The organism is Thalassospira sp. MCCC 1A02898 (assembly GCF_001618185.1).
Taxonomy (GTDB): Bacteria; Pseudomonadota; Alphaproteobacteria; order Rhodospirillales; family Thalassospiraceae; genus Thalassospira; species Thalassospira tepidiphila.
The window spans coordinates 115,344-173,014 of record NZ_LPXK01000011.1 but is presented as its reverse complement, the minus strand read 5'-3'; the positions used below and the strand labels follow the sequence as shown (position 1 = coordinate 173,014).

Genomic DNA, 57,671 nt, shown 5'->3' with positions numbered 1-57,671 from the left:
CCGTATCGAAATCAATATCGCCCGGCTGATGGATGGTGTAGGCGCCGCACAGTTCGGTCTGACCATAAAGCTGACGCAGCGGCACACCCATCGCATGGAAGAACCTGAAGGTTTCCGGGCCAATCGCGGCACCACCCGTCGCGGCAGAACGCAGATTGGAAAATCCAAGACGGTCTTTCAGCGCATTCATCAGGATCACATCGGCCATTTTCGAATGGCCGCCGGCATCCATCGCGGTGCGGGCCAATGCCATGCCGAAATCAAACATCTTTTGCTTGAACGGTGTGGAATCCATCATCCGTGCGCGGACATCGGCCGCGATGGTTTCCCAAACGCGCGGTGCCAGCAGGACGAAGTTCGGACCAATTTCGCGCAGGTCGGCCATCATGGTTTCCTGCTCTTCGACGAAATTAACGATCTGGCGACTGATCAGCGACTGACCAACGACATAGACCTGCTCCATAATCCACGGCAACGGCAGGACCGAGACATAATTGTCGCCCGGATATTTCGGGTCAGCGCGAAGGTAAGCCGCACAGTGATCAAGGAAATCACCGGAATTGAGCATCGCCATCTTCGGCTTGGACGTTGTACCCGAGGTGGTGCACAGAATGGCACATTCATCGCCACGGGTGTCGGCAACCATCTGGTCATAAATGCCCGGATTTTTTGCCTCCAGCTCGCGGCCCAGTTCATAAAGCTTTTCGACATCCAGCAAACGCGGATCGTCGTATTTGCGCATCCCGCGCGGATCGCAATAAACGATATGGTCGACAGTCGGGATGTCTTCGCCAAGCTCAAGCAGCTTGTCACACTGTTCTTCGTCTTCGGCGATCAGAATGCGCGCGCCTGAATAGGTAATCAGATAGGCGACTTCTTCGTGCAGGCTGTCCTGATAAAGACCAACCGACATGCCGCGCAGCGCATGCGCCGCGATTTCGGCCCAAACCCATTCCGGACGGTTTTCGCCGATGATGCCAACAACATCGCCCTGCCCAAGGCCAAGGGCGCGCATGCCAAGCGCCATCCATTTGACACGGTCGTTATAATCCTGCCAGGTAAATTCCTGCCAGATACCGAATTCCTTTTCGCGCATGGCGACTTCTTTGGGCCAGTTGCGCGCGTTGTAGGCCAGCACTTTCGGGAAGCTATCAAGCGACTGAACGTCGGCATATTCCGGGATATTGCTGCTCATGATCAGGCCACCTGCTCGTCTTCGTCCGTGTCGTCGTCTTCTTCGCCGAGATAGGCTTTCTTGACATGCTTGTTGGCCATGACTTCTTCAGGCAGGCCTTCGGCAATCTTGCGACCGAAATCAAGGACCATCACCCGATTGGAGATATCCATGACCACACCCATGTCGTGTTCGATCATGACAACGGTCATGCCCCACTCTTCATTGAGGTCGATGATAAAGCGCGCCATGTCCTCTTTTTCTTCGAGGTTCATGCCCGCCATCGGCTCATCAAGCAGGATCAGGTCCGGACGCAACGCAACAGCACGCGCAAGCTCGACCCGTTTACGCAAACCATAGGAAAGCGTGCCGGCGGTCGCCTTGCGGATATGGGAAATTTCAAGGAAGTCGATGACGTCTTCACAGAAGCGACGATGATCGAGCTCTTCTTTCTGCGCCCCGCCAAACCAGTAAAGCGGCCCGTTCAGGAAGTTGTTCTTAAGCAGGTGGTGCCGACCGACCATAATGTTATCAAGCACATTCATGTGCCCGAAAAGCGCCAGGTTCTGGAACGTACGCCCGATACCAAGTTCGGCACGATCATTCGGCTTGAGCCCGGTAACATCCTTGCCCTTGAAAGATACCGAACCGGTCGTTGGCGTATAACGCCCCGAAACGCAGTTCAGCATGGATGTCTTACCAGCACCGTTCGGGCCAATAATCGAAAAAAGCTCGCCCGGCTGAACGGAGAAGCTGACATCACTCAGCGCACGCACGCCGCCGAAAACAAGCGACACGTCGCTAATCTCTAAAATAGGACTCTGTGACGTCATGCCGTCGCATTCCTCCCTGACTTGGGCCGCAAATGCCGCAGAACCGCATTTCGGGTTCTTTCGCGTGAAAATTTGCAAACCGCTGTTCAGTTTCCCTGATGATGTGTCGGTTTATTTTATGACCCTGACCTTACGGAAACCGGGCCTGACACATTTAATAGGCATTTAAGTACCAATTTCAGCATATTGCGTCAATGCAATGATTCTCAAGGGGTTGGGAGTTTTCTACAAATTCGCACCGCACAATTATTTGACGACAGAACACACCGACCGCTCTACCCTTGATTACGTAGCGTTATCTCAGGTTGCAGGTCGCAGACGGCACGCGAAAACACCGCAATGCAAAAATCTTTCGCAATCATGCACCGCACAATTCGCGCGCATTGGGAACATGTCGCTTTGCAGGCAAATTCGAACCCGCCACCCCGACTCCGGTGCGGAGTCGTTGTTAAAGGCGAGCGGCCCCTGCGCCCCACACCGACATTCATTGCCGCGAATGCCGGCGGCTCTATAACCATGTCAGGAAAAAACAGACTCCGTGTTTTGCCTGTCCTATTGAAAGGCCAAAAGCCACGGCACATATCGTCTAAAGCCGTTTGATTGCTTGTTGGGCTTTGCCAACATGCTGTGATCAACGGGTTTTCACCAATACCCCTTTTCGGGGTCTGGACTTTCAAAGGGAATTGTGGTGTAACCCCGTTGCACATAGATATGTAGCCGTGACCCGCGTCACGCAACACAGATAGCCCACCGCTCGGCGCTCCGACGGTCGGGGTGTCTTGTCACGACAAGCCCTTTTAACCACCTTGAGGAGGGTCTGATGTCCATTTGTGGCAAAGACAACCTGAAAACGCGCCGCACGCTGAAAGTCGGGGACAAGTCCGTCGACTATTACAGCCTCAAAGTTGCTTCCGAGAAATTCGGCGACGTTTCAAAACTTCCCTTCACGCTGAAAGTCGTTCTTGAGAACCTTCTGCGTTACGAAGACGATTTCACCGTTAAAACCGACGATGTCAAAGCTGTTGTTGACTGGCTCAAAGAGCGCAAAAGCAGCCACGAAATCAACTATCGTCCGGCCCGCGTTCTGATGCAGGACTTCACCGGCGTTCCCGCCGTTGTTGACCTTGCCGCGATGCGCGATGCTGTCGTGAAGATGGGCGGCGACGCCCAGAAGGTGAACCCGCTTTCACCGGTTGACCTCGTCATTGACCACTCGGTCATGATCGACTTCTTCGGCACCGACGACGCACTCGACAAAAACATGGAAGTCGAGTTCGAACGTAACGGCGAGCGTTACGAGTTCCTGCGTTGGGGCCAGAACGCCTTCAACAACTTCCGCATTGTTCCGCCGGGGGCTGGTATCTGCCACCAGGTCAACGTCGAACATCTTGCAAAGGTCGTCTGGACCGGCAAGGACGAAGACGGCAAAACCGTTGCATATCCGGACACGCTGGTCGGTACCGACTCTCACACCACCATGGTGAACGGCCTTGCTGTTCTCGGTTGGGGCGTTGGTGGTCTGGAAGCCGAAGCAGCAATGCTTGGTCAGCCGATCTCGATGCTGATCCCGGAAGTTGTCGGCTTCAAGCTGACCGGTTCCATGAAAGAAGGCATCACCGCAACTGACCTTGTTCTGCGCGTCGTTCAGATGCTGCGTGAAAAGGGCGTTGTTGGCAAATTCGTCGAATTCTATGGCGATGCGCTTGACCACATGAGCCTTCCGGATCGTGCGACCATCGGTAACATGGCACCGGAATATGGTGCGACCTGTGGCTTCTTCCCGATCGATGACGAAACGCTCAACTACATGCGTTCGACCGGCCGTGACGAAGACCAGATTGCACTGGTCGAAGCATATGCCAAAGAACAGGGCATGTGGCGTGACCCGGCACATGAAGCCGAATACACTGCAACGCTTGAACTTGACATCTCGACCGTCGAGCCGGCCCTTTCGGGTCCGAAGCGTCCGCAGGACCGTGTTCTGCTGAAAGATGCCGTTTCGAGCTTCACCAAGACCTTTGCCGACATGGCACCGGGTGTTGATGCTGATCGTTCTGTTCCGGTTTCGAACGAAAACTTCGAAATGAAGGACGGTAACGTCGTCATCGCCGCGATCACCTCTTGCACCAACACTTCGAACCCGAGCGTTTTGATCGCAGCAGGTCTTCTGGCGAAAAAAGCTGTCGAACTCGGCCTTCAGAGCAAGCCGTGGGTGAAAACCTCGCTCGCACCGGGTTCGCTGGTTGTTGCCGATTACCTCGAAAAAGCAGGCCTTCAGGATTACCTGGATCAGCTTGGCTTTAACGTGGCCGGTTTCGGTTGCACCACGTGCATCGGTAACTCCGGTCCGCTGGCAGCACCGATCATCGACGCGATCGACGGTAACGACATGCTCGTCACCGCCGTTCTGTCGGGTAACCGTAACTTCGAAGGCCGTATCAGCCCGCAGGTCAAGGCAAACTACCTTGCCTCCCCGCCGCTGGTTGTTGCCTATGCGCTTGCCGGTAACCTGAAGATCGATCTGAACAAAGATCCGCTCGGTAAGGACAAGAACGGCAAAGACGTCTTCATGAAAGACATCTGGCCGACCAACAAAGAGATCGCTGACACCATCGCGTCCTCGATCTCGGCGTCCATGTACAAAGATCGTTACGACAACATCTTTGCCGGTCCGAAACCGTGGCAGGAAATCGAAGTCACCGAAGGCGAGACCTTCGCGTGGGATGGCAAGTCCACCTACGTTCAGAACCCGCCTTACTTCGTCGACATGGCGAAAGAGCCGGGTGACTTCTCTGAAGTTCATGGCGCACGTCCGCTCCTGATTCTGGGTGACTCTGTCACCACCGACCACATTTCCCCAGCCGGTTCGATCAAGGAAGAAAGCCCGGCAGGTGAATACCTCAAGGCACACGGCGTTGCTGTTCGTGACTTCAACTCCTATGGCGCACGTCGTGGTAACCACGAAGTCATGATGCGCGGTACCTTTGCCAACATTCGTATCCGTAACGAAATGGCACCGGGCACCGAAGGTGGTGTTTCGGTTCATTATCCGTCGGGCGAACAGGGCTGGGTCTATGACGTCGCAATGCGTTATCAGGCCGAAGGCACCCCGCTGGTTGTCATCGCTGGTAAGGAATACGGCACCGGTTCTTCGCGTGACTGGGCAGCAAAAGGCACCAACCTGCTTGGCGTCAAAGCTGTGATCGCGGAAAGCTTCGAGCGTATCCACCGTACCAACCTGGTCTGCATGGGCGTTCTGCCGTTGCAGTTCAAGAACGGCGAAGGTCGTGCGACCTACAAGCTGGACGGTTCGGAAACCTTTGACGTGCTGGGCATCGGTGATGGCATCAACCCGCTTCAGGACGTCACGGTTCGCATCACGCGCAAAGATGGCAGCACCGAGGAAATCGTTGTTACCTGCCGTATCGATACCGAGAACGAAGTTCTCTACTACCAGAACGGCGGCATCCTGCAGTTCGTTCTGCGTAACATGATGAAAGCTGCCTGATTTCAATCTGAAATCTTTGGCTGACACATTGACACCCCACCGGTTTTCCGGTGGGGTGTTCTTGTTTGTACCGAATTTTACTGGGCGACGTTCAATTGAACGCCCCTGACTTGATCCAGAACAATTCTCAAGTACGCCGAACCTGCTAGGAATGGCGCCTTCGCCTCACCCTTAAGAATAAAACCGAAAAAGATCAGTCGAACAGAGCAAACGCGCATGATACGCCCCACATCCTCCGATGGACGCCCGTTTGGTCTGACGGTCGGCACACTTTCCCCCGGAACAGTTTTAAGCTGTACACCGCAAACGTCCCTCGGCGACGCTACGGCAAAAATGCGCAAGGCCAACAGCAGTTCCGTCATTATTGTGGTGGACAACAAGCCTGTGGGAATTCTGACCGAGCACGATTTGCTATCGTTGCCACCGTCGACCATGGCCGCGCTTTCTGAACCGGTTTCAACGCGTATGTCCCAACCGGTACATACCATTTCGGTCCATGCCACCCCGCAATCGGCAATCGTGCGCATGCGCGATCGTGGCGTGCGCCATCTTGTCACCATTGATGCGGATGGCTGCCTTGTCGGGATCATCAGCCAGACCGACCTCATCCGTCATGTCGGTGACAAAAAGCCGTTCATTGCCAACGATGTTGCGGATGCGGTTCGCCAATCCACCGTATTTGCCCACAAGGACATTCGGGTTTGGGAACTGCGTCAGCGCATGCATTCGGAAAAATGCGACAGCGCGATCATTTCCGGTTTCCCGAACGACCAACCGGTAGAACTGCAAACCGGCATCATCACCGAACGTGATATCTTGCGCCATCTGGCAGAAGAACATGAAAACCTGACTGCGGGCGATATTGCCACCCGACCGGTGACTTTCATTCGTCAGGATATGAACCTTGATGACGCGCGCAGAATGATGATGCGCGACAATTTCCGTCATCTTGTAGTTCATAACCACAACGGTGAAACCATCGGGGTTTTGTCATTTGCCGATCTGCTTGAATTTATCGAACAGGATTACCTGATCCATCTAAGCAGTCTGGCCGAAGACAGTGGCAGCGAAATTACCAAGGCGCGCCAGTCCCTGGCCCTTGCCAACAAGCTGATCGAAAATTCCCCTGACTGTGTGATGATCTGCAATGCGCAGTCGGAGATCGAGGCCGTCAATCCGGCCTTCACGCGCGTCACCGGCTATCAGGCCGAAGAAGTGATCGGCAAGACACCGGCGATTTTGAAGTCTGGACGCCAGAACAAGGCTTTCTATGCCAAGCTTTGGGCAGATTTGGCGCGCACCGGAAAATGGGAAGGCGAAATCTGGAACCGGCGCAAGTCGGGCGAGATTTATGCCGAATGGCTTTCGATCATGGCGGTTCGCGATGGCGAAGGTACAATCACCCACTATGCTTCGATCTTCACCGACATCAGCGGGCGTGAAAAAAACCGCGAAGATGTCCTGCGGATTGCCTTTACCGATGAACTGACCGGCATGCCAAACCGTCGCCGGTTTTCGGAACTTTTGTCGCTTCATATCGGTCGCGCCCGCCGGGTCGGACGCCCACTCACGGTTGCCATGCTCGATATCGACAACTTCCAGCGCGTCAATAATGCCCTTGGCCATAATATCGGGGACGATGTGCTGGTCGAAGTATCACGCCGCATCAGCCGCGAACTTGGTCAGGATGCTGTCATCGCCCGTATCGGTGCCGATGAATTCGCCGCTATCCTGCCAAATGTGAACACTGAACAGGAAGCCGTCGGGATCGCAGAAAGTCTTCTGATGCGCCTTGGCGAAGCCCATCTGACCCGCAAGGGTGAAGACGTTTACCTTTCGGCAAGCATCGGCATTGCGTCCTTCCCCGAAGATGCCAATGACACCAGCAACATCATTCGTTGTGCCGAACTGGCAATGGTTCAGGCCAAGGAACAGGGACGCAACCGGGTCGGACTTTACAGCGTCAATCTGCACAGTCAAAAGGGGGCGGATCTTGCCCTTGAAACCGCCTTGCGCCGCGCGATCGACAACGAGGAACTCCATCTTGTCTATCAGCCGCAATTTGATGCAAAAACCGGTGAAATTGCGGGGGTCGAAGCCTTGCTGCGCTGGACGACGACCGATGGCAAAACCATTCCGCCCTCGACCTTCATCCCGATTGCCGAGGAAATGGGCGTGATTGGCGAACTGGGCCGCTGGGTCATTCGCACCGCCTGCAAGCAATTGGTTGCCTGGCGTCAGGAAGGCTTACATAACCTGCGCCTTGCGGTGAATGTGTCAGTTCAGCAGTTCTATGGATCGATGGATTTTGCCGAACAGCTTCGCGCCATCATCGTTGACAAGGGTGTGGCTGCCGACCGGTTGGAAATCGAAGTCACCGAAAGTCTGTTCATGCGGAATATTGATGACATGCGGACCAAATTACAGCGCCTGCGTGATCTTGGTGTGCGCATCGCGCTTGATGATTTCGGGACCGGATTTTCGAGCCTGAGTTATCTGCGCACATTGCCCTTTGATGTGATCAAGCTTGATCGCAGTTTTGTCTGGGATATCGAAGACGGCCCAGATGGTGAAACTTTGCCAATTACGATCATCAACATGGCGCGCAACCTTGGCAAAACCTGCGTTGCCGAAGGGGTCGAAAACCAGCATCAGCTTGACGTGCTGCGCAAGGCCGGATGTGACTTGATCCAGGGGTATCTGCTGGGTCAACCCATGAGCGCAGAATCCGTTTCCAAGCTTGCCAAGGAAGCTGCCCTCTAGAACCAAACCGAACGGCAAACGACAAAAAAGGGCGGGGAAATTCCCCGCCCTTTCGCATTAGCCTATCGGCAGGTCTGACTTAGAAAACACCAAGACCTTTAAGCAGAATAAAAGCAATCGCCAGCGGTGCGACGAACTTGACGATCAAGCCCCACGCACCGATCCATACCGGTACAATTCCGTTATGTGCTGCGATTTCTTCCTGGGCCTTGCCCCAAACGATCCAGCCAACAAACAACGAAATCAACAAACCGCCAATCGGCAACAGCAGGCTTGAGCTGACGAAGTCCATAAGGTCAAAGAAGTTCTTGCCCCACAGGATTTCAACATCCGCCATGACCCCCATCGAAAGCGACGACGGAATACCAAGCAGGAAGATCACGAAACCAAGAACCACAGCCGCCGTTTTGCGATTGATCCCACGATCATCGACGAAATAGGCAACAACCACTTCAAGGATCGACACCGCAGAGGTCAAAGCCGCAATCGCCAACAGCAGGAAGAACAGGAAGGCAAAGAACGAACCAAACGGCATCTGGGCGAACACAGCTGGCAGCGTGATAAAGGTCAGGCCCGGACCGGCACTCGGATCAAAGCCGAAGGCAAATACCGCCGGAAGAACCAGAAGGCCGGCCAGAACGGCAACAGCCGAATCAAGCAAGGTGACCCAACCGGCAGATCCCGGAAGGTTTTCTTTCTTCGCAAGGTATGAGCCATAAGTGATCATTGCCCCCATCCCCAACGACAACGAGAAAAAGGCCTGTGACAGCGCATCCGAAACCGTTGCCCATGTCACTTTCGAGAAGTCCGGTGACAGCAGGAAGGCCACACCTTCCATACCACCCGGAAGCGTAACCGAGCGCACGATCAGAACGATCAAAAGCGCGAACAGTGCGGGCATCAGGATTTTCGACGCGCGCTCGATACCGGCACCAACACCGGAAAGCACGACGAAAATGGTCAGCGCCATGAAGATCGCGTGGAAAATCAACGGCGAGGTCGTATCACTGATGAAGCTGCCAAAGATGTCACCAAGGGCAGCTGGATCTTCGATCGCAAGCGCCCCGGTGACGGCCTTGATCATGTAGGACAGCGTCCAGCCGGCAACCACCGAGTAAAACGACAAAATCATGAAGGCGGCAGCAACGCCAAACAAACCAACGATCGGCCAAAGCCCACCTTTAAGTTTGGCAAATGCGCCAATCGCGTTCTTTTCCGACATGCGGCCGATCACGAATTCGGCCAGCATGACCGAAATACCGATGGTAAAGACCAGCGCAAGATAGATCACCAAGAATGCGCCACCGCCATTCTCGCCAGCCATATACGGGAACTTCCAGATGTTCCCCAGTCCAACAGCCGACCCGGCGGCCGCCAGAATAAATCCAAGGCGTGAGCCCCAGTGTTCGCGTTTCATCATTCGCTTGCAAACCTCGTATTGGACCGATCTTGCCAGATTAAGCTCCCACCAGCAGATCAGTTCCGCATTTTTCATTTAACGCAAAGGTCGTTTGTTCCTTTGCAATGGACAGCTCCCTAGAACTGGTTCCGATTGGTCCGCAGCTCATAGCATCAATCTTTGGAAATCTCCTTTCAAAGATCCACGCAAGCGCGCAAATATCTTCCACTTTACACCTACTGCTGATTTCAAGGCCTTGTGATTGGTCGGTGATGGTGGTTTTCAGGCATGATCAATGTCATGAAAAACCCTCGCCCCCTTTTAAGTGCGCTTGCACTGTTGCTCATGACCGTATCTTCACCCGCAAGGGCTGCTGAAAGTGTTTTGCCGCGCGCGGTCGTCGAACTTTACACGTCCCAAGGATGCAACTCCTGCCCGCCCGCCGATCAGGTCCTGCATGATATGGCAGATCAGCATGATGATCTGCTGTTGCTGTCCTATCATGTTGATTACTGGAACTACCTTGGTTGGGAAGATCCGTTCTCCGACGCCCGATACAGCGAACGTCAACGCGACTATGCCAATCGCATGCGCGAACGTTACGTCTATACCCCGCAGGTCATCATCAATGGTGATCACGTGGTACGCGCCACCGCCAGACAGCAGATCGAAACCACCAGTACCACGGTTGCCCCGTTACGCGATCTTGCGGATATCCATCTAAGCACCATTGATAAAACACAACCGGCAAAGGGCACTGTTTCCTTGCACGGTGTTGGCAAACCAAACCCGGGACAGATTTCACAGATCTGGTTGATCGGCTTTGATCGCGAACATCAGCGCGATGTGCTTTCAGGCGAAAACGCCGGCAAGCGACTGGTAAATGCCAATGTTGTGCGCGACATGATCAGCCTTGGCCAATGGGATGGCAGCAGTCAGCAGAAAATCCCGTTTGCCATGAAAGCCGCCTATGACGGGGGTATCGCCGTCTTGATCCAGAACGGGCGTGGCGGCCCCATCATCGGTGCATCCATGGTCCGTTTCGACGACTGATTCCCTGTTGGATCGTGAGTTTGGATTGATTTGAAACAATGCCAACCAGTCGATTGTCGGTTATTGCATGAATAATACGCTGTAACGCGTTATATCATGACGTGTTACAGAATGAATTTCAGACAATCTAACGGGTTATATGGCTGATTTTAGCGGTTCTGATCTGACCTGCCTCCGTGGCGAAAGACTGGTATTTGGCGGCCTGTCCTTTTCGGCCAAATCCGGTGATGCCGTGATGCTGCGCGGTCGAAATGGTGCCGGGAAATCAAGCCTTTTGCGCCTGATGGCAGGCCTTGTAGCACCGCGTTCTGGCGATCTTCGCTGGAACGGTGAAAACATCGCAGAGGATCGCACTGCCCATCATGCGCGCACCCATTATCTTGGCCATCAGGATGCGATCAAACCGGTTCTGACGGTACGCGACAATCTGCGTTTATGGGGCCAGTTGCGCGGCGTGCGTGATCTTGACCCTGCGATTGACCGGGCGTTAACAGCCCTTCAAATCAATCATCTGGCACGGGTTACCGGTCGGTATCTTTCAAGCGGCCAGAAACGGCGCACCGCCCTTGCCCGCGTTCTGATCGGGCAAAGCGATCTTTGGTTGCTCGATGAACCCACCGTCGGGCTGGACCGCGAAAGCTGTGCTGAGCTGGCCCAACTGATCACCGAATTTCGTGCCCGCGGTGGCATTGTCGTCTATTCAACCCATATCGATCTTGATGTCGAAAACCCGACCATTCTCGATCTTGATGATTTTGCCATCCCGATGGTCGAATGGCTGGCCGAACAGGACGAACTCGAAGACATGGCCCCGACAAAGCGGGCAGCCTCATCGCAGGAGGCCGCGCAATGAACGGTTTTCTGGCCATTCTGCAACGCGATCTGCGCTTGGCCCTCCGGCAGGGTGCTGATTCCGTGATGGTCGTGGCGTTCTTTATCGTCACCACCACCCTGTTCCCGTTCGGTGTCGGGCCGGAGGTCAATATTCTGGCACGTATCGCATCGGGGGTGATTTGGGTCTCTGCCCTGCTGGCAGCCATGCTATCACTCGAACGCGTGTTTCAGGCCGATTACGAAGACGGGACGCTTGAACTTTTAACCCTGTCGCCGGTGTCACTCGAACTTCTGATCCTGGGCAAGGTGCTTGCGCATTGGCTGACGACCGGGCTTCCGTTGATTATTGCAGCCCCCCTGATGGCGGTGATGCTCAATATGGATCAGGACGGTTTTGTCACTTTGATGATCGCCATGTTGCTTGGCACACCGGCACTCAGCCTGATCGGGGCGATTGGCGCAGCCCTCATACTTGGCGCGCGACGTGGCGGAGTTCTTGTATCACTTCTAGTTTTACCACTATATATTCCGGTACTGATATTCGGGGCCGGTGCAGTTGAGGCGGCCCTGCTTGGAATTTCGGCAACCGCGCAATTACAGATCATGGCCGCCATCCTGCTTTTGACATTGGCAGCCGCACCCTTTGCTACCGCCCATGCCGTACGCCAGGCCATGGAATAGAACAACAAGACGACGAGACGGGATGACCCTTTGCGGATTTCCGCACCAAGGATAAGAAAAATGCATCGCTTTGCTAAACCAAGTGTGTTTTTGAAATTTACAGCCCCGATCCTGCCGTGGCTGTCGGCTCTGACCGTGGTCCTGATCGCGGCCGGGCTCTATTTTTCCCTGATCGGATCGCCGGTTGACTACCAGCAAGGCCACACCGTGCGGATCATGTATATCCATGTCCCGGCCGCATGGATGGGGCTGTTTTGCTATGTCGGCATGGCGATTTGCGGCGCGATGAGCCTGATCTGGAAACACCCGTTGGCTGATATCTGCGCGCGCGCCACCGCACCGGTTGGCGCGACCTTTACCGCCCTTTGCCTGATTACCGGATCGCTGTGGGGCGAACCGATGTGGGGCACCTGGTGGGTGTGGGATGCGCGTCTGACATCGATGCTGATCCTGTTGTTCCTGTATCTCGGTTACATGGCGCTGGTGAACGCCTTTGATGATCCGGAACGCGGATCAAAGGCCGGATCGGCGCTGGCTCTTGTCGGTGCGGTCAATGTGCCGATTGTCAAATTCTCGGTCGACTGGTGGAATACACTGCATCAACCAGCCTCGATCGTGCGCATGGATGGCCCGGCCGTCGATCCGAGCATGCAATTGCCACTTGCCCTGATGATCCTTGGTTTCACCTGCTATTACTTCGTTGTTCTGATCCTGCGGGTCAGACTGGAACTGAACGAACGACGCATTCGCGCCCTGCATCTGTCAGGCATGTTTGAAGATCCCGAAACCCCGGCATCGGCAAAGGAACAAGCCTATGAAGCGGGTCACAATGCGGAGGCCAAGCAATGAGTGAATTCTTCTCAATGGGCGGCTATGGCGGCTATATCTGGGCAAGTTACGGCGTTACTGCCCTTGCCATGATCGTTTTGCTGATTGCAACGCTACGCGGTTTACGCAGCAGCCGGATCGAACGCGAACAGCTTGAAGCGGTTTTGCAATCACGGCGCCCCCGCCGCACCAAAAAGACCCAACAGGCATCCTGAACGGAGAACGACTGTGTCACTTTCCCGCGCAAAAATCCGTAAACGCCAACGCATGTATGTCATCGGGGCCATATTGCTCGCGGTTGGCAGTGCTGCGGCCCTGATGCTGACGGCATTTGAAGATTCGGTGGTGTTCTTCTTCAGCCCGACCGAAATCGCCGAAAAATCACCGATTGACCCCGATCAGCGTTTGCGGATTGGCGGCCTTGTGGTTGAAGGGTCGGTGGCAAAACAGGATGATGGCCAAACCATTGCCTTCGTCGTCACAGACATGGCCGAAAGTGTGCCGGTTTCATATCGCGGGATTTTGCCCGATCTGTTTCGCGAAGGTCAGGGTGTCGTCGCCGAAGGTCACATGAACAGCGACGGCACCTTTGTCGCATCGGAAGTTCTGGCCAAGCATGATGAAAACTACATGCCGCCTGAAGTCGCCGAATCGCTTAAGAAAAGCGGCTATTGGGAAGAAATCGAAGCCAAGAACGCCGAACAAATGCGCAATTAAGCCACATTCTGCCGCCATAAAGCCCGACCATACGCGCAAGAAAAACATAGCCGCGACCATTGCCCCTTGATCTGTACCCGACCGATCGGGCAATAGGGCGCAGGGGAACTATTGGGGAAGTCATAGACGCACATGTTTGCAGAGTTAGGACATTTTGCCCTGCTGCTGATGGTGGTCACGGGAATTGGACAGGCGGTTCTGTTCAGCCCGCTTTGGCTACGTGCATCGCTGCGCATGCTCACCCCACACAGGGCTTCTGCCACACCGGCAGGCGGCCCCGCCTTTTCCGATGACGATGATGATGACGGTGCCTTCGGGCAGGCCGCGGCAAAACCGGCCAGCCTTTTTCTGCTGCCTGGCGTCATTCTGTTGCTTGGCCTTCTGGCCGAGGGGGCGTTGCTCAATGCCTTTATCGTCAGTGACTTCACCCTGCCCATCGTCTCGAACGTCAGTCATTCATCGACCCCATTGCTTTATCGCATTGGGGCGGCCTTTACCCCCGACGGCGGGGCCATGCTGCTGTGGCTTCTGGCGCTTTCACTGGTCAATCTTCTGATTGCCATTCAGTTGCGCAGTTCTGCTGCCATCTGTACCGATCGCTTCGCGCGCAATGCCCTTTCCGTTCTTGGCGCATTGATCACAATTCTTGGTGTCGTGACACTGATTGATGCCGACCCGTTCCTGCGCGTCACTATTGCGCCGCTTGATGGTCGGGGGATGAACCCGCAAAGCCAGGACCTTCTTAAAGTCCTTCGCGAACCGTTCCTTTATCTTGGTCTGGCGGGCCTTGCCGGTATCTTTGCCATGACACTGGCCGGGTTGCTTGACCGCAAGATTGACCGCCGGTTTGCCGAAACCATGCGATCCTGGACCATCATTTCCTGGGTCTGCCTTGGCACCGCGATTGCGATCAATGCCTATCGTTCCTACAGCGAACAGGCATGGGGTGGCTGGTGGTACTGGGACACGGCGGAAAACAGCCTTCTATTGCCATGGTTGCTTGCAACCGCTCTTTTGCATTGCCGGGCCGTTCTGGAAAAAACCGAAACCCTGCGGGCCTGGACAGCCTTTCTGGGCATCACGACGCTCGCGGTGGGATGGTTCGGGGTTTACCTGACCCGATCGGATCTGTTTGCGCCCCTGCCCGAAACACAGCTTCTGCCAATTGACAGCACCGGTCTTCTGGTCGCGTTTTGTCTGGTGTTTGCCGTCGCCTATTACCTGTTTTGGCGCTCTGTCGATCAGATGGGCGATGGTCGCGGTTTTGATGTCATTTCGCGCGAAAGTGCGATGTTCCTTAACAGCGTGATGCTGTCTCTGGTTGCTGCCGTCGTGCTGATCGGAACGATTTATCCTCTGGTTTTGCAATGGATTACGGGCGACCCGATCACCGTTGGTGCGCCGTTCTATGTCAAAGCTCTGATCCCGATTGTTCTGCCCTTGCTGTTTCTGATGGCCTTTGCCCCGGCACTGCGCTGGCGACAGGATGAAGTCTGGATGATCGGGCGGCGTATGAAGCTTGCAGCCATTCTGTCGCTCATCACGGTGCTGTTCGTTTCCATCCGCTTTATCGATCTGTCCCCCGCACCGCTGATCGGTATCGGTCTTGCCGGTTGGGTTCTGACCGCGTCGCTAAGTGATCTTTGGGCGCGGCTTTGGCGCCACCCTGAATATGGTGAAAGCAAATATCGCAATCTGCAACTTCTGGGTCCACGCTACATCAGCATGACCCTTTCCCATATCGGCCTTGCAATCCTTATTGCCGGTGGATCGGCCAGCAGCATCTGGGAAGAACAGGTTGTTGTCTCTGCCCGTGCCGGACAAAGCATTCAGGCAGGCCCCTATAACCTGCAATATGAAGGTGTCTCGCTTCTGGCCGGTGAAAACTATGCCACCCGTCAGGCGACCTTTATCCTGTATCGCCATTCCCTGCCGGTCACCGAACTTTTCCCTGAAATTCGTTATTACCCGATCCGTGGCGTTGAAACCCGTGAAGCCGATATCTGGCATGGTCGCGATGGCGATCTGCATGTCTCGATCGGTGACCGTGATGATGACGGCGGCCGGGTGGTAACGGTTCATTATTTGCCCATGATGCCCTGGGTCTGGGGTGGCATGTTATTGATGTTGATCGGTGGATGTTTCAGCATCCTCACGCGCGTAATCCTGCGCTTCAAGAAGACTGGAGTTCCCGCTTCATGAGATTTTCGATCGCTGTCATTCCGCTGGTTTTGTTTGCCGCACTGGCCGGGGTGTTCTTGTTAAACATCGACAAGGATGCATCGGTTGTGCCATCGGTCCTGATCGATAAACCGGCACCGGAATTCTCGCTGCCACCACTGCCGGGCCGGGACAAGGGCCTGTCGCGCGCGGATCTGTCCAAGGGCGAGGTATCGGTTCTGAACGTCTTTGCAAGCTGGTGCGTCCCGTGTCGCGCAGAGCATCCGCTGATCAAACGTCTGTCGCGCGAAGCCGACGTTCCGGTCTATGGCCTGAATTACAAGGAAAAGGACCCCGAGGACGGTGTGAAATGGCTGGCCGAACTTGGTGATCCCTATGCTGCAGTCGGCATGGATCTGTCAGGCCGGACCGGCATTGACTTTGGCGTCTATGGTGTTCCGGAAACCTTCATCATCGATGGCACTGGCCAAATCAGATACAAGCATGTCGGGCCCGTTACGGTCGAAGTCCTTGAGAAGGTCCTGCTGCCGAAAATCGCGGAGTTAAAGGGATGATAAGCCGCTTCAAACTTGTTTTTGGCGCACTTGCCATTCTGGTTCCGGTCATTGCATCGAACCCGGCATTTGCGGTCAACCCCGATGAAATGCTGTCCAACCCGGTTCTGGAAGAACGCGCGCGCGAAATCAGCAAGGAACTGCGCTGCCTTGTCTGTCAAAACCAGTCGATTGATGATTCTGATGCCGAACTGGCGCGTGATCTGCGCGTGCTGGTGCGTGAACGCCTCGTTGCTGGCGACGACAACGAAGAGGTCATTGACTATATCGTTGCGCGCTATGGCGATTATGTCCTTTTGAACCCGCCGCTAAAACCGGAAACCTATATTCTGTGGGCAAGTCCGGCTGTCCTAGTGGTGCTGGCTTTGCTGGCGGTCTTTGCATTCTATCGCCGCAAGCAGCGCGAAGGTTCCCCGGCATCTGCATCCCTGTCAAAAGACGAACAGGACCGTCTGGACGAACTTCTTGGCACCTCGAATGATGACGGCAAGTCCTGATGAAACGTGATCGCCTGACATATCGTCAACCGGTCGGAGGTTTCACGTGATCTGGGTTGGCTTGACGGTTCTGGCAGTTCTGGCGGGTTCTGCACTCTATGCAAGCCTGCCGAAATCCGACGGGCACGGATCGCGTGCACGCCGTGTGACATTTGCCGCACTGCCAGTTATCGCGGCACTGGGTCTTTATGCGATCATTGGCAGCCCAACCCTGCCATCGCGGCCCTATGCAGACCGTGCCGGTGAACGCAACCTCGCCGCCGCCGCGGCCGTTGCCGATAACGCCACCGACCCGGATTTCAAAACCGATCAACAGATCAGGCGTTTGCTTAATCAGATTGTCGTCTCGCTTGAGGTAAACCCGCGCAATCTTCAAGGCTGGGTCGCCCTGGCGCGTGGATCGCTCCGCCTTGGCAATATTGAACGGGCCGTTGCCGCCTTTGCGCAGGCCTATGCCCTTTCGGGTCACAATCCGTTGCTTGCCATTGAATATGCCGATACCCGCATCACCGCACAGGATGGCCAGATCGACAGTACATCACGCGATCTTGTGCTTCATGCCCTTGGGCAAATGCCCAACCATCTGTTGGCGCGCTACTATTACGGCATGATGCTGAAACAAAATGGTAAATCCGATCAGGCACTTCGCGTGCTTAGTGACCTTTATCGCGACCTTCCCAAGGACGACCCGCTTGGCAATGCCACCGAAAGCGAAATCAAGGCCCTGCAATCCAGTGCAGATGCCGTGATCAGCGCGGATTAGTCCGGATAGCGGCATTAAGCCGCGAACAGATAAAGCACCCCAAGCAACACCGCGACAATCAGAACCAATGTCCCGCCCAGTGCCATTAGTTTGATGATCGGATGAAGATTATCAAGTTCGCCCGGCAGCGGTGCATTACCGGTACCATTTGCCGATGACTGCCCCTCGTTAAACCGCCGCAAAGCTTCTTCGCCGCTCATGGGCGGCATCTTGATACGATCAAGGACCGTCCCCTGATCCGGGCGGCGGTCCTTGTCATTGGATGGATGCTTTTGCGGGGTGTCGCCGTTACTGGCTGTCATCTCAGGTGATTGTGCTTAACGCTGCGCTGTCAGGCCGCGATCATTTTCCTGATCCTGCGGCTGATAGGTTGGCCACTCACCGGCCGCCAGAAGATCAAGCGACGGCGTTTCCTGACCGAACCGTGAACGATACATCCAAAGGTTTGCCATCACGCGTTCGATGAACAGTCGGGTTTCACGCGACGGAATGCTTTCGATGAAATATAGCGGATCGACATTGTCCTTAAGCGCCTTCTGCCAGCGGCCAAGATTGCCAATGCCACCATTATAGGCTGCCATCAACTGCAAGAAGCCGTTATCAACGCCATTCTGTTCAAGCAGGTGATCAACATATTTCTGACCAAGCGACAGGTTGATTTCCGGCTGATAAAGCTCAGCACGCTTTTCACCCCGGTAACGGGTATTGCCGATATAGCTTGCAGTTGCCGGCATCAGTTGCATCAAACCACGCGCACCGGCATGACTGCGGGCGTCGGTGTTGAAACCTGATTCCTGACGCATGAAGGCATAAATCACCGCCCGGTCAACTTCGTAACCACCTTCCGGCTCCCATGGCGGGACCGGATAAAGTGCGTTTACAAACACATCACCGGTCTTCTGGGCGATATAGCTGCCGAGGCGCATGGTCAGCGACGCAAAGTTGGCGGTATCGGTCAGCGCCAAAACAGCACGGCGCAGCGAATCATCATCTTTTGCCGCGACCTTGCGCAATTCACGTTCGGCTTCATCGCGCTGCCCGATCTGCAACAGCGAAAGCGCACGACGCCCGTGCGGATCAAGCTTCAGCTTGTTGGCGCGGTTTTCGTCAAGCTCAAGGCTGTCCCAGTCAAAGACATCATCGCGGCCAAGGGCGCGCATCGCCAACTGCCCATAGAACGAGCGCGGATATTCCGCCGCGCGGTTCAACATGGCATCAGCCTCTTCGAACCGGCCTGCGGCCAGATCAATACGCCCCGCCCAGAACGCACCGGCGGTCCGGGTCCAGCTGGATGCATATTTATTTGTGCTCAGGGCTGCGAAATGGGCGTGCGATTCATCCATCTTGCCCAGACGCCAGGCGGTCAGGCCCGCCGTCCAATGCGCCTGCGGCAGGTACTTGCCCGAACGCTTTGCCGCTTCACCGGCATATTTCAACGCAAGGTCCGGTTTACCAAAGTAATAGTAACCAGATGCAATTGCCGCCTTGGCGTGGTCCTGCTCATAGGCATCAAAAAGACGCTGCGCTTCTTCACTTTCAAGAACTTCCAGCGCGCCGGTCGGCCAGCCACTGCCGATACGATGGCGAATACGACTTTTCAGGGTCGCGACGCGCGAACGTTGCTTGGACGACAGCTTCTTGGACGACTTGTGATAATAGGGCGTGATGTTCTCGTAATCATAACCAGCACCCGAAACATAGCTGCCCACAGGCTTTTTCGGATAATTGGCCGATCCGCGACGTGTCAGCGCAAGTTTATAGATGCGCGGTGCCTGCGGATGATCGGCATAACTGGCAAGCCAGTCTTTTAGTTCCTTGTAACGCGAACGGTAGGCCGTCGGATGCAGATAACGCTGCGCCATCACATGCCCCATCAGGACATCATCAGACAGGCGTGAAATCAGGCGGTCGGCATCTTGCCAACGGCCCTGTTCCTGAACGGCAAAAATCTGTTCGTAAAGTTCGGCGTCACGTTCGGAAAGTGGCTTGGGGATTACGGTCGAAAGCGCGTCATCCAGAACCGGGCTGCCAAGGGCGGCCTGTTCCTGCGTGCTCGCAGCAGCAGGTGACGTGGCCCCCATGATGGTCATGGTGCCAAGAAACGCGAAGAATAGGCCCTGCCTTAAGGTGCTTTTGACACCCGGCAGGCGTGTTCTTATTGCTTCGATCAAAATTAGTTTCCCCAACGAGACTTGTTTTCAAGCCGCGTGTTTATCCCGAAGCAGTTTGGTCTCGCAACCCGTTGCCTGCGGTGTTCCCCCTCGTGCAACGGCGTCCCTTATAGCAGCAAACAGCCAAACCGCGAAATCATTTATCTGGAATCAAGCACTTGGCGCACTCCAGAATACGCACCCCGAACGCATGCATATCTCCCATGCATACAGTCAGTTTATCGCCAATTCCTTAAAGCTTTTGTGCAATCGCGCGCAAATCACGCCAGGCAAGGCGTTTCTGTTCCGGCGTACGCAGAAGATAAGCCGGATGGAACATCGCGGTCAGGTCGGCCTTTTTGCCATCGGCAAAGGAAACTTCCTTCCAGGTGCCGCGCAAACGCGTGATCCCGCGATCTTCTTCCATCAGGGTCTTGGCCGAACTGCCGCCAAGACACACCACAACCTTGGGCCCGATCAGCTCAAGATGACGGCGCACAAACGGTTCACACACCGCGACTTCAGCTGTGGTCGGCTGTCGGTTTCCCGGTGGCCGCCATGGCAGGATATTGGTGATGTAAACTTCTTCACGCGCCAGGCCGATGGATCGCAACATGGCATCCAGCAACTTGCCACTTGGCCCGACGAACGGCAGTCCCTGACGGTCCTCTTCGGCACCGGGTGCTTCGCCGACCAGAACCAGCTTGGCCTCGACATTGCCGGTGCCAAAAACGGTATTGCTGGCGGACTTCTTAAGGGCACAGCCTTCAAACTTTTCAATCGCCGCCTTGAGTTCCTCAAGACTGTTTGCCGCGGCGGCCGCATCACGTGCGGACTGGCGTGCTTCATGCGGCGTGTCAGACAGTAAAAATCCACCATCCGCGCCAGCCGGGAATGGTGCCGGACCGGTGCCCGCTGCCTGTGCCGGACGGGCCGACGCCCCAGCCGGACGTTGCGGGTTGGTGCCCGCATTCACGCCAAAGCCCGGTCGGTTGGCCGCGTTCTGACGCAGGCTTTCGGACGCCTTGAAACGGTCAAGCGGCTCGTCGGCGATAGCCTCGTCCGCGCCCATTTCAAATTGCCAGACAAGGGCCTCGAACGGGTCGAGATTATTTACATCAAAGTCTGTAATTGGTTTGCTCATCTACACTAAGGCGATGTATGTTGCACCGCGAACGGGATCACGGCTGCTGCTTGGGACGACCTTATACGATTTTGGGTCCTTTGTGCCAGAGTACAAACGCGACACCGTTCGTGACTATGGATTGTCAACTGATCCCATGATCGGTATAGCTGTATTCATAGAGAATTATGAGAGAATTCAGGGCTTGGGCGAGACTCTGAACGGTGAATACCGGCTCACGGCCAACGAACGGAAACAGTTCGATACGGTCGCCAGCCAAAGGAGAGAGGCCAAATGGAACGGGAATCCATGGAATTTGACGTGGTCGTTGTTGGCGCCGGTGTATCCGGTCTGTCAGCGGCCATCAAGCTGATGCAACTCGCCCAGGAACAGGAAAAAGAAATCACCGTCTGTGTGGTTGAAAAAGGTTCCGAGGTCGGCGCACACACCCTTTCAGGGGCCGTGATGGAGCCGCGCTCGATCAATGAACTTTTCCCGGACTGGAAAGAACGCGGCGCGCCGCTGAACGTGCCGGCTGGCGACGACCAGTTCATGATGCTGAGCGAAACTGGCGCTAAAAAGCTGCCGACCCCGCCGCAGATGCACAATAAAGGCAACTATATCGTCAGCCTTGGCAATGTTTGCCGCTGGCTTGGCGAACAGGCCGAGGCCCTTGGTGTGGAAGTTTATCCGGGCTTTGCTGCCGCCGAAGTTCTGTTTAACGAAGACGGATCGGTCAAGGGTATCGCCACCGGTGATATGGGCCTTTCGCGTGATGGCACGCCGGGCCCGAACCACGAACCGGGCATGGAACTGCATGCCAAATACACCTTCTTTGCCGAAGGGTGCCGTGGTTCGTTGTCCGAACAGCTGATCAAGAAATTTGATCTGCGCAAAAATTCCGATCCGCAAACCTATGGCATCGGCATCAAGGAGCTTTGGGAAGTTGACCCCCAAGTGCACAAGGAAGGCCTGATCCAGCACACCGTTGGCTGGCCGCTGGATAAAGACACCTACGGCGGGTCGTTCCTCTATCACCTTGATAACAATCAGGTGGTTGTTGGTTTCGTGATTGGTCTTGATTACGAAAACCCGCATCTCAGCCCGTTTGATGAATTCCAGCGTTTCAAGACGCATCCGGAAATCCGCAAGATCTTCGAAAACGGTCGTCGCATCTCTTACGGCGCACGTGCGCTGAACGAAGGCGGTTTCCAGTCGATCCCGGATCTTGTCTTCCCGGGTGGTTGCCTGATCGGCTGTTCAGCGGGCTTCATGAACGTGCCGAAGATCAAGGGTTCGCACACCGCGATGAAGACCGGTATGCTGGCCGCCGAGGCCGCCTTTGAGGCCCTGACGGCCGACGAAAGGCCTGCACAGATGGACAGCTACCCGCAGCGTCTCAAAGACAGCTGGGTCTATCCGGAACTGCACAAGGTGCGTAACATCCGACCAAGCTTCGCCAAGTGGGGCTTCTGGGGTGGCATGGCCTACAGTGCGGTTGATACCTATCTGTTCGGCGGCAAGGCACCCTGGACCTTCAAAAACCATGCCGACCATGCCTGCCTGAAACCGGCCAGCGAAATGCCAAAGATCGACTATCCGAAACCGGATGGCAAAATCAGCTTCGACAAGCTGTCATCGGTCTTCCTGTCCAACACCAACCACAGCGAAGATCAGCCGATCCACCTGACGCTGAAAGATGCAAGTGTTCCGGTAAACACCAACCTTGCCGTCTATGACGGGCCAGAGGCACGTTTCTGCCCGGCCGGTGTCTATGAATTCGTCGAAGACGAAGACAATGGTGGCAAGCGCCTGCAGATCAATGCCCAGAACTGCGTGCATTGCAAGACCTGCGACATCAAGGACCCGACCCAGAACATCGTCTGGGTCGTGCCCGAAGGTGGCGGCGGACCTAACTACCCGAATATGTAAGCCTTTTCGGCTTTCCTCATACAAATAAGGGCCGCTTCTTGCGGCCCTTATTATTTAGTCTGATGATTTGATCACTTGGTCATTTGATCATTCCGGCGCATAGCCAAAGGCAACCGGCGGATTTGCCGCGGTTTCGGTCCAGACACTTTTGGGCTGCATATATTCCATCAAGCCTTCCTTGCCGCTGGATCGGCCATAGCCACTATGTCCAAACCCGCCAAATGGCGACATGACATTGATGGTCTTATAGCTGTTAATCCAGAACGTCCCGGCCCGCACGTTCGCAGCCACCCGGTGCGCGCGATCCACCGCACCGGTCCAAACCGCCCCGGCCAGGCCAAATTTGCTGTCATTGGCGATGGCAATGGCTTCGGCCTCGTCATCAAACGGGATGACCGAAACAACCGGTCCAAAGATTTCGTCGCGCGCAATCGACATATCGTTGCGAACATTGCCAAGAACCGTCGGACGCAAGAAATACCCATCGGCACAAGCGCCCCCATCAGGGCGGGCACCACCTGCAAGAATTTCTGCCCCTTCGGCACGCCCCGACGCAATCAGGCGATTTACCGTCTGGTACTGGGCATCATTGTTGATCGGGCCAATCTGGGTTGCGCTATCAAGCGGATCGCCCACAGGAATATGATTGGCACCCGTAACCAGCATTTCCTGGAACTGATCTAACACGGAACGCTGGACCAACAGGCGCGAACCGGCAACACAGCTTTGCCCGGCTCCGCTAAAGATCGCAGCCTGCGCGCCAGTCACGGCACGCTTAAGATCGGCATCTTCGAACACGATGTTTGCCGATTTCCCGCCAAGCTCAAGAACACACGGCACGATATTCTGGGCGGCTTGGGCCGCAATAACAGAACCGGTTTTGGGGGATCCGACGAAGACAACCTTACGGGTGGCATCGTGGGTTGTCGCCGCAACACCCGTGGTATGGCCCAATCCTGCCAGCACCGAAATCACCCCATCAGGCAAACCTGCCTTTTTCGACAAAACACCAAGCGCAACAGAGGTCAGCGGCGTCATTTCCGACGGTTTAAGAACCGCCGCATTGCCCGCACACAAGGCCGGGGCCAACTGCCAACCGGCCGTAAAGACCGGCGCGTTCCAGGGCGTTATTTGCGTAACAACGCCATATGGCTCGGGGCGGGTATAGTTCAGATGGCTGGTCGGGACCGGGATAACATCGCCATGAAGCTTGTCCGCCCAACCGGCATAATATTCAAACATCTCAGCGACTTTAAGCACCTCGACCCGCGTATCGCGGATCGGCTTACCGGCTGAAACGCATTCCAGAAGTGCCAGCTGTTCAAGATGATCGCGGACCTGGGCACCGATTTTCCAGAGAATACGACCACGTTCCGCCGCCGTCATCGCCCACCAGACGCGCTGTCCGGCAACCGCGGTCTTCATAGCTGCATCCACTACATCGCCACCAGCATCCTTGAACGTCAAAAACGCCTTGCCGGTTGCAGGATCGATCAATTCGATATCATCACCTTCGCCCGGCATGATCGCACCATTGACCCAACTGCCAACAACACCATCCGCAAAGAACGGTGCCATGGCCTTGGCATAGTCACGCGTCATCAGTTTATCTGCGCTGCTCATTGTCATTCTCCTGCCTTGGCGGTCTTGGTGTTTGCAGTCAATTCGGTGATGCGATTGAAATCCATGTCATCGGAAAGCGCCGCTGCACTGTCCTGCCAAATCTGTCCCGCCAGTTGACTGACCGGAAGCGCCACGTCCTTTTGCGATGCCAAGGCCATGGCAAGACGCATATCCTTGCGCATCAACCCCATGGTAAAGCCACTGTCAAACTGCCCGGTAAGAACCCATTTCGGATAATTGACTTCGCTGACAGCACTGCGCCCTGAACCGGCATTAAGTGCGGAGATCAGGTAGTTGGTATCCACCCCGGCCGCCTTGCCCAGTGCGACTGCTTCGCGCATGGTCAAAAGATGGGTCGCAACAAGCATGTTGTTGATAATCTTGACGGCGTGACCGGCCCCCACCGGGCCAACATGGGTAATCTTGCCGCCCAGAACTGAAAGGATCGGCATCGCCTTGGCAAAACCGGCATCATCGCCGCCAACCATCATGGTCAGTTGCCCACTATTGGCACCAGCGGGGCCACCACTGACCGGCGCATCAATCAGGACATGACCGATCACACGCAAAGCCGCGTCAAGTTCGCGGGTCACATCTGGTTCAGACGTTGTCGTATCAATGATCAGGCGCGGCGCAAGATCACAAGATGCAAGGCCATTATCCCCGGTCAAAACGGTTTGCACGTGGCGTGCTGTCGGCAAGGAAAGAATGATGGTCTCACAGGCGCTAAAAAGTTCCTGTTGGGTGGCAACGATGGTCACACCATCGCGCGCAGCATCCGCCTGGCGTTCGACGGAAAGGTCAAACCCGGTTACAGCGTGGCCCTCGCGCAAAAGTGTGCGCGCCATACCAAGTCCCATATTTCCAAGCCCAATGACCCCGACGGTTCCGCTGCCATTGATGTGTGTTTGTGTCACGATTGCTGCCTCTTTGCTGCTTTGGGGTCGTTACGCGCTGTATCAAAGGTGACAATCTTCGCCTTTGAACGCCCTTTTCCGCCCTTTTCTGTTTTGATTTCCTGATCAACTTCCGGCGGAAGCATCGCTGTTTCAAGATCAATTGCCGGAACATGTTGTTGCCGAAACAGCAACAGATATGCTCTGATTACGACATCGCCCCACAATTCGAAGCCCCGATATGAAGATCGATGACAAACCTCTCCGTTATTTTTTGGCTGTTTTCGAAGCCGGCTCGATCCGGACTGCTGCCGAGAACTTGCGCATTGCCCCCTCGGCGATCAGTCGACAGATCTCAAGCCTTGAGGCCCATCTGAATACGCTTTTGATGGAACGCACCAAACGCGGGATCATCTTTACCGAAACGGGGCATATGGTTGCGGCACATGCACGCAAGCGCATCGAAATCGACGAAGCATTTGCGGTTGATCTGGCCGCAGCCCGTGGCGCCATTGCCGGGACGGTGCGCATCGCAACCGGGGAGGGCTTTGTTGTCGATCTTGTTAATCATGTGATCCGCCCGTTGCGCGATGAGTTCCCCGATATTCGACTTGAAATCGATGTTGCCGGAACCGAGAAGATCACCCATGGCATTCTGCGCGATGACTATGATCTGGGGCTGGTTTTCAACCCGCCGCGCACGCCGGAGCTTGAATTACTCGCTGAAAACCACAGCCCGCTTTGTGTGCTGGTCCCGCCGGAATTTGCCCTTGCCTCCAAGCAAAGCTGCAAACTGAATGAAACGCTGAATTATCCGGCCGCCTTGCTGGATCAGAATTTCGGGGTGTCCAAACTTTTGGCAAATGCCGATCCGGGAAATCGCGTGGCGCGGGATGCTTTTCTGACCGCCGATTCGATCAATGTTGCCATTCACTTTGTCCTATCGGGGGGCGGTATTACCTATCTGCCCGCGTTTGCGGTATCACGACAACTACGCAGAGGAGAAGTCGTTGCCATCCCGATGACCGATCCCTTCCTGGCGCGTGTTCCTTCACACTTGCTGGTGCGCAAGGAGCGCCCCAAAACCGCCGCGGTGCGGGCGGTTACAGGCATGATCCGGGATCGGATGGAGGCATTTGGCTCCGCCTGGTATCCCGAAGAACATGAATAACCTTGCGCGACCTGTTGCCATTTCGGCAACAGAAGCATCCCAAAATGGCACTTGCCCATGAATCGGCATGTTCCCATTCTCGGTCGGAAATTCCGGATCCAAAAATGGCAAAACGATGAATTTTGCGTCGCCGGATTTTACAGGGATGACAAGGCGCGTTTGGTTTCCCGCATCAATGGGAAAGGTGTCCTTGCGTCGTAAACGCCACTGTCTGTCAAGGAGACTGGGAAATGAATGCGCTTCGGGGACAAATGGGGCTATGGAAGCTCCATTTAGCCGTTATCATCATTGGGGCAATCGCCGAGCTGATCGGCATCCGCAAAATTCCGTTGGGAATTGGGGCAATTCTTCTGTTGCCGCTGCTTTATGCCTTTATCATGGCTGCCCTTATGAATCCGAATGTCATGCCGAAATTTGGCAAGTTCATCGGTGAAAAAGAAGTCAAGGCGGCCTCACCGCTTATCGTCATTGCGATCATGCCGTTCATCGCCAAATTCGGAACCACCATCGGCCCGGCAATCGAAACCATCATCGAAGCGGGTCCTGCGCTGTTGCTGCAGGAACTTGGGAACCTCGGCACGATTGTGCTGGCATTCCCGCTTGCGGTTTGGGGCCTGAAAATGGGCCGTGAGGCCATTGGTGCGACCTTCTCGATCGCACGTGAACCGAACCTTGCCATCATTGCCGACCGTTACACGCTTAAAAGCCCGGAAGGCGCGGGTGTCATGGGCGTTTATGTGATTGGTACGCTGTTCGGCACCTTCATTTTTGCCATTCTGGCGTCGCTGTTTGCCAGCATCGATGTTTTTGATCCGCGCGCCCTTGCAATGGCATGCGGGATCGGCAGTGGATCAATGATGGCGGCCTGCACTGGTGCGCTGACGGAAGTTGTCCCGACCATGAAGGACGAAATCCTTGCACTTGCCGGGGCGAGCAACCTTTTGACCTATGCAACAGGTCTTTATGCAGGACTGTTTATTGCTCTTCCGATCGTTGAAAAACTCTATAACGCGACGGCTGGTAAGCGTGACCTTGCCGCTGCTGACAACAAGGGGGCTTGATCATGTCTGATAGCGTTGTTGCAAAAGAAACCACCCGCCCGAAAATTGATCTTGTCGATCATGCCGTCGTCCTGATCATTGTCTGCCTTGTCGGACTGGTGATGAACACAGTCGGACCGGCGATACCGTTGATGGACGGATTTATGGGCATGATCGTGATCTATTTGATCTCGATGGTTGGCCTTATCCTGACCCGCTTTGCGCCGTTCTATCTGCCAAGCGTTGCATGGATTTCACTCGTCGGCATTGTCGCAACCCTTCCCTGGACCCCGGGTTCGGAATGGATCGTCGCACAGGCCAAGTCGGTTAACTTCCTGGCTCTTGCAACCCCGGCGCTTGCCTATGCCGGCTTTGCGATTGCCAAAAAGGAAATCGAAGTTGCCAAACATTCCGGCTGGAAACTCGCACTGGTTGCCTGCCTTGTGTTCCTTGGCACCTATGCCGGTTCGGTTCTTGTTGCCGAAGCGATCCTGAAGCTTCAGGGTATCTGATCACATCGCGCAACCGGGACCATCTGAAATATGGTGGTCCCGGTGTTAAGTTACCGGGTTCACGCCCGCACATATCATCCAAAATCGAGTATGCAGATGTCTGTCCCTTCTTGCTCCCTTCATCCTCGCGCCACCGAACTTGTCGATGAATTCATCAGCTGGCGTCACCATCTGCATGCTCACCCTGAAACCGCATTTGAAGAAAACCTGACCAGCGCCTTTGTCGCAGAAAAGCTGAAATCCTTTGGCTTGGAAGTCAAAACCGGCATCGCCAAGACAGGTGTGGTCGCAACCCTGCACGGAAATAAGGGACCGGGTGGACGGATCGGGCTTCGCGCCGACATGGATGCACTTGATATCCATGAAACAACCAATCTTCCTTATGCGTCAAAACATCCGGGAAAAATGCATGCCTGTGGTCATGATGGCCATATGACCATGCTGCTTGGTGCCGCCAAAATCCTTGCCGAAAACCCGGATTTTGCCGGAACCGTCGATTTTATTTTCCAGCCTGCCGAAGAAAACGAAGGCGGCGGGCGCGAGATGGTCAAAGAGGGCCTGTTTGACAGCCATCCGGTCGATACGGTTTATGGCATGCATAACTGGCCGGGCCGCGATATCGGCACCATGGCCGTCAAGGCTGGCCCGATGATGGCAAGCTACGACGTGTTTGAAATCGTGATTGAGGGCAAAGGGTGTCACGCGGCCATGCCCCATCTCGGACATGATCCGATTACAACAGCAGGTCAGGTTCTGCTGGCACTGCAAACCATCGTCGCACGCGAAATCAATCCTTTGAAAAGCGCTGTGATCTCGCCCACGCAAATTTTCGGCGGTGACACCTGGAACGTAATCCCCAACAGCGCGACCATTCGCGGCACCGTGCGCACATTTGATCCTGATATTCAGGATGTTATCGAAACCCGTCTGGTCGACACAGCCAAACACACGGCACGGGCCTTGGGCTGCGATGCCCGGGTGAATTATCAACGCCGCTATCCGGCAACAATCAACAGCCCGGCAGAATCCGAAATCGCCCTTGCGGTGGCATCGAAGATTGTCGGCGCAGATCAGGTGGACACCAATCCTGAACCGTCCATGGCCAGCGAAGACTTCGCCTTCATGCTGAATGTCAAACCGGGTTGCTATATCTGGCTCGGCAATGGCCCGACGGATGGCGACCGGTTGCTTCATAACGCCGCATATGACTTCAACGATGACGCAATCACGCATGGTGTCAGCTATTGGATTGCGCTGGTCAAAGAAGCCCTGTCGCGGGACTGAAGACATATTATCCTGCGCTGCGTATTCCCGTGTCATTGATGGCATTCAAAGATAGCGGTTTGCTGTTGTTGCAAATGCTTTGCCTTATAATTGCCGACTGAGTAGGCTAATCCCGAAATTCACTATGGCGATGCGCCAGATCTGGCGTCGCCGAACCCGAATTGCGGACGCAGGAAAAGCCTTTGAAACGTAAATTGTTACATCTCCTCATCCCGATGACGGCTGTTGCGCTTTCGGCCTGTGGTACCATGCCACAGAACAGCGACGATGCCGTTTTCGAGTATCCGCAATCCAACGGGTTTTCGGGCAACTTCCTGGCTGGCAAGGCCGCCCAGATGGAAAGCCGGTCGGACTACGCTGCGCAATATCTTTTGCGCGCCCATCAACTCGACCCCGATAACGCAGAGCTGCGCCGCCGTGCCTTCCTGGCATTGATCAGCGACGGGCGTATCAGCGATGCCGTCGACATTGCCACCAGCTTGCAATCCGAAAACGATCAGGACCTGTTTGCGGCCCTGACCGTGATGGATGCCGCCATTCGCGAAGATCGTTATCAGGATGCGCTTGATATTGTCTCAAGCCTGCCCGAACGTGGCATCAATGCCCTGATTGCGCCGCTGGCAAAGGCCTGGCTTTACACCGGCCTTGATCAAAAAGACGCGGCAATGACCGCCCTTGATGGCATGCAGGGCAATGGCGCGCTTAACCCGCTTTCGGAATATCATCGCGGTCTGATCCTGGCGCATTTTGGTGATTTTGATGCCGCTGAACGCGCGCTTGCCAGTGCCTATGGCGATCCGGCCGACGCGCCGCTTCGCGCCGCTGAGGCCCTTGGCGCAGTTTATGAGCGCAAAGGTCAGGTGCAAAAGGCGTCGCTTCTGTATGAAAGCTATATGGATCGGCATCCGCAATCGCTTGCCATGCCGTTCCATCTCGCACGCCTTGATCGCAAAGAACCACCGATCGCAACCATGCTGACCCCGGCAGAGGGTCTGGCAGAGGCCTATCTCGATATTGCCACCCTGCTTAGTCAGGAAAACGCGGTTGATCCATCCTTGCTGATGGCGCGCTATTCGCTGTCGCTACGTCCCGATGATGACATTACCCGTCTTCTGGTCGGCGAAGTGATGGAAATTCAGAACCGTTTTGAAACGGCAATTGAGGTTTACAAAGGGATCCCGCGCTCATCCCCTCATAGCTGGAACGCACGCCTTCGCACCGCCTCAAGCCTTGAGCAGATTGGCCGCGCGGACGAGGCGATTGATATCCTCAAAGACATGGTCAGCGAACGCCGTGATCGCCCGGATGCGCTGATCCAGCTTGGCGATATCCTGCGCATTCAGCAGCAATATGGCCCGGCGGCAGACGCCTATGACAAGGCGATTGAACGGCTTGGTGGCCAGACGCAGGTTGGCTGGCGTTTGCTGTATCGTCGTGGCATTGCCCATGAACGTGCCGGGGACTGGGCCAAGGCAGAGGCAGATTTCCTTCAGGCCCTCGAAGTCGAACCAGAACAGCCCTATGTGCTCAACTATCTTGGTTATAGCTGGGTTGATATGGGCATGAATTTCGACCAGGCCGAAGACATGCTTAAACGCGCTGTCGAATTGCAGCCTGATGATGGCTATATCGTCGACAGTCTGGGGTGGGTTTACTACAAACTGGGCCGGTTCGAAGATGCGGTCGAACAGCTTGAAAAGGCGGTCGAACTGAAACCCGACGATCCGACCATCAATGATCATCTGGGGGATGCCTATTGGCAGATCGGGCGCTATCACGAGGCCCGCTTCCAGTGGCACCGTGCGCTGTCCTTCAATCCGACCGAAGAACTGCGCAGTACCGTCGAAGCCAAACTCAATGGTCAGGTACCAAGCGTGGCCCCGACCGTCGTAAACTGACGCATTTGGGAAGAAACGTTCATGTCTGCGACCTATCGCCAGCAGGCACCTGCCAAGGTTAACCTGTTTCTGCACGTCACCGGCAAACGCGATGACGGCTATCACCTGCTTGAAAGCCTCGTCTGCTTTACCGCATCCGGCGACGTGGTAAGTGGCGAGGTGCGCGACGATGGCACCATCACCCTTTCGATCACAGGCCCCATGGCCGCCAACCTCGCCCTTGAAGACACCAGTGACAACCTTGTGATGCGTGCTGCCCGGATGCTCCAGGCCGAAAGTGGCACGACACAGGGGGCCGACCTGATCCTTGATAAGCGACTGCCGATTGCATCGGGTATCGGTGGCGGGTCGGCTGACGCGGCGGCGACGATCCGGTTGCTCTGCGAGATGTGGAAGCTTGATCTCAACGCAAACACCCTTTCACGCATCGCGCTAACACTCGGGGCAGATGTCCCGGTTTGCCTGCATGGTAGAACCTGTCTGATGTCGGGCATCGGCGAAGAAATCACCGCACTGCCGGACCTGCCGTCCGTCCCGATGGTCCTGATCAATCCCGGCAAGGCGGTTTCAACACCCGAAATCTTCAAGGCCCGCGCCGATGAGGGGTTTAGTACGACCGGCGCATGGGATACCAAGCAAACCTTTCAAAGTGGTGCGGCCCTTGCCGATGCATTGTCGGAATGCGGCAATGACCTGACCCTGCCGGCCACCGGTATCCTTCCGGAAATTTGTGATGTGCTAAATGCGCTCGCGCGCGAAGAGGGATGCTTGCTGGCCAGAATGTCAGGCAGCGGGGCGACGTGTTTCGGAATTTACGACACAAACGATCAGGCTGAACGTGCGGCAAATGCCATTGCAGCACAGAACCCGGACTGGTGGATTTCGCCCACCCATATCCTGACGGAAAAGAGCCGCGAGCAGGCAGATATGGGCGCGGCCTTCCCCGACTGAGCGCGAGATAAAAAAACCTTCAAATAGAGGGTTGCACTCTTGTCATGAGGGCGCTATTTTCCGCGCCACGCACGCTGATGGGGCGTGGCCAAGTGGTAAGGCATCGGTTTTTGGTATCGTGTACCGTAGGTTCGAATCCTACCGCCCCAGCCAAGACAAACCGCTTTGAGGTTTTCCTCAAAGCGGTTTTCTTTTGCGTGCTTGATGCAACATGGCCGCACATGAATGCGCGGCCACATATTATCCGTTCAGGACTGCTTTGACTGGTGCATTGCGATGCTGGCGCGCGACACCAGTTTATCAAGCGTATCGCCCGCCTCCGCAATGCCAAGGCCGATGCTGAGTGTAAGCTTCGGGTGTGCACTTCCGGCCTCGAAATCCTCGGCACCGACGCGCTCGGTCAGGCGCTGCAGATAGTTAAGCGCACCTGCGGCCCCGGTTTCAGGCATCAGGATAATGAATTCCTTGTCGCTCCAGCGCGCGATGACGTCGGTTTCGCGCTTCATGCCCGATGCCACCTTGGCAAACAGTTTCAACGCCGCATCACCGGCATCATAGCCAAAGTTCTCATTCAGGTTCTTGAGATTGTCGAAATAGACCATCCCGATCACAACCGCATTGCCATATCGGTTTGAACGTTCAAGCTCGGTTCGCAAGATACCTTCCATGTAATGGCGATTGTAAAGCCCCGTCAGCGGATCGGTATTGGCCGAAAGCTCGATATCCTTGCGCGCCTGATCAAGTGCCTTGCGATCATGGATATGGGCAACCGCCTGCCCGATTGAGTCGGCAAAAAGCTGCACCAGATCGATATCGTGCTTGGTAAAGGCCTTCACCGGTACCGGGCTGCCAAATGCAAGGGTCCCGATGCATTCACCTTCGACAACAATCGGTGCGCCAAGATAGGCGGCAAATCCGAATTTTTCGCCCGCCGGATGCGATCCCAGTTCGCTTTCACTGACATCATGAAAGGCAAAGACTTTGCTGGCCGAAATAACCTGACTGCAGAATGTCTCATCAAGATCGAATTCCATGCCCGGGGTCAGGACATTTTCAGGATGAAACACCTGTCGAATTTCATAGGTCTGTTCGCCAATCGCACTAAAGATGCCGACTGGCAGACCGAACTGCTCAATACCGAGCTTCAGGATCGCCTCAACACGCTGTTCGAACATTTTGGCCATTTCGCCCTGATGATCGGTCTCAAACTCGGTGGTCATGTGATTTCCCATTTTTTGACTGGCACCGCCTTGCACGAAAACACCAGTCATAAAGCCTTGTTATACTGCGACAATTAAGTCCGATAATCGCATGCGGCAAATTCTAAACCGTAAGCATACCAAGGCATAGGCCATTCTTCTGATTGGATAATATTTTTCTGATATGACCGGCTCGGTTATCCGGATTTCGGTCGAGCTGTCATCATCTGGTTCAACAGAGCTGCCCCCCGCAAACCGCCATCCCGGGCATAGGCGCCGGGCACCACCAGCGGCCCGTCATAGCGCCCCAAGGCATGCTTTCGCACCCGGGTGTCAATCTCTGCGATCAAGGCGGTCTCGGATGCCAATCCGCCGCCCACCGGGACACAGTCCGGATCGAGAACATTAACCATCAGTGCCAATTCACGGGCAACCAGATCACAATAGATGTCGATAACCCGTGCTGCCTTGTCATCCCCGGCCAGCCATGCAGTTGTGATGTCGTGGCTTGCAGGTGCCTGATCATGGAGTTGCACGTAAATCCGTTCAAGCCCGCGCGCCCCGCCCCAGCTATCAAGGCATCCGATCCCCCCGCAGCCGCAGGCAACCGCCGACAGGCCATGTTTGATGAGGCTACCGGTGACATCATTGCCATGCCCCCATTCGCCACGGATACCGCTGTTACCGCCAACGAACTGACCATCGAACACAATCCCGCCACCAACGCCGGTGCCAAGGATAATGGCAAAGACGGTTCGGGCGTTTTGGGCGGCACCTGTTGTTGCCTCGGCCAAGGCAAAACAATCGGCGTCATTTTCGACCAGAACAGGACGGTCCAGAATGCCTGAAAGCTCGGCCGCCAGCGGCCAATCCTTGATGGCCGGAATATTGGCAGAAATGACCGACCCGGTCTGCGGATCCATCCCACCGGCAAGACTGATGCCGACCGGGCGATTGCCATATTGCTCATCGGCCTCGTGCACAAAGCCCGCCAGGATTTTGACAAAGGCATCGCGGTCATCACGCGGTGTCGATGCCTTGCGATGAAGCACCATCGCCCCACCCGCATCAAAAACACCGAACTCGATATTCGAGCCCCCTATGTCAAAGGCATAGGTCACTTTTTCGAATTCTGAAGGCGCTGCTGTCTCACGATGCATTGTGTGGCATCTTTGTCCGCAAAGCAAAAGGCGCGGCAAATAGCATACCCAAGATTAGCCAAAACACACGCTGATAAAGCAATTCGTGGGCCAAACCCATAATTGCCGCGTTTAATACAAGCAAAACTAGAGTCCTTTGGTAGGGATCAACCCGCCATTGGCCTTTCAGAAATATGAAGGAAACCCAAAATAAAGGTACAACACAAATAATTAAAAATCCTATTCCCCCCATCTCAGCAAGGACCCAAAGAAAGGAATTATGAATTACAAGAGGATGCCCTTTAAGGGCCTGAATTTCGTGAAACACCCCGAGTCCTGCGCCAAAAACGGGGGACTCCAAGAACAACTTCCATCCCTCATATAGACTAGCAATGCGATCGTATTGCATTTCACCAAATTGAGCTACCCGACCCTCGTTAAACCCCGCCACACCAACAGTTGTCTGGACAAACAGTTCGAATATTTCATTTAGACCAATGACAACACACCACAACATCACAGCTCCTAGAACAGATGCTACAACCTTTTTCCAGTCAAATGACAATAGTACTGCTAACAGCACAATCATGGACCCCAAAGCGGCCCTCGACATTGTTAAATAAATAAGAGCCATCACTAGCGAGAGGGTGGCTACTGTTATCCAATCCCTTCGAAGATTAGAAAAATTACGTTCAAATGAGAAAATCAAGCAAAACACTGAGACAAGGAAGAACGCGTATGAATTTGGGTTATTTAGCAGCCCAGTCCACCTAGGACCGTGCCAACCAAGAGACAAAAGGGAATCGTAACCAAACACCATACGAAGAGCGAATTCCATTATAGCGAGCACTACAATCGCCACCGACAGAGCACGAATTGCCGTTCGAACAGAGAAATCTCCCCAAAAAGCAACAGAAACCAGCCCGATAATAAGGTAGCAAAGCAGGATACCACTTCCAACAAGGCGGTTGTAGGAAGCCCACTCGGAAAATCCAATTCTAGTAACCCCTATAATATAGCTGAGTATGACAATCAGAAACGCTGACAAAAGCCAATATGGTATACAATTATTTTTCCACACTTTCCCCCATGCTCGTTGCTGAACTATTACAAGCAGAAAGGTCATACCAAGTACGACTGCTAGCGGATCAGCAATATTAAGTGAGATATGCCCTGCACTTAGTGGGATTGGAAACTGCACAAGTATTAAAATGAATACGACAGGTAACGACACCCAAGAAAGTATCAAGATAAGCCGCCTGCCAAAGACGTCGCGTGATAGTCTGTTACTTTGATAGATATCAAATTTAAACTTACCCAAAACTCTTTGCATAAAAAATATAATAAAAATATTCGTACATAAGGCTACGACTGTCAGTAAGCCGACTCCGATCCCAGCAGAAACACCTAATTCACTGGAAAGAGATGCGGCCTTAAATGCAAAACTAGCTGAGACTTCGCGAGCACCCCACCCACCAAAACTTATCGGAAGTGCTCCGCCTAACATTGTGAGAAGAGATGCAAGTACGGAATATTCATTGACTATTTCGAATCTGGTCATGCCTATGATTAGAGATAAATATGCCGCCAGCATAGAAATATGCATAAGCGATACTATAGAAATAGTAATCCAAAGCTTTGATCCCCACCCATCTTTTAATAAAAAATTAATTTCATTTTTTTGCTTTGGGTACAGCGAAATGAAATAAACACAAACAAAAGACAATAATACAAAAAAAGAACCAAGAATTATTGGTAATACTGGGATATATTCAAACCCAACACCACCAAAAACAAAAATTGCCGCCCCCACTGATGCAAGCAACAATAGCGATAAAGATAGGCCTCTTTCTAGTGCTGTTACAATAAATGATGCTTGCGGGTTCGCACTTTCTTTAATTAAGTACGATCTGGATATGCTTTGCCCAAAGAAATTAAAGAAAAAAACGCCGGACAATATCGAGAAAATATTTACTCTATGACATTCCCAAAAAGGGAGACTAATTCGAAATATAGACAGTACAATTTTAAATCTAAAAGTACTTAAAACTTGATTAAAAAAGATAAAAACAAAAGACAAGAACGCCCAATAAAAATCAATTGAAATATAGTAATCAGCTATATCTTCGATTTCCATGTAAACAGCAATAATTAGAACTGAAAATCCGAGAACCAATATCTTTATTGCCAATCTATTCATTCCCGCCAATCCCTAGAACCAAAACCACTCTTAGATGTAAATGGAATCATTGATATCTTTTACGCCCAAAATTCAAGTTGTGATTTGTTAAAAACTAAAGTCGGGGACTTTACATATTGGCCCCAAATAAGTTGTACTTGGTTTCCCCGTCAAAAGTTTATTTCCAGCGATTTTGACCTTTTCAAGGTCAACACCGTCGATCTTTTCAACGATTTCTTCCATGCTTTGCGGACGGCCGAAAATCTGGATCTGACGGGCCAGTGTTTCACAGCGACCGGAATTGCTTTCCATCGCCATCACCACAGATGCCTTAAGCTGCGCACGTGCACGTGCGACTTCTTCCTCGGTCAGGTCCTCGGTCGCGCGGACCAGTTCATCACACATGACCGGCATCAATTCGCCAACGTCATTGGCACCAGTCCCGGCATAGATCGAGAACAAGCCACCATCGACATAGTGCGACGAGAAGCTGTAGACCGAATAGACCAGCCCGCGCTTTTCACGGATTTCCTGGAACAGGCGCGATGACATGCCGCCACCCAGAAGGGTGTTGAAAACCTGCAGATCATAGAAGCTGTCATCGGTGTAGGACACGGTCGGCAAACCAAAGATCACATGCACCTGTTCAAGCTTGCGGTTTTCGATCCGGCTGCCGCCTTCGTATTTAAGCGGCTCCATCTCGTGATCTTCATGGGCTGGAAGGCTGTCGAATTTCTTGGCCACCATATCGACAACGCGATTATGTTCGACCTTGCCCGATGCCGAAAACACCATGCGTTTCGGGCTGTAACGGCGTGACATGAAATCAAACAAATGATCACGGCTAAGCGACGATACATTTTCCGGACTGCCAAGGATCGAACGCCCCAGAGCCTGATTTGGCAGGGCGGTTTCCTGGAAATAGTCGAAAATGATGTCGTCAGGTGTGTCATTGGCCTGACCGATTTCCTGCAAGATGACCTGACGTTCGCGTTCAAGTTCCTTCGCATCCAGTGTGGAATGCTGAAGAATGTCGGCAATCACATCAATCGCCAGTTCCTGATCTTCGTGCAGGACCTTGCAATAATAGGCCGTGTTCTCGCGCGAGGTATAGGCATTCATCTGCCCGCCAACTGCTTCGATTTCTTCGGAAATCTGAAGCGCGGAACGACAACGCGTGCCCTTGAACGCCATATGTTCAAGCATATGGGAAATGCCGTTAATGTCAGGCGTCTCGTTCCGAGCCCCGACATCAACCCACGTGCCCAAGGCAACCGACTGCACATGATCAAGGCGGTCAGTCGCGACAATCATTCCATTGTCAAGCTGGGTGAGCTCGACTGTCATATAGCATTACTCCTGTTTCGCATTCTTTTCCCAACCATGGCTGGTCTTCAGGCTGCACGCCGGTTCTTGCGGACATGCGCCATCAAGGCCGCCACATCGTTGGACATTGGTTCGACCTTTTCAGGTCGGTCATATAGATCAGAAAGACGCGGCGGCAAGTCCGGGTAGATGCCCGACGCCTGCTTGACCGCATCCGGGAATTTCGCCGGATGTGCGGTTGCCAGTGCCACCATCGGCACCGATTTGTCGCGATTACACTGACGGCCTGACACGATGCCGATCACGGAATGCGGGTCCACCAGTTCGCCACTGGTCGCCAAGACATCCTTGATCGCCGCCTTGGTTTCTTCGTCATCCAGTCGATAGCCATCGAAATGTTCACGCGCCCGGCCAAACTGGCCCTGCGACATTTCCATAACACCGGTTTCGCGGAACTTGGTCAGCATTTCGGCAATCGCCAAACCATCGCGGTCATACAGATCAAACATCAAACGTTCAAAGTTCGAGCTGACCTGAATATCCATCGACGGGCTGAGCGACGGCTCAACGCCTTCCATCTTCATGGTCCCGGTCTCAAAGAAACGGGCCAGAATGTCATTGCGGTTGGCACCAACCACGAACTGCTTGATCGGAAGGCCCATCTGCATGGCGGCATAACCGGCATAAACGTTGCCGAAGTTGCCCGACGGCACCGAGAACGAAATTTCGCGTTCCGGCGAGCCAAGCTGCACCCCCGCCCAGAAGTAATAGGCGATCTGGCACATGATGCGCGCCCAGTTGATCGAATTCACCGCCGACAGGCCAACTTCATCGCGGAAGCCATGATCATTAAACAGCGCCTTGACCAGATCCTGGCAATCATCAAACGATCCTTCGACGGCAATGTTGTGCACATTATCCGACAAGATGGTCGTCATTTGACGACGCTGAACTTCCGAAACGCGGCCTTTGGGATGCAGGATGAAGATGTCGATATTTTCGCGATCCCGGCAGGCTTCAATCGCGGCCGACCCGGTATCACCCGACGTTGCACCAACAATCGTGATCCGCTCGCCACGTTTGGCCAGAACATGGTCAAACAGACGGCCAACCACCTGAAGCGCATAGTCCTTGAACGCCAGCGTCGGGCCATGGAACAGCTCCATCACCCAGTCATTCGGGCCTAGCTGCTTGAGCGGTGCGACCGCTTCGTGATCAAAGCCGCGATAGGTATCTTCGAGAATGGTCTTAAGGGCATCGTCATCAACAGTGCCAGCAACAAATGGCTGGATGACTTTGAAGGCCACTTCGGCATAAGTCAGAGTTCGCAGCGCACGAATGTCATCCTTGGAAAAGGTCGGCCATGTTTCGGGAACATAGAGCCCCCCGTCACGGGCCAGACCGGCAAGAAGAACTTCATCGAACTGCAAAACGGGGGCGCTTCCCCGCGTGCTGACATAGCGCACTAGACCTGCTCCTGCATAAGGCGAATATCGGTTGCGTGCTTTTGGGCGCAAATCGCCCCCAAACAACACGCCAAAGCCTGATTTAGTGAGGGTTTGAGCAGATATAGTCAAGGGACAATCAAGCAAGCCTGCCGTGCTTTACGCATTATCGCGCAAGCCACGGCCCCACCCCGCATTCAGCCCACCCTAACCGTCAAGCGGGATGCCATGTTCCTTGAGCTTCGACTCAGCCAATGCCGCCCGGCGCACAACCGTGCGATAGTTGCCCAATAGGATTCGTAACACGGCTTTGATAAACCGGTCCGAACCCGACATTTTCTTTTCAAACGTCTGACGGCTGATCGCGATCAAAACGGTACGTTCTTTGGCCCGGGCAGAGGCCATGCGCGGCTGATTATCGACAAGTGCGAGCTCACCAAAAAGACCACCGGCCTCGATCGAGCCGAGAATAACCTCTTTGCCTTCGCCCAGCGTTTTGAAGATTTCGACCTTGCCTTCCTGCACCACATAGGCAGCGTTTCCAGGCTTTCCTTCGCGGAAAATAACCTGATCGATGGCAAAGACCTGCCGGTCCATCACCTTCTTGTTGCCGTCGGTTATGCCCATGTGTTTGCAGAGCCCATGAAAGGTTTGGGAACTTCTTGTCCCGAGGACCGATGGCCGCGTGTATCACCGATCAATAAATCAATGCTAGCAGATTGCCGGGCCCATTCAATTGAATTTACTGACCGTACCTATTCTCAAGATGGGCCCTGAAGGCATCCACGCCAAGGGGCTTTCCGGTCGCGGCCTCAAGGATGGCATCGGTGGATTTGCTTGAGGCCTGACTGTGAATGTTTGTGCGAAGCCAGCCCATCAACGGGGCGAAATCACCACGCGACAATGCGTTGGGTATTTCAGGGTTGGATTCCTTGGCCGCGGCAAAGACTTGCGCCGCCGCCATCGCCCCTAACGTATAGGTCGGGAAGTATCCCCATGCGCCCGATGGCCAGTGGATATCCTGCATGCAGCCATTGCGGTCATCTTCGGGGACAATGCCCAGAAGTTTCTGCATCAACTCGTTCCAGGCGCTGGGCAGATCGGCAAGCTTCATGTCGCCTTCGATCAGCGCGCGCTCCAGCCGATAGCGCAAGATCACATGCGCGGGATAGGTCACCTCGTCGGCATCAACACGGATCAGGCCGGGCTCAACGCGGGTATAGAGGCGATGCAGGTTTACAGCCCCCCACGCGGCGTTGTCACCGCCAAAGGCTTCCTTGAACACGGGGCCAGCATAGGTCAGGAACTCTTCCGACCGGCAGGCCTGCATTTCCACCAGAAGCGACTGGCTTTCATGCATGGTCATGCCACGCGCCTTGCCCACCGGCTGGTTTTGCCAATCGGCTGGCAATCCGCGCTCATACATGGCATGACCGGTTTCGTGCAGGACCCCCATGATGGCCGAGGTAAAATCATTCTCGTCATAGCGCGTGGTCAAACGCACATCTTCGGGAATCCCGCCACAGAACGGATGATGGGAAATATCCAGCCGCCCGTGATCAAAATCGAAACCAACCGCCTTCATCAGATCAAGGCCAATCCGGTTTTGGGTTTCAATCGCGAACGGACCGGTTGGTTTAACCGGCTTGTCTTCGGATTTTTGGCGTTCAATCACATCGGCGGTAAAATCGGGCAGGAAGCTTTCCAGTTCGGCAAACAGGCTATCAATCCGATCAGAGCGCATCATCGGATCATATTGATCCAACAGCGCATCATATACCGAGGTACCCAATGCCTCTGCCTTGGCTTTGCCCGCCTCAATCGACAGATCAAGCACTTCCTGCAAGTGCGGCAGAAGCCCTTTGAAATCGTTGTCGGCGCGTGCCTTGCGCCATGCCACTTCACAGCGGGTTTCCGCCCGTGACATCTTTTCCACCAGATCGGCTGGCACCGCCGTGCCATGAACCCATGCACGCTTCATCTCACCCAGATTAGCCTGCTGCCAATCGTCAAGGCGCTCACTTTCCGCACTGCTGATCAGATCACCCAGATCCGGCGCATTGATCAGCTCGTTTTCCAGAACACTCAATGTCGCAAGCTGTTCGGAACGGGCATCTGCACCGCCGTCCGGCATGATGACGGCCATATCCCAGTGCAACATCCCGCCAATACCGGACAGGACACTCATACGGTGAAAACGGGCTTCGAGCTTTTTATACGCTTCGGTCATGGGAACTCCTGCGCGGACAGTCCGGCTGCTGTCCGCAAAATATCAGTCAACTGGTGGTGACAAGATCAGGCTTGCGCGTCTTTTTCGTCATCGCTGCTTGGGCGGCGGTGATAAAGGACAAACATCACGATCAGGGTAAGTGCCAGGCTATACCAGGTGATGGCATATTCCAGATGGTTGTTGGGCAACTCCACCTTGGCCTGCCCGCCAATCGGCAATCCGCCGGGGATCGGCGTATCGTCGAGTTCGAGATAATACGGGCTTGCAAGGTCGGCACCGGTATCTTCGGCCATGTGATTGACATCGACATAGAACCACTGATTCCGGATCGCATCGTTTTCCGGCTGCGCCCAATGCTTTTCACTTGGCAGACGCAACACACCCGATACACGCACCGGACCCTCGATCAGGCTTTCGGGGCGGGTTTCAGGTTCGCGGTAATCCTGCGGAACCCAGCCACGATTGACCAGAATGATCCGACCATCTTCCTGTTCAAGCGGGGTGATCAACTGAAAACCGACATTGCCGCGCCGGGTGCGCGCCATCAGGTATTTTTCCTGATCGTTCAGGTAACGACCTTCGGCATAGGCCGCGCGAAATGCCATATCGGGGTCAAGCACGGTATCGGTCGGCACGGCGATTGGTGGCATTTGTGCCTGCGCCTGGCGCATTTCGATCAGGTCTTTTTTCCAGAACAGTCTGTCAACCTGCCAGGAACCAAGCCCCAAAAGAATGATCAGAGACAGTCCGGCGGAAATTTTCATCGCCAGACTGGGACGCGTTTTAAGAAGTGGCATGAAGGGTCAGTCCTGTTCGGATGTCGATCGGTGGCGGTATTGCAGCGCCACCATGATGCCTTTAAGCGGCCTTAGCAAGACCAGCGTCAAACCAATGATCAGCGGTCCCCACACAACCGCGTGCAGCCAGAGTGGAGGCATATAGGTCATTTCAACCCATAGCGCCATCGGCACCACCAGAAATCCGAGAATAAAGATGATGAAAACAGCCGGACCATCACCGGAATCATGGCCGCGCAAATCCAGTCCGCAAACCTCGCAGGTTTCACGCACTGTCAAATAGCCCGAAAACAACTTTCCCCCACCGCAGCGGGGGCATTTGCATGCCAACCCGGTACGAATGGGGGAAAGGTTTGGATAATAATCATCCATGATCTTTTGTGTCACCTGACGACGGCTTATTCGCCACCCCAGATGTAAACGGCAAAGAACAGGAACAGCCAGACAACGTCAACGAAGTGCCAGTACCAGGCTGCTGCTTCGAGACCAAAGTGATGATCCTGTTTGAAGCCATCTTTCATTGCGCGCACAAGGCAGACCGCCAGGAACACCGTTCCGACAAACACGTGGAAACCATGGAAACCGGTCGCCATGTAGAAGGTCGAGGAATAGATGTTGTCAGAGAAGCCAAATGCCGCGTGGCTATATTCATATGCCTGCAGGAACAGGAAGATGACGCCAAGACCAACGGTCAGTGCCAGACCCTGAACAAGGTCCTTTTTCTTGCCTTCAAGGATCCCATGATGCGCCCAGGTCAGGGTGCAACCCGACAGCAGCAGGATCAGGGTGTTCAGGAACGGCAGATCCCAGGGATCAAGAACTTCAACACCTGCTGGGGGCCATTCGGTCACGCCCGGGCTGAAGATCACAAACGCATTGTGGAAGAACGCCCAGAAGAAGGCGACAAAGAACATCACCTCGGATGCGATGAACAGCGACATGCCATAACGCAGGCCAATCTGAACGACCTTGTTATGATAGATGCGTGATTCGCTGATCACGTTGCTCCACCAGCGGAACATCACAAACAGGATGCCTGCAAGCCCGATTGCCGCCAGCCAGAAATCCGTCGGCGCACGATCCGAATGCATGAACATGACCATGCCACCAGTAAACAGACCTGCGGCTGCGGCTGCTACCAGCGGCCACGGGCTCGGGTCCACCAGGTGGAACGGATGTTTCTGAGCATGATCACTCATTCCTTGTCCCCCTCAATCCTTACAAAAGAAACTCAAGTTCGCTTTGTTAAACAGAGACAGCAAATCGCATGACTGCGATCTGTCAGCCTCCCTGATCTTCGTTCCTGCCAACCGCTTCGAACGATGCCTCGGATTTGAAGAAGGTATAAGACAGGGTAATGGTCTTCACGTCCTGGGTATTGATGTCTTCGGCAATGGCAGGATCAACATAGAAACTGACCGGCATGTCGACGCGCTGACCCGGTTCAAGGGTTTGCTCGTCAAAACAGAAACACGCGATCTTGCTGAAATACTGCCCTGCTTTAAGTGGTGTTACATTGTAAACGGCTTGCCCGGTAATCGGCTTCACAGACATGTTTTCGGCCATGTAATAGGCCAGATTGTCTTCGCCCAGACGGACGGTGATTTCACGTTGTTCGGGTTTGAACTGCCAGGGCAAACCCGAATTGATATCTGCATTGAAACGGATCTTGATGGTTTTTTCCGAAACCTCGACCCCGGCATCCTTGCCAACCTGTGGCGTGCCGCCAAATCCGGTTACCTGACAAAACAGCTCATAAAGCGGAACCGACGCATAGGACAGGCCAATCATGCCGCCAACGACGGCGGCACAACTCAGCATCACGCGCTTGTTGCGCTTCTTTACTGTATCTGTGTGTTGTTGATCAGCCATGGTTTCCTAGCTCATCTTCAAAATGGTTATGGCAAAGAACAGCACAATCAGGCTGGTCAAAATCACCAAAAACGCCCAGTTCTTCTTTTTACGCTTGGCGTAAAACGCTTCGAGTTCGGCTTTGCTCATTTTGGGGTGCTCCGTCATACGATGAACCCGCCAAGCCAGACATCTGCAACCATCGCCCCAAACAGGACAAACAGATACAAAATGGAATATCCAAACATCTTGTGCGGCGCGCGTTCTTCGGCGTTGCGCAAAACCCGTACCGCATGGCGCAGGAACCAAAGCCCGGTCAGACCCGCCGTCACGGCGTAAATCGTTCCTAGCAATCCGGTCGCGACCGGAACAAAGGTCACCGGCAAAAGCAGAATGGTATAAACCAGCATCTGCTTTTTGGTTGCGGCGTCACCGGCAACCACCGGCATCATGGGAACACCGACCTTGGCATAGTCGCCGCACCGAAACAGTGCCAGCGCCCAAAAATGCGGCGGTGTCCACATAAAGATAATCATGAACAGCGCGATTGAATTGATATCAATCCCGCCCGTCACCGACGCCCAGCCGATCATCGGGGGAAAGGCCCCGGCGGCACCGCCGATGACGATATTCTGTGGTGTGCTGCGTTTCAGCCAGATGGTGTAGACGAACACGTAAAACGCTATCGATACAGCCAGCAAAACCGCAGCAGCAATATTGATGGCAACCGCCATGATCGTGACCGAAACAATCGACAGCGCAATGCCAAGAGACAAGGCCTCGTCGGCGGGCACGCGCCCGGCCGGGATCGGTCGGTTTTGGGTACGTTTCATGTGGATATCGATATCACGATCATACCACATGTTAATGGATGCCGCGGCACCACTGGCGATAGCGATACAGGCGATTGCGACGAGTCCCAGAAACGGATGGATCGAACCCGGGGCAATCAGCAACCCCACAGCACCGGTGAAAACCACAAGCGTCATCACACCGGGTTTGAGCAACGCGATATAGTCACGCACATCCGAAACCGGCAGGGATACTGCGTTTTCAAGCGCTAGGGTCTGATCTGCAACCTGCTTGGTCATTGAACTCTGGTCTTCTCGTTTGGGGCGGTAGGATGCCCCCCGCAAACCGGGGCCTGCGGGGGACTTAAACCAGGATCACTTACTTGATACGTGGCAGTTCGTCAAAGGTATGGAACGGCGGCGGAGAGCTGACGGTCCATTCCAGTGTATCTGCACCTTCCCCGTACGGGTTTGCTTCGGCCTTCTTGCCACGGATGAAGGCATGCGCCACCACACCAAGGAAGAAGATCGTCGCCGCAAACGAGATATAGGCACCATAAGACGAAACCATGTTCCATCCGGCAAACGCATCCGGGTAGTCGGCATAACGACGCGGCATGCCGGCAAGCCCCAGGAAGTGCTGCGGGAAGAAGGTCAGGTTGACGCCAATGAAGAAGAGCCAGAAGTGGATCTTCGCACCGAGATCGGAAATCTCGTAGCCCGACATTTTGCTGAACCAATAGTAGAAGCCAGCAAAGATCGAGAAGACAGCGCCAAGCGACAGAACATAGTGGAAGTGCGCCACAACGAAATAAGTGTCATGCAGCGGCAGATCCATGCCCGAGTTCGCCAGAATCACACCTGTCACACCGCCCACAGTAAACAGGAAGATGAAACCGATTGCCCAAAGCATCGGAGCCCGCAAGGTGATCGAGCCCCCCCACATGGTCGCGATCCACGAAAAGATCTTAACCCCGGTCGGCACCGCAATCACCATCGTCGCTGCGGTAAAGTATGCACGGGTATCAACATCCAAGCCCACCGTGTACATATGGTGCGCCCACACGATGAAGCCGACAACACCGATTGCCACCATCGCATAGGCCATCCCGAGATAACCGAAGATCGGCTTGCGCGAGAAGGTCGAGATGATGTGGCTGATGATGCCAAAGCCCGGCAGGATCATGATGTACACTTCTGGATGACCAAAGAACCAGAACAGGTGCTGATACAGGATCGGGTCACCGCCACCGGCCGGATTGAAGAAGTCCGTGCCAAAGTTACGGTCGGTCAGAAGCATGGTGATCGCGCCACCAAGTACCGGCACCGCCAGCAGCAGCAAGAATGCCGTCACCAGCATTGCCCAAGCAAAAAGCGGCATCTTATGCAGGGTCATGCCCGGCGCACGCATGTTAAAGATGGTGGTAATGAAGTTCACCGCACCAAGGATCGAGCTGGCACCGGCAAGGTGAAGGGCAAAGATCGCCATATCCACCGAGGCATCCGGATGGCCAAGCACACTTGAAAGTGGCGGATAAACCGTCCAGCCGGTGCCGGCACCACTGCCGACAACAGCCGACAGCATCAGCAGGATAAAGGCCGGAACAATCAGCCAGAACGAAATGTTGTTCAAACGCGGGAACGCCATATCCGGCGCGCCAATCATGATCGGAACAAACCAGTTGCCAAAGCCGCCAATCATCGCGGGCATGACAACAAAGAACACCATGATCATGCCGTGTGCGGTCACAAGCACGTTAAAGAATTGCGGGTCATCAATGACCTGGGTTCCCGGTTGTGCCAGTTCCATACGGAACCAGACCGAAAACGCACCACCGATCAAACCGGCAAGCACTGAGAAGATTAGATAAAGAGTCCCGATATCCTTGTGGTTGGTCGACAGGAACCAACGGGTAAAGAAGCCGGGGGTATGATCGTGATCATGTGTTTCAGCGTGAGCCATCAATCTCTCCCTCACTCTGCCGATGCCACTGATACCGCAGACGGCAGATCAGCAGATGCGAACTGTTCTTGAGCCTCGGCGACCCAGGCTTCGTATTCTTCCATGGTAACGGCCTTAACCGCGATCGGCATATATGCGTGGTTCACACCACACAGTTCCGAACACTGACCATAGAATGTCGTACCGGCATACTCAGCTGGAATGCGGGTCCAGGTTTCGTTCAGTCGGCCGGGAACGGCATCAAGCTTGATGAACAGCGACGGCATCGCCCAGTTATGGATCACGTCGTCTGACGTCATGATCAGACGGATGTTTTGATCAACCGGCAGGACAACGGGATTGTCCACATCCAGAAGGCGCTTCTTGCCTTCGGCAATGGCGGTTTCCTGATCGATCATAAGCGAATCAAAGGTGAAGTTGCCGTTATCGGGGTACTCATATGTCCAGTACCACTGCTTGCCGATAATCTTGAGCGTAAGATCGGCATCCTCGACACGGTCTGCAAAATACAGCAGGCGGAAAGAGGGGATCGCGATAACAAGAAGAATAAGCACCGGAACAACCGTCCAGACCACTTCAAGAAGGGTATGGTGCGTTGTTTTCGATGGGACCGGGTTGCGTTTCGCGCTGAAGCGATAAAGCACAAACAGCAGCAAAGCCAAGACGATCACGGTAATGATCACCATCAACCACGTAACGAGATTAAAGAATTTCTGGCCTTCAACAGCCACAGGCGAAACCGGATCCTGCAGCCCAAGCTGCCAGGGTTCAGGTTGACCAACAGCCGCAAGTGCTGCGCCATCAAACCCGGTAAGTACCGCCAATCCCAACAGAAGGATGGGAAATAGCTTCTTGATCGACATGCGAATCTGCCCCCTCGCATTACATCTCAAGGCGATATGCCTCAATCGTCTCCACCCCTGACTGACAGTGGCCGAGCTGACAAATACGGCCCACTCTCAAGGACCTTATCACGTCTCAACCAAAGATTACCCTGACAAACAGGCCGGAGCATTTCCTCTGACATATCTTATTCTTAATAAGCCTGCACTCGAAAGTACATTTGTAACGCAGGCAAATAGCGTATCTTCGACACCAGTTCCAGAAAAAACCTCGCTGCATTGCACAAAAAATATATTTTGCCGCCATCAGAATGATCGCTCTGGTTTTGACTGAAATCGCTCTAAATACCCACCCTTGGATAGAAAAACCGCCATTCCGCATGGCCGATTTTCACCTTTCCAACGAATGCTGCTTTGCAATATATGCGCAAAACTCGTTAGAATCACTTCAACCAATGGCTAAAGCCGTTTCTTTTCAAATCCTACGCGATCCGCACATCGGCGGATCAACACGACGTTACGTCATCCTGACAGCGTCCTGATCCGGGCTGATTTTTCGCAACAGACCGCTCCAGGATCGATTTTGCCAACGATTCGGATACTGGCGTGAGGCAGGCCGTAAGAAACCAAATGCAAAAATACTATCCGAACCCTTTAATTGAGCGGACTTTTCCCCAATATCACGGATAGAAATTCGGTTGGATATATCAGCTTTGCCGACTATTCTACCAAAACGTATGCATTCCCGATGTTCCGTGCACCGCAACCAGACAGGTTGCTGCCCGATGCAGACGGTTCAAAGACAGAGGTTCGTCTATGGCACGCTCAGGAAGTAAAAGACTATTTACCGCGGAAATGCGGTTGCTCAATAAACTCGAAACCATGAGCGACATGGTCGCCTTGCCGACCGACATGCCGACTGATGCGAATGGCTCTGTCGGCGGTGCCGACATTTCGAGCCTGCATACCGCGATTGAAGATCTCAAGCTTGAACTGCTTACCGACATCCGCGTGATGATCGAAGAGCAGAAAAAGGCGAACAAGGCAATCGACCCGGAAGACGACGAACAGGCCGACGCCCGCAATGAACTGCGCCTGGTCAAAAACGAAGTTCGCGCCCTTGCCAATTCCATTCAGGAAACAAAACGCGAAATCGCAGCCCTATACACCGCGCCCGAAGATGACAGCGGCACGCGTCTTAATATCGTAAAGGGTGAACTTGATTCTGTCGTCGCCGCAACTGAGGATGCGACTGCCAGCATCCTTGAAACCGTCGAAAAGATTGACGCGGTTGCCCACAATATCCGTTCCGCCGCCCCGGATGACTACACACAAGGGCTGGCCGATGACATTGTCGAACTTGTGGTGAAAGTCTTTGAATCCTGTAACTTCCAGGATCTGACCGGGCAGCGGATTACCAAGGTCGTCAACACCATGAAGTATATCGAGGAACGCGTGAACCGCGTGATCGAAATCTGGGGTGAGGATGACTTTGGCGACTTTGACCTGCCGCCAGACCCCAAAGGCCTCGACAACCTGGACAAAACCGTCACCAAGGCACCGCAGAATGCCAATCGTGTGTCTCAGGATGAAGTCGACCAGATCTTCTCACAGGAAGAAATCGACGCCCTGTTTGATTGATCGATCACGACTGTCCGAAATGCAAAAGCCTGCCAGATTGGCAGGCTTTTCTTTTGACGGGTTCTGAAGGTCTCGGGATAGAACGCCTTAAGCGTGTCCGGCTTCACCCGAAAGCAGTTCCGGCGCAAAGCCAAGCCGTGAAAACGCCTGCTCCCACTTGTCTTCGCAATCGGTATCAAACAGCAGATCCGCATCGGCGTCGACGTGAAGCCAGCCATTGGCAAGGATTTCACTTTCAAGCTGCCCGCTGCGCCATCCGGCATAGCCAAGGGCAAGAATGCGGCTTTGCGGACCTTCGCCGACGGCAATCTGTTCAAGAATATCAACCGTCGCTGTCACCGACACGCCACGATCAACATGAAGGGTCGCCTCGTTCGAGAAATCGGTCGAGTGCAGAACAAAGCCACGGCTGCTTTCAACCGGTCCACCGAAATGGACCTGAATGTCTTCGATGGTCGGTGCCGGGCGCGCAATGCCAAGCTGTTCAAGCAATTCCGGGAAAGTGATGCTGTCGATCAGGCGGTTGATCACCAGCCCCATCGCACCGTCTTTGTTATGCGCACAGATATAGACCACACTTTGCGAAAAGCGCGGATCACGCATGCCCGGCATCGCTACCAACAGCTTGCCGCCGAGATAATCACCCGTGCCTATACCTTCTGCCATGTCGCAACTCTCTTTATCCTGTTTCACAGAGCCTAGCGCGAATACCTGCCCATTTCCATCAAGAACCCGGAAAACCGTGTTTTTTGTCGTTTGACATTCCGGATTGCCATATACCTCATGTAGATAGGAACGCACTGCCATGGCAATGGATCCATCTCGTTTTGCGTTGGATCAGGACAAGCCCCTGCCTGCATGTGCTAGTGATAGGGCGTTCACACAGTCGTGGCTTGATTTGAACGGGGACTGGAATTACGCCTCTTCTGTGCCACAAGTTTGGCCCACACTGCGCAAATCGGTTTTTCGTGCTTAAGGAACAACACGTGCTCCGCCACCTTATCACCCGCTTGGCTTTTTTAATTGCCATCTGCCTGTCATCCATCGGTGCAAGTTCTGTTGCACTGGCGGCATCGGATATGGCAACCGACTGGGTCGATGAGGACTTCGCGTCAGTTCGCCTGATCAGTGCGCAAACCGAAACCGGCGGCAAACAGACACTCCGTCTTGGTCTTGAATACGAACTGCAACCCGACTGGAAGATTTACTGGCGCAGCGCAGGCGATGCCGGTTTCCCGCCGCAACTTGATTGGACCGGGTCCGAAAATGTCGGCGACGCAAACATCCTTTGGCCGGCCCCTCACCGCTTTTCGATCTTTGGCCTCGAAACATTCGGCTACAAGGATCACATCATTCTGCCGATTGATGTTGCGATCCCCGATCCGGCCCAGCCGGTCGCGATCCGCCTTGATGTCGATTATCTGGTGTGCAGCGACATCTGCATTCCGGCAAATGCCAGCTTTGATATTGATATCCCCGCCAGTACCACCGCTGGTGCAGGCACCTCGATCGCCAGCAATCACGCCCACCAGATCGAAAAATTTGTTTCCAAGGTGCCGCTGCGGGGCACCGGCCTTCCCATCGAAGTCACCAGCATTTCCAGCATCAATCAGGGCGATGCGCACAGCCTGCGTCTGGGTGTTCGCGGCATTGATGATGCCGGGGTCGACATTGACGACATCCTGATCGAGAGCGACCTGCGCGCAGGTTTCGGTCTGCCCGAACCGCAAACGACCGCGACGGGCAGCAACGAGGATGTTCAGTATTTCGATCTGACCGTCATGGGCTTGGCCGAAGACCAGACACTGAAAGATCAGCCGGTCACCGTCACCGTCATTGCCGGTCCGCTTTCGGTGGAGCAAAACCTTGTTGTCGGTGATGGCAACGCCACCATAAGCACAGCATCCAGCGCGGCCGCAACGGCGGGCATGAGTTTCGCGATGATCGGATTGTTCGCCTTGCTTGGCGGCTTGATACTGAACGTCATGCCCTGTGTGTTGCCGGTCCTGTCGATCAAGGTCATGTCGGCCCTGAAGGCCCGCGAACAGGACATCAATCGGGTGCGCATCGGTTTCCTGGCCAGTGCCGCCGGGATCATTACATCCTTCTGGGTGATTGCCGCTGTTCTGGTCGGCATCAAACTGGCCGGGGGCACCATTGGCTGGGGCATTCAGTTCCAGCAACCGCTGTTCCTGACCGTTATGACGATCATTCTCGCCCTGTTTGCGCTGAATATGTGGGGGCTGTTTGAAATTTCCGGCCCGGATCAGCTTGGCAACGCGGCAAATGATGCCATCACACGCAGCGAAAGCCACGGCCACCATATCAGCAGCAACTTCCTGACCGGTATGTTTGCCACTTTGCTGGCAACCCCCTGCTCTGCCCCGTTCCTTGGCACGGCGGTTGGATTTGCTTTGGCGGGCAGTGTGTTTGATATCTTCTGGATCTTCACCTTGCTGGGGATCGGCCTGGCGCTACCGTATTTCGCGATTGCCATCCAACCGCGTGTGGCACATATCCTGCCCAAACCGGGCCGCTGGATGAATGGTGTCAAAGTTGTTCTTGGTCTTGCCCTGATCGGCACGGCGATCTGGCTTCTGGGCATTCTGTCGGTTCAGATCGGCATGGGTGGTGCGATTGCTGTCGGGCTTGGCCTTATTTTGGGCGGCGTCTTTATCTGGGCCCGCAAACGCACATCAAACCTGCGTCCGCGCTTTGCCTTTACGTCGCTGGCGGTACTGGGCTTCTTGGTTGCACTGTTTGCGCCCGGCTTTTCGCAGCCGCCGTCGTCGCCGAGCGCATCATCGGACAATGGCACACTTGTCTGGCAGGCGTTTGCGCCTGAAACCATTGATCGTTTGGTTACCGATGGAAAGACGGTCGTGATCGATGTTACGGCCGAATGGTGTGTGACCTGTCAGGTTAACAAAAAGCTGGTTCTCGAAAAGCCCGACGTCCGAAATGCATTGATGCAGGATGATGTTGTCCTGATGCAGGCCGACTGGACCCGCCCGGATCAAAAGATTGCCGATTACCTTGCCTCCTATGGCCGGTTTGGCATTCCGTTCAATGCGGTATTTGGTCCGGGGGCACCGGATGGCATTCTGCTTTCAGAATTGCTCGGTGTGGACGAGGTTTTAGGTGCGCTTGAAGATGCAAACGGTTCGGCAAGCCTTGCCAGTTCCGTTCAGTGATCACATCTGATTGGGAACGCGTAGTGTTTCCGCTCCTCTCAGCGCAGGCGTTAAGGTGCATACAGGCCCAAAATTGCTGCCTATTCAAGTCAGGCAGATGAAACCTGTTAAAAACTCTGCGTGAAAGCATTGAATGCCAAGCAGATTTGGTGTTTGATTCCGGCATGCGATCCAGCGCGCAGTCAACGGGATTGCGCCAAATAACGGAGATACCCATGACCATTTCAGTCGGTTCCGAACTCCCGGAAGTTACCCTTTTCCGCGCAACCAGCGACGGTCCGGAAGCCGTCAATTCCAAGGAATTCTTCGCAGGTCGCAAAGTTGTCCTGTTTGCCGTACCGGGCGCCTTTACCCCGACCTGCTCGGCCAAACACCTTCCGGGCTTTGTTGCCAAAGCCGATGAGATCAAAGCCAAAGGTGTCGATGAGATTGCCTGCCTTGCATCAAACGATGCCTTTGTCCTTCAGGCATGGGCCGATGCGGAAAAGGCCAACGACGTCACCATGCTTTCGGACGGGGATCTGGCGTTTGTCGATGCAACCGGGCTTGGGCTTGACCTGACCGGCCGCGGCCTTGGCAAGCGTGCCAACCGTTTCGCCATGATTGTCGAAGACGGCAAAGTCACCGACATTGCCGTCGAAGAACCAGGCGCGTTTGAAGTTTCAAGTGCCGAAGCTGTTCTGAAAAAGCTTTAAAACCGGAAAGTTTCCCGCAACAAGCGCCTAAAGCTCCGCAATCATTTGCGGAGCTTTTTGCTTTGAATGTAGGGAATATTATTGCCTGATCAGCGCGGAAGCAGAACCGGTATCGGGTCTTCCTTGCTGTCATAATCGCATTCAAAGGTCGGGTTGGTGTGCTTGGCAATGAAATGCACAACACCTTCCCGGAAACTGTCCTTGATCGGTGACCAGCTCATATAGACCCCGCCACGGGTGTCATATTCGCGAATATCCGGATCTCGCATCAGTTCAGAAAAACTGTGTCCAAGATCTTCTGTTGCACCGGCCACCAGCCAAGACGGCTTCAGGCCACCATGCCACAGCAAGTAAACGCCACCGACCCCATTCAGGCTAAGCTCTGAAATATCGTCGATCATGAACAGGCGGTAGTACTCCCCACGTGGGCTTTTTCGCCATTTTATGTCTTGTGCCTTTGGCTGGCGAATAGCACCGAGAGACCAAAATCCCATATTAACCTCCAAGCACGCCAAAACGCGTGCAACCGTATGTTACACGCATCCCAACATAGCTTCTTATTCTTATAGGTAAGAACTTACCTTACATATGTAAACTTTTGATTGACAAATGACTGGGCGAAAACGCCCGAAGCGCTCTTTGCCAAGAAGATATAGCTCACGCTACTACCTTAAATCACAGCACAAAACCAAGCATTTTTCGAATTATTCGAACAACTTGTCGATATCGTCCTGGCTGATGCCTTCCCCTTCGAGCTGGGGACCATTCAGAAGATCTGCATCCTCGGGCCGTGATTCTTCCTCGACCTCGGGAACCGGCAATTCGGCAAACGCATCTTCACCCCAGATCGAGATCATGTTGTGGACGCGCTCTTCAACGAACTCAAGCGTGCTGACCACCTTGTTGATGCGCTGGCCGGTAATGTCCTGGAAGTTACAGGCTTCAAAGATCTTGGTCACGATGAATGCAATCTGTTCAACGTGATCGGCGACAAAATCGCTCGGCGCCGAGTTTTTAAGCGTCATCGTCAGATCGTCAATCTGCTCGGCGGATTCCAGAATGGTATGGGTCGCCATTTCGGTATCTTTGACGATGGCATCAAGTTCCGAGGTCGCACTTACCAATCGGTCATCCTGTGCCTTTGGATGGCGCAGCGATGCAATCTGAACCTTTGCCCTGTGGATGTGCTCGTTCATTTCCGCGATCTGGGTGCGGATCAGTTCCAGATCGTCACGATCGGGCTCTGCCGCCCCCGGGCGATTGGAGTGGCTTGGGTTACTTGAAACCGGTTCGGGCAATTTATCCATCGGCGCATCGTTTGATGCAAACGGGGTGGCGACATCACTGGCCGGAACACCACCGGCTGCCACCACCTGACGCAGTTGTGAAACTTCACCACGCAGGGCTCTGATTTCATCCAGAACAGCCTGGGTAATACCGGATGTTTCCGGGGCACTCGTCGCTGCCGGCAAGGATGCCTGCATCGGTTCCCCTGCCCCCATGCCGCTTTCCAGCGTCGGGTCAAAAAAGGAGTCAGACCAATCCTCAACAACACCACCGGTGCGTTCTTTAAGACGACGTTCGGCAGTGAATACTTTTTGCACGCGACGAGACATAACTGACTTTAACCCTCCGGAACGGACATGCGTCCGATCACTAAATCCCCAAACGCACCATTTTGACGGCGTTCATTACTATTACGGCAAGTATAAGGGTGCAGATTGCGACAAGTCCAATGGGTTTCAAGTCCAAGTCTTTGAAAAAGAACACCCCGGCCAAACGACCGGGGTGCACCAAAAGGTCAGGTTGCGTTGGTTATCAAGCTGTTTCAGGCTTCCAGCGCAAAACCGGCTTACGTGCAGCCGCCGTTTCATCAAGGCGTCTGCGCGGGGTCAGGTACGGTGCATTCTTGAAGAATTCTGCATCGCCCGACTCGGCCTTGGCCACAAGCGACAGAATCGCATCACAGAACTGATCAATCGATTCCTTGGTTTCGGTCTCGGTCGGTTCGATCAGCAACGCCCCATGAACCACCAGCGGGAAATACATCGTCATCGGGTGGAACCCTTCGTCGATGATTGCCTTTGCCAGATCCAGCGTCGAAACACCGGTATCTTTCAGGAAGCCGTCGTCAAACAGGGCTTCATGCATGCAATAGCCCGGGAAGGCCACACTGAGCTTGTCCTTAAGACGCGCCAGCAGATAGTTGGCATTCAGAACCGCATCACCCGACGCCTGACGCAGGCCATCTGCACCATGGCTTTTCATATAGGTCAGCGCACGAATAAACATGCCCATCTGACCATGGAAGCCCTTCAGACGGCCAAACGGCTTCATGCCGTCTTCTTCGTCCGCGGTTTCGACCAGATGGAAGCCATCACCCTTTTTCACGACATACGGTATCGGGGCAAACGGTGCCAGTGCCTCGGAAAAGACAACGGGTCCTGAACCCGGTCCACCGCCGCCATGCGGGGTCGAGAACGTCTTGTGCAGGTTGATATGCATCGCATCAATGCCAAGGTCTGCCGGGCGCACCCGACCGACAATGGCGTTGAAGTTCGCACCATCGCAATAGAAGTAACCACCCGCTTCATGCACCAGATCGGCGATCTTGCGCACATCACGTTCAAACAGACCGCAGGTATTCGGGTTGGTCAGCATGATACCAGCCACGTCGTCGCCAAGCTTGGCTTCGAATGCGGCCAGATCAACACGGCCGTCTTCGGTCGCCGGGATCGAATCAACCGTAAAGCCACAGGCGGCCGCGGTTGCCGGGTTGGTCCCGTGGGCGGATTCCGGCACCAGAACACGACGACGGTTTTCACCGCGCGCATCAAGGGCCGCGCGAATGGCCATCATGCCGCAAAGCTCGCCCTGTGCACCCGCTGCCGGGGACATGGAAACCGCCGGCATGCCGGTCAGGACCAAAAGCCAATGCGCACATTGGTCAATCAGTTCCAACGCACCCTGAACGGTGCTTTCCGGCTGCATTGGATGCAGATCGGCAAGACCGGGCAAACGCGCGACTTTTTCGTTCAGGCGCGGGTTATGCTTCATCGTGCAAGAACCAAGCGGGAAGAAACCGGCATCAATGCCATAGTTCTTCTGCGACAGGCGCGTGAAGTGACGCACGACTTGCGGCTCGGAAAGCCCCGGAAGGCCAACGTCGCGATCACGGCCAAGACCGCCAAGGCGCGATTTGGTGCCCTTGGGCTCCGGCAAATCAACGCCGGTACGGCCGGGCTGGCCCTGCTCGAAAATCAGCTGTTCTTCAAGAACAAGTCCACGGTTGCCGGTATGGGTTGTAAAGGTCATGCCAGCGCCTCCTTCAATGCGGACGCAAGCGCCGCGATATCCTCGTCCGTGTTGGTTTCGGTGACCGCAACCAACAGGTAGTTATCCAGATCCGAACGGTTCGGATACAAGCGCGACAGCGGCACACCGGCAAGGACGCCCTTGGCAACCAGTGCTTCAACCACTTCGGCGGCCGGCTTGGAAAGCTTCACGGTGAATTCGTTAAAGAAGCTGTCATTGACGACAGATGCGCCATCAACGGCATCAATCGCGTCCGCCGCCTTGCAGGCATTTTCATGGTTCAATGTCGCCAAACGGCGATAACCGTCTTCACCCAGCAGGCTCATATGCACCGTAAAGGCCAGTGAACACAGGCCCGAGTTGGTGCAGATGTTCGAGGTCGCCTTTTCACGGCGGATGTGCTGTTCGCGGGTCGACAGCGTCAGAACAAAGCCACGCTTGCCGTCCTGATCGACCGTTTCACCACAAAGACGGCCCGGCATCTGACGCACGAGCTTTTGCGTGGTGGCAAACAGACCGACATACGGTCCACCATAGTTCAACGCATTACCGATCGACTGGCCTTCGCCACAAACGATGTCTGCGCCAAAGCTGCCCGGTGATTTCACCGCGCCAAACGCCACCGCCTCGGTAAAGACCACCACCAGAAGCGCACCCTTGGCATGGCAAAGATCGGCCAGTTGGGTGTGATCCTGAATG

At 54.5% G+C, this 57,671-nt stretch carries 50 protein-coding genes and 1 tRNA gene (2 of these 51 cut by a window edge); 23 read left to right on the top strand and 28 right to left on the bottom strand.

Annotated elements, in window-relative coordinates; all coding sequences use genetic code 11:
• Positions 1–1,195: the 5' portion of a long-chain fatty acid--CoA ligase gene (locus tag AUQ41_RS11775; protein WP_063088589.1), read on the bottom strand. It extends 755 nt beyond the left edge of the window; only the first 1,195 of its 1,950 coding nucleotides appear in the window; it begins with the start codon at positions 1,193–1,195; the stop codon falls past the left edge of the window.
• Between the two features lie 2 nt (positions 1,196–1,197).
• Positions 1,198–2,007 (bottom strand): ABC transporter ATP-binding protein, encoded by an 810-nt coding sequence (locus tag AUQ41_RS11770; protein WP_040822694.1) that lies wholly within the window; start codon positions 2,005–2,007, stop codon positions 1,198–1,200.
• Between the two features lie 820 nt (positions 2,008–2,827).
• Between AUQ41_RS11770 and acnA the strand changes: the two genes are divergently transcribed.
• Both acnA and AUQ41_RS11760 read left to right on the top strand, forming a co-directional pair.
• Positions 2,828–5,515: an aconitate hydratase AcnA gene (gene acnA / locus AUQ41_RS11765; RefSeq protein WP_063088588.1), complete on the top strand. Its 2,688-nt coding sequence runs from the start codon at positions 2,828–2,830 to the stop codon at positions 5,513–5,515.
• Between the two features lie 216 nt (positions 5,516–5,731).
• A complete protein-coding gene (locus AUQ41_RS11760) occupies positions 5,732–8,278 on the top strand; it encodes an EAL domain-containing protein (RefSeq protein ID WP_083952686.1) in 2,547 nt (848 codons plus the stop codon).
• A gap of 79 nt (positions 8,279–8,357) precedes the next feature.
• Here AUQ41_RS11760 and AUQ41_RS11755 read toward each other — a convergent pair whose 3' ends face one another.
• Positions 8,358–9,698, bottom strand: a complete 1,341-nt coding sequence (locus AUQ41_RS11755; RefSeq protein ID WP_063089001.1) for a sodium-dependent transporter — start codon at positions 9,696–9,698, stop codon at positions 8,358–8,360.
• Between the two features lie 279 nt (positions 9,699–9,977).
• Between AUQ41_RS11755 and AUQ41_RS11750 the strand changes: the two genes are divergently transcribed.
• From AUQ41_RS11750 to AUQ41_RS11705, 10 genes are all read left to right on the top strand, one after another.
• The gene (locus tag AUQ41_RS11750; RefSeq protein WP_232308378.1) at positions 9,978–10,730 is read left to right on the top strand and encodes a thioredoxin family protein; all 753 of its coding nucleotides are present in this window, start codon (positions 9,978–9,980) and stop codon (positions 10,728–10,730) included.
• 139 nt (positions 10,731–10,869) lie between these two features.
• The gene (gene ccmA, locus AUQ41_RS11745; protein ID WP_063088585.1) at positions 10,870–11,583 is read left to right on the top strand and encodes a heme ABC exporter ATP-binding protein CcmA; all 714 of its coding nucleotides are present in this window, start codon (positions 10,870–10,872) and stop codon (positions 11,581–11,583) included.
• On the top strand, positions 11,580–12,245 hold the full coding sequence (gene ccmB / locus AUQ41_RS11740; protein WP_008889228.1) for a heme exporter protein CcmB: 666 nt from the start codon (positions 11,580–11,582) through the stop codon (positions 12,243–12,245). The genes ccmA and ccmB overlap by 4 nt, the downstream gene beginning before the upstream one ends.
• A gap of 60 nt (positions 12,246–12,305) precedes the next feature.
• Positions 12,306–13,094, top strand: a complete 789-nt coding sequence (locus AUQ41_RS11735; protein WP_063088584.1) for a heme ABC transporter permease — start codon at positions 12,306–12,308, stop codon at positions 13,092–13,094.
• Positions 13,091–13,288, top strand: a complete 198-nt coding sequence (ccmD, locus tag AUQ41_RS11730; RefSeq protein ID WP_008889226.1) for a heme exporter protein CcmD — start codon at positions 13,091–13,093, stop codon at positions 13,286–13,288. Before AUQ41_RS11735 ends, ccmD begins: the two co-directional genes overlap by 4 nt.
• Before the next feature lie 13 nt (positions 13,289–13,301).
• Positions 13,302–13,790 (top strand): cytochrome c maturation protein CcmE, encoded by a 489-nt coding sequence (ccmE, locus tag AUQ41_RS11725; RefSeq protein ID WP_008889225.1) that lies wholly within the window; start codon positions 13,302–13,304, stop codon positions 13,788–13,790.
• A gap of 132 nt (positions 13,791–13,922) precedes the next feature.
• Complete coding sequence (locus AUQ41_RS11720) at positions 13,923–15,992, top strand: heme lyase CcmF/NrfE family subunit (protein ID WP_063088583.1); 2,070 nt, start codon at positions 13,923–13,925, stop codon at positions 15,990–15,992.
• The gene (locus AUQ41_RS11715) at positions 15,989–16,525 is read left to right on the top strand and encodes a DsbE family thiol:disulfide interchange protein (RefSeq protein ID WP_063088582.1); all 537 of its coding nucleotides are present in this window, start codon (positions 15,989–15,991) and stop codon (positions 16,523–16,525) included. Before AUQ41_RS11720 ends, AUQ41_RS11715 begins: the two co-directional genes overlap by 4 nt.
• A complete protein-coding gene (locus AUQ41_RS11710; protein ID WP_063088581.1) occupies positions 16,522–17,022 on the top strand; it encodes a cytochrome c-type biogenesis protein in 501 nt (166 codons plus the stop codon). The genes AUQ41_RS11715 and AUQ41_RS11710 overlap by 4 nt, the downstream gene beginning before the upstream one ends.
• A 46-nt stretch (positions 17,023–17,068) precedes the next feature.
• Positions 17,069–17,785 carry a hypothetical protein gene (locus AUQ41_RS11705; protein WP_063088580.1) on the top strand — a complete coding sequence of 239 codons (717 nt, stop codon included), beginning with the start codon at positions 17,069–17,071 and terminating at the stop codon, positions 17,783–17,785.
• Between the two features lie 14 nt (positions 17,786–17,799).
• On the opposite strand, the gene AUQ41_RS11700 is transcribed toward AUQ41_RS11705, so the two are convergent.
• From AUQ41_RS11700 to AUQ41_RS11690, 3 genes are all read right to left on the bottom strand, one after another.
• Positions 17,800–18,087 carry a hypothetical protein gene (locus AUQ41_RS11700; RefSeq protein WP_063088579.1) on the bottom strand — a complete coding sequence of 96 codons (288 nt, stop codon included), beginning with the start codon at positions 18,085–18,087 and terminating at the stop codon, positions 17,800–17,802.
• A gap of 15 nt (positions 18,088–18,102) precedes the next feature.
• Entirely contained in the window at positions 18,103–19,956 is a 1,854-nt protein-coding gene (locus AUQ41_RS11695) for a lytic transglycosylase domain-containing protein (protein ID WP_063088578.1), read from the bottom strand.
• A gap of 232 nt (positions 19,957–20,188) precedes the next feature.
• Positions 20,189–21,079, bottom strand: coding sequence for a uracil-DNA glycosylase family protein (locus tag AUQ41_RS11690; RefSeq protein ID WP_063088577.1), 891 nt, complete (start codon positions 21,077–21,079; stop codon positions 20,189–20,191).
• Positions 21,080–21,352: 273 nt separating this feature from the next.
• Here AUQ41_RS11690 and AUQ41_RS11685 point away from each other — a divergent pair, with 273 nt between their 5' ends.
• The gene (locus tag AUQ41_RS11685; protein WP_063088576.1) at positions 21,353–22,990 is read left to right on the top strand and encodes an electron transfer flavoprotein-ubiquinone oxidoreductase; all 1,638 of its coding nucleotides are present in this window, start codon (positions 21,353–21,355) and stop codon (positions 22,988–22,990) included.
• Positions 22,991–23,077: 87 nt separating this feature from the next.
• On the opposite strand, the gene AUQ41_RS11680 is transcribed toward AUQ41_RS11685, so the two are convergent.
• Together AUQ41_RS11680 and AUQ41_RS11675 are read right to left on the bottom strand one after the other, a co-directional pair.
• Positions 23,078–24,613 (bottom strand): aldehyde dehydrogenase family protein, encoded by a 1,536-nt coding sequence (locus tag AUQ41_RS11680; protein WP_232308377.1) that lies wholly within the window; start codon positions 24,611–24,613, stop codon positions 23,078–23,080.
• 2 nt (positions 24,614–24,615) lie between these two features.
• Entirely contained in the window at positions 24,616–25,530 is a 915-nt protein-coding gene (locus AUQ41_RS11675) for an NAD(P)-dependent oxidoreductase (protein WP_083952688.1), read from the bottom strand.
• 220 nt (positions 25,531–25,750) lie between these two features.
• On the opposite strand from AUQ41_RS11675, the gene AUQ41_RS11670 reads away from it, so the two are divergent.
• The 7 genes from AUQ41_RS11670 to AUQ41_RS11640 all read left to right on the top strand — a co-directional run bounded on the left by AUQ41_RS11670 (position 25,751) and on the right by AUQ41_RS11640 (position 32,518).
• Positions 25,751–26,680 (top strand): LysR family transcriptional regulator, encoded by a 930-nt coding sequence (locus AUQ41_RS11670; protein WP_063088574.1) that lies wholly within the window; start codon positions 25,751–25,753, stop codon positions 26,678–26,680.
• A gap of 230 nt (positions 26,681–26,910) precedes the next feature.
• On the top strand, positions 26,911–27,741 hold the full coding sequence (locus AUQ41_RS11665; protein ID WP_143588670.1) for a DUF3100 domain-containing protein: 831 nt from the start codon (positions 26,911–26,913) through the stop codon (positions 27,739–27,741).
• A 2-nt stretch (positions 27,742–27,743) separates the two neighbouring features.
• Entirely contained in the window at positions 27,744–28,232 is a 489-nt protein-coding gene (locus AUQ41_RS11660) for a hypothetical protein (RefSeq protein ID WP_008889212.1), read from the top strand.
• A 96-nt stretch (positions 28,233–28,328) separates the two neighbouring features.
• Positions 28,329–29,516 carry a M20 aminoacylase family protein gene (locus tag AUQ41_RS11655; protein WP_063088998.1) on the top strand — a complete coding sequence of 396 codons (1,188 nt, stop codon included), beginning with the start codon at positions 28,329–28,331 and terminating at the stop codon, positions 29,514–29,516.
• Between the two features lie 182 nt (positions 29,517–29,698).
• Positions 29,699–31,414 carry a tetratricopeptide repeat protein gene (locus tag AUQ41_RS11650; protein WP_063088573.1) on the top strand — a complete coding sequence of 572 codons (1,716 nt, stop codon included), beginning with the start codon at positions 29,699–29,701 and terminating at the stop codon, positions 31,412–31,414.
• 21 nt (positions 31,415–31,435) lie between these two features.
• Entirely contained in the window at positions 31,436–32,365 is a 930-nt protein-coding gene (locus tag AUQ41_RS11645) for a 4-(cytidine 5'-diphospho)-2-C-methyl-D-erythritol kinase (protein ID WP_063088572.1), read from the top strand.
• A 78-nt stretch (positions 32,366–32,443) separates the two neighbouring features.
• Positions 32,444–32,518, top strand: a tRNA-Gln gene (locus AUQ41_RS11640).
• Between the two features lie 95 nt (positions 32,519–32,613).
• On the opposite strand, the gene AUQ41_RS11635 is transcribed toward AUQ41_RS11640, so the two are convergent.
• The 15 genes from AUQ41_RS11635 to coxB all read right to left on the bottom strand — a co-directional run bounded on the left by AUQ41_RS11635 (position 32,614) and on the right by coxB (position 48,148).
• Complete coding sequence (locus AUQ41_RS11635; protein WP_168173384.1) at positions 32,614–33,585, bottom strand: sensor domain-containing diguanylate cyclase; 972 nt, start codon at positions 33,583–33,585, stop codon at positions 32,614–32,616.
• Positions 33,586–33,761: 176 nt separating this feature from the next.
• Entirely contained in the window at positions 33,762–34,724 is a 963-nt protein-coding gene (locus AUQ41_RS11630; RefSeq protein WP_232308376.1) for an ROK family protein, read from the bottom strand.
• The gene (locus AUQ41_RS11625; RefSeq protein ID WP_063088570.1) at positions 34,714–36,903 is read right to left on the bottom strand and encodes a lysylphosphatidylglycerol synthase domain-containing protein; all 2,190 of its coding nucleotides are present in this window, start codon (positions 36,901–36,903) and stop codon (positions 34,714–34,716) included. Before AUQ41_RS11625 ends, AUQ41_RS11630 begins: the two co-directional genes overlap by 11 nt.
• A gap of 87 nt (positions 36,904–36,990) precedes the next feature.
• Complete coding sequence (locus AUQ41_RS11620) at positions 36,991–38,229, bottom strand: pitrilysin family protein (protein WP_063088569.1); 1,239 nt, start codon at positions 38,227–38,229, stop codon at positions 36,991–36,993.
• 47 nt (positions 38,230–38,276) lie between these two features.
• On the bottom strand, positions 38,277–39,674 hold the full coding sequence (gene thrC / locus AUQ41_RS11615) for a threonine synthase (RefSeq protein ID WP_063088568.1): 1,398 nt from the start codon (positions 39,672–39,674) through the stop codon (positions 38,277–38,279).
• Between the two features lie 186 nt (positions 39,675–39,860).
• Complete coding sequence (locus AUQ41_RS11610) at positions 39,861–40,280, bottom strand: cyclic nucleotide-binding domain-containing protein (RefSeq protein ID WP_063088567.1); 420 nt, start codon at positions 40,278–40,280, stop codon at positions 39,861–39,863.
• 115 nt (positions 40,281–40,395) lie between these two features.
• The gene (locus AUQ41_RS11605; RefSeq protein ID WP_063088566.1) at positions 40,396–41,883 is read right to left on the bottom strand and encodes a carboxypeptidase M32; all 1,488 of its coding nucleotides are present in this window, start codon (positions 41,881–41,883) and stop codon (positions 40,396–40,398) included.
• A 65-nt stretch (positions 41,884–41,948) separates the two neighbouring features.
• Entirely contained in the window at positions 41,949–42,680 is a 732-nt protein-coding gene (locus AUQ41_RS11600) for an SURF1 family protein (protein WP_063088565.1), read from the bottom strand.
• A 6-nt stretch (positions 42,681–42,686) separates the two neighbouring features.
• Positions 42,687–43,052: a DUF983 domain-containing protein gene (locus AUQ41_RS11595; protein ID WP_063088564.1), complete on the bottom strand. Its 366-nt coding sequence runs from the start codon at positions 43,050–43,052 to the stop codon at positions 42,687–42,689.
• 26 nt (positions 43,053–43,078) lie between these two features.
• Positions 43,079–43,879 carry a cytochrome c oxidase subunit 3 gene (locus AUQ41_RS11590; RefSeq protein WP_063088563.1) on the bottom strand — a complete coding sequence of 267 codons (801 nt, stop codon included), beginning with the start codon at positions 43,877–43,879 and terminating at the stop codon, positions 43,079–43,081.
• A gap of 82 nt (positions 43,880–43,961) precedes the next feature.
• On the bottom strand, positions 43,962–44,552 hold the full coding sequence (locus tag AUQ41_RS11585) for a cytochrome c oxidase assembly protein (protein WP_063088562.1): 591 nt from the start codon (positions 44,550–44,552) through the stop codon (positions 43,962–43,964).
• 6 nt (positions 44,553–44,558) lie between these two features.
• Positions 44,559–44,681 carry a hypothetical protein gene (locus tag AUQ41_RS21280; protein WP_255356190.1) on the bottom strand — a complete coding sequence of 41 codons (123 nt, stop codon included), beginning with the start codon at positions 44,679–44,681 and terminating at the stop codon, positions 44,559–44,561.
• A gap of 14 nt (positions 44,682–44,695) precedes the next feature.
• A complete protein-coding gene (cyoE, locus tag AUQ41_RS11580) occupies positions 44,696–45,622 on the bottom strand; it encodes a heme o synthase (protein WP_008889198.1) in 927 nt (308 codons plus the stop codon).
• Between the two features lie 79 nt (positions 45,623–45,701).
• On the bottom strand, positions 45,702–47,285 hold the full coding sequence (gene ctaD, locus AUQ41_RS11575) for a cytochrome c oxidase subunit I (protein WP_008889197.1): 1,584 nt from the start codon (positions 47,283–47,285) through the stop codon (positions 45,702–45,704).
• 11 nt (positions 47,286–47,296) lie between these two features.
• On the bottom strand, positions 47,297–48,148 hold the full coding sequence (gene coxB / locus AUQ41_RS11570) for a cytochrome c oxidase subunit II (RefSeq protein WP_008889196.1): 852 nt from the start codon (positions 48,146–48,148) through the stop codon (positions 47,297–47,299).
• 834 nt (positions 48,149–48,982) lie between these two features.
• Here coxB and AUQ41_RS11565 point away from each other — a divergent pair.
• Positions 48,983–49,768: a hypothetical protein gene (locus AUQ41_RS11565; protein WP_008889195.1), complete on the top strand. Its 786-nt coding sequence runs from the start codon at positions 48,983–48,985 to the stop codon at positions 49,766–49,768.
• Between the two features lie 87 nt (positions 49,769–49,855).
• On the opposite strand, the gene AUQ41_RS11560 is transcribed toward AUQ41_RS11565, so the two are convergent.
• Positions 49,856–50,434: a YqgE/AlgH family protein gene (locus tag AUQ41_RS11560; RefSeq protein WP_008889194.1), complete on the bottom strand. Its 579-nt coding sequence runs from the start codon at positions 50,432–50,434 to the stop codon at positions 49,856–49,858.
• A gap of 320 nt (positions 50,435–50,754) precedes the next feature.
• Between AUQ41_RS11560 and AUQ41_RS11555 the strand changes: the two genes are divergently transcribed.
• Positions 50,755–52,962: a protein-disulfide reductase DsbD gene (locus AUQ41_RS11555; RefSeq protein ID WP_063088561.1), complete on the top strand. Its 2,208-nt coding sequence runs from the start codon at positions 50,755–50,757 to the stop codon at positions 52,960–52,962.
• 215 nt (positions 52,963–53,177) lie between these two features.
• On the top strand, positions 53,178–53,657 hold the full coding sequence (locus AUQ41_RS11550) for a peroxiredoxin (protein WP_008889192.1): 480 nt from the start codon (positions 53,178–53,180) through the stop codon (positions 53,655–53,657).
• Between the two features lie 89 nt (positions 53,658–53,746).
• Here AUQ41_RS11550 and AUQ41_RS11545 read toward each other — a convergent pair whose 3' ends face one another.
• The 4 genes from AUQ41_RS11545 to gcvPA form a co-directional block, all read right to left on the bottom strand.
• A complete protein-coding gene (locus tag AUQ41_RS11545) occupies positions 53,747–54,151 on the bottom strand; it encodes a hypothetical protein (RefSeq protein ID WP_232308375.1) in 405 nt (134 codons plus the stop codon).
• A 210-nt stretch (positions 54,152–54,361) separates the two neighbouring features.
• Positions 54,362–55,273 carry a protein phosphatase CheZ gene (locus AUQ41_RS11540; protein ID WP_063088559.1) on the bottom strand — a complete coding sequence of 304 codons (912 nt, stop codon included), beginning with the start codon at positions 55,271–55,273 and terminating at the stop codon, positions 54,362–54,364.
• Between the two features lie 202 nt (positions 55,274–55,475).
• Positions 55,476–56,972: an aminomethyl-transferring glycine dehydrogenase subunit GcvPB gene (gene gcvPB / locus AUQ41_RS11535; RefSeq protein ID WP_063088558.1), complete on the bottom strand. Its 1,497-nt coding sequence runs from the start codon at positions 56,970–56,972 to the stop codon at positions 55,476–55,478.
• On the bottom strand, positions 56,969–57,671 hold the 3' portion of the coding sequence (gcvPA, locus tag AUQ41_RS11530; protein ID WP_063088557.1) for an aminomethyl-transferring glycine dehydrogenase subunit GcvPA. The gene runs 653 nt beyond the window's last position; the window shows 703 of its 1,356 coding nt (coding positions 654–1,356); its start codon lies beyond the right edge, outside the window — the gene reads right to left on this strand; its stop codon occupies positions 56,969–56,971. Before gcvPA ends, gcvPB begins: the two co-directional genes overlap by 4 nt.

Coding starts and splice junctions, on each gene's coding strand:
- AUQ41_RS11755 (WP_063089001.1), bottom strand. CDS start 9,698: ATGATGAAACGCGAACACTGGGGCTCACGCCTTGGATTTATTCTGGCG.
- AUQ41_RS11750 (WP_232308378.1), top strand. CDS start 9,978: ATGAAAAACCCTCGCCCCCTTTTAAGTGCGCTTGCACTGTTGCTCATG.
- AUQ41_RS11710 (WP_063088581.1), top strand. CDS start 16,522: ATGATAAGCCGCTTCAAACTTGTTTTTGGCGCACTTGCCATTCTGGTT.
- acnA (WP_063088588.1), top strand. CDS start 2,828: ATGTCCATTTGTGGCAAAGACAACCTGAAAACGCGCCGCACGCTGAAA.
- AUQ41_RS11545 (WP_232308375.1), bottom strand. CDS start 54,151: ATGGGATTTTGGTCTCTCGGTGCTATTCGCCAGCCAAAGGCACAAGAC.
- AUQ41_RS11585 (WP_063088562.1), bottom strand. CDS start 44,552: ATGGCTGATCAACAACACACAGATACAGTAAAGAAGCGCAACAAGCGC.
- AUQ41_RS11665 (WP_143588670.1), top strand. CDS start 26,911: ATGAATGCGCTTCGGGGACAAATGGGGCTATGGAAGCTCCATTTAGCC.
- AUQ41_RS11635 (WP_168173384.1), bottom strand. CDS start 33,585: ATGACCACCGAGTTTGAGACCGATCATCAGGGCGAAATGGCCAAAATG.
- gcvPB (WP_063088558.1), bottom strand. CDS start 56,972: ATGACCTTTACAACCCATACCGGCAACCGTGGACTTGTTCTTGAAGAA.
- ccmA (WP_063088585.1), top strand. CDS start 10,870: ATGGCTGATTTTAGCGGTTCTGATCTGACCTGCCTCCGTGGCGAAAGA.
- AUQ41_RS11685 (WP_063088576.1), top strand. CDS start 21,353: ATGGAACGGGAATCCATGGAATTTGACGTGGTCGTTGTTGGCGCCGGT.
- AUQ41_RS11600 (WP_063088565.1), bottom strand. CDS start 42,680: ATGCCACTTCTTAAAACGCGTCCCAGTCTGGCGATGAAAATTTCCGCC.
- AUQ41_RS11720 (WP_063088583.1), top strand. CDS start 13,923: ATGTTTGCAGAGTTAGGACATTTTGCCCTGCTGCTGATGGTGGTCACG.
- AUQ41_RS11690 (WP_063088577.1), bottom strand. CDS start 21,079: ATGAGCAAACCAATTACAGACTTTGATGTAAATAATCTCGACCCGTTC.
- AUQ41_RS11630 (WP_232308376.1), bottom strand. CDS start 34,724: ATGCATCGTGAGACAGCAGCGCCTTCAGAATTCGAAAAAGTGACCTAT.
- AUQ41_RS11610 (WP_063088567.1), bottom strand. CDS start 40,280: ATGGGCATAACCGACGGCAACAAGAAGGTGATGGACCGGCAGGTCTTT.
- AUQ41_RS11540 (WP_063088559.1), bottom strand. CDS start 55,273: ATGTCTCGTCGCGTGCAAAAAGTATTCACTGCCGAACGTCGTCTTAAA.
- AUQ41_RS11655 (WP_063088998.1), top strand. CDS start 28,329: ATGTCTGTCCCTTCTTGCTCCCTTCATCCTCGCGCCACCGAACTTGTC.
- AUQ41_RS11560 (WP_008889194.1), bottom strand. CDS start 50,434: ATGGCAGAAGGTATAGGCACGGGTGATTATCTCGGCGGCAAGCTGTTG.
- AUQ41_RS11605 (WP_063088566.1), bottom strand. CDS start 41,883: ATGACCGAAGCGTATAAAAAGCTCGAAGCCCGTTTTCACCGTATGAGT.
- AUQ41_RS11565 (WP_008889195.1), top strand. CDS start 48,983: ATGCGGTTGCTCAATAAACTCGAAACCATGAGCGACATGGTCGCCTTG.
- cyoE (WP_008889198.1), bottom strand. CDS start 45,622: ATGACCAAGCAGGTTGCAGATCAGACCCTAGCGCTTGAAAACGCAGTA.
- AUQ41_RS11760 (WP_083952686.1), top strand. CDS start 5,732: ATGATACGCCCCACATCCTCCGATGGACGCCCGTTTGGTCTGACGGTC.
- AUQ41_RS11735 (WP_063088584.1), top strand. CDS start 12,306: ATGCATCGCTTTGCTAAACCAAGTGTGTTTTTGAAATTTACAGCCCCG.
- AUQ41_RS21280 (WP_255356190.1), bottom strand. CDS start 44,681: ATGAGCAAAGCCGAACTCGAAGCGTTTTACGCCAAGCGTAAAAAGAAG.
- AUQ41_RS11595 (WP_063088564.1), bottom strand. CDS start 43,052: ATGGATGATTATTATCCAAACCTTTCCCCCATTCGTACCGGGTTGGCA.
- AUQ41_RS11670 (WP_063088574.1), top strand. CDS start 25,751: ATGAAGATCGATGACAAACCTCTCCGTTATTTTTTGGCTGTTTTCGAA.
- AUQ41_RS11645 (WP_063088572.1), top strand. CDS start 31,436: ATGTCTGCGACCTATCGCCAGCAGGCACCTGCCAAGGTTAACCTGTTT.
- AUQ41_RS11590 (WP_063088563.1), bottom strand. CDS start 43,879: ATGAGTGATCATGCTCAGAAACATCCGTTCCACCTGGTGGACCCGAGC.
- ccmB (WP_008889228.1), top strand. CDS start 11,580: ATGAACGGTTTTCTGGCCATTCTGCAACGCGATCTGCGCTTGGCCCTC.
- AUQ41_RS11770 (WP_040822694.1), bottom strand. CDS start 2,007: ATGACGTCACAGAGTCCTATTTTAGAGATTAGCGACGTGTCGCTTGTT.
- AUQ41_RS11550 (WP_008889192.1), top strand. CDS start 53,178: ATGACCATTTCAGTCGGTTCCGAACTCCCGGAAGTTACCCTTTTCCGC.
- AUQ41_RS11625 (WP_063088570.1), bottom strand. CDS start 36,903: ATGAATAGATTGGCAATAAAGATATTGGTTCTCGGATTTTCAGTTCTA.
- AUQ41_RS11700 (WP_063088579.1), bottom strand. CDS start 18,087: ATGACAGCCAGTAACGGCGACACCCCGCAAAAGCATCCATCCAATGAC.
- AUQ41_RS11715 (WP_063088582.1), top strand. CDS start 15,989: ATGAGATTTTCGATCGCTGTCATTCCGCTGGTTTTGTTTGCCGCACTG.
- ctaD (WP_008889197.1), bottom strand. CDS start 47,285: ATGGCTCACGCTGAAACACATGATCACGATCATACCCCCGGCTTCTTT.
- AUQ41_RS11660 (WP_008889212.1), top strand. CDS start 27,744: ATGTCTGATAGCGTTGTTGCAAAAGAAACCACCCGCCCGAAAATTGAT.
- ccmD (WP_008889226.1), top strand. CDS start 13,091: ATGAGTGAATTCTTCTCAATGGGCGGCTATGGCGGCTATATCTGGGCA.
- coxB (WP_008889196.1), bottom strand. CDS start 48,148: ATGTCGATCAAGAAGCTATTTCCCATCCTTCTGTTGGGATTGGCGGTA.
- AUQ41_RS11680 (WP_232308377.1), bottom strand. CDS start 24,613: ATGAGCAGCGCAGATAAACTGATGACGCGTGACTATGCCAAGGCCATG.
- AUQ41_RS11620 (WP_063088569.1), bottom strand. CDS start 38,229: ATGACAGTCGAGCTCACCCAGCTTGACAATGGAATGATTGTCGCGACT.